Genomic DNA, 53,449 nt, shown 5'->3' on the forward strand with positions numbered 1-53,449 from the left:
GGCCTTTTTCCCTTCCAAAATTTCAATAAAATAGAAAAAATCTAATTTCCTATAAAGAAAAAAGCTTTACTGGAAATTAGATGCGAAATCTCTGAATCATTGAGAATTTTCTTGACATAAGATTTCATATAGATTATTATTTACTCAAAGGGATAATTTATATATACAGAAATGTATAACATTAATTTTTATAAATTAAAATAAGAACATTGTTTGATAATGCAGAACAATATAATCTTAGATAGGTGGATATGATGGAAAACAGAGCTAAGACTAAATCAAATCTTATTCAATCTGTGGATAGGGCATTGCAGATACTTGAATGCTTTTCAAGGGAGAATAGGGAGCTTGGAGTTACTGAGATTTCAAAATATTTAGGACTGCATAAAAGCACTACCTTCGGCCTCCTATCTACACTGGAGAGCCGTGGGTATGTTGAACAAAACCTTGATAATGGCAAATACAGGCTTGGACTTAAGTTGTTTGAACTTGGTAATTTGGTACATGAGGGGCTTGATCTCAGGAAACAGGCCTATCCTTTTCTTAAGGAGTTAGTAGACAAGTACCAGGAGACCGTGCATCTCGTAGTTAATGATCGTGGAGAGGCTGTTTATATAGATAAGGTAGAAGGGCCTGGAGCTATACGAATGTATTCTCAGGTTGGCAAGAGGCCTCCAATGTACTGTACAGGTGTTGGCAAGGCAATATTAGCCTATATGCCTGACAAAGAGGTGGATAGAATATTGTTCGAAAAAGGTTTAAGGCCCTTTACACCTAATACAATAACAGATGTAGATAAACTAAAAGCACATCTAGCCGAAATAAGAGAGCAAGGCTACAGTTTTGATAATGAAGAAATTGAAATTGGACTTAGATGTGTAGCAGCTCCAATAAAAAATCATAAGGGAGAAGTTATAGCTGCCATAAGCGTTGCAGGTCCTTCAACCCGTATGACCTGGGAAAAGATGAATATTCTTGCAATATCAGTAAAAGAGGCCGCAGTTAATATATCCAGGAGAATGGGATATAAGGGAATATAGAATAGTATAACTATTCTATATTCATTAATTAGAACGATGTGCGACAATGTAGAACAAAATGCAACACTTGTTAATTTAAAATAATATTCTTAGCAATAATTAATTCAAAGTCTATCATAAGGGGGTGTAGGGTATTGAAGAAAATTATCAAAGAAGGTTTAACAACATGCAGGAGGAGTTAGGAAAAACAATATTGACATGATGCAGTTTACTGACAGGGAAAATCTTATCTACTATCTTGGAATGACTGAAATTGAATACATGGGCATTACACTGCAGAGAAACATGGTAATTGACTTGATATTTCTAACTATATACAAAAAAGGGAGTTGATGGACCAAGAGTGACAGATACCCTTTATGTTGGACAGAATTCAGCTGAAATATTAGCAAAATTTTCATATGAGATAATGTAAAAATAATTTAAATAATTTTAGCCATTCTTTGTGAAAGCATAATGCTTTATTTACATAATTTTATGTATAGGGGGGTTTATGTTAATGAGATTAGTAACATTGCTGGCAGAAGTCGATACTGAAAAATGTACAGGCTGTAGGACCTGCCAAAAAGTATGTCCAACACTTGCTATCAAGGTTGAAAACAGAAAAGCTGTTGTGGATTCAGAAAAATGCCGAGGATGTAATAACTGCGAACAGCGCTGTCCTGTATATGCAATAAAAATGGTTAAAAGGGTAAATCCGGTTAGGGTTTATGTTGATCCGTCAACAGTGGATAGAAGTGAAGTTGAAGCTTTGTGTAAGAAGGCAAGATTTAATCCTGAACAAATAATTTGTTACTGTACTGAAACAAGAGCTGAAGAAGTTGCAGCAGCAATACTTAAGGGGGCAGATACCCCTGAAAAGCTTTCATTAGAAACGGGAATAAGAACAGGATGTAAGGTTGAATGTATTCAGCCTATATTAAGGCTTCTTGAAGCAGCTGGTATAACACCTGAGAGACCAGATGGATATCAGTGGTATGGACGTACTCCAACTGTTTGGGACATTCCAGAAGAAATAAAGGAAAAATATTCACACAGAGGATTCTATTTTGATCAGGACATCAAAGTGCTTAACAAAGTAGCTGAAGGAAAAAAATCTCTTGAGGAGGCGAGATAATATGAGAAAACCTATAACGCCTATGAAACCAAGGGTTTCACAATATGGAGTTGATCCTAAGTATGTAACAAAAAGAATGGCAGATTATGAAAATATAACTTCCCTTATGCTAAAAGACCTTTTTCCGGATACACCGGATGTTATATTCCCGAGTGACAAGGGTGTGGAGGCTATAAGGGAAGCTGCTGAAAAGGCACTTGAAAATGTTGATATGAGTATGATTAAACCAGAGCATTCTGTAAATATCTGTGCATCACACCATGGTTTTACGCTTCTTGGTGGTGAGCCCTATGCGGAACTGTTAAAAACCGTTAGAGATGTAATAGCAAGAAGAACGGGAACAGAAAACATAAGACTGAGAGCTGGAGTAGGATTAAGATTTAGAGAAACAGAGGAATACATTAAGTCCTTTGGACTTGATAAATATTTCAATGGAAAGGCCAAGGGAGTTGCTCCTGTTGATGAAGGAATAGCAATAGAAACAGAGATTGGTACACTATATGGAATAAAAGCGATTTACGATGCTGATTGGATAGTTCATGTTCATAATAGCGACGTTAGAGAAGTACATTTCCATAGGCAAGTAGATAGAGCTGTAAAACCCTTTGGAATGTCATATGCAAGAATAGAAACACGATCAACATATCACCAAAATCTTGGACCAAGAGGAGCTAACTTTACAGCAAGAGCAATATTTAATTCAGATTTTGTACAGAAAAAATTTGCGTTTACAGTGTTCCTAAATATGTCCCCAGCAGGAGTTGTAAGTGTAGATGCAGACAATAATTTATATGCACTTAATGACAGATTAACAGTTGATGGATGTAAGTATTATGGAAAGATAATGACCCTTTTAGGAGAAATTGATGAATGCATAGTAGGGCTTGACTTCCCTTGCCCTGTACCATATGTATTTGCTGCGGGGGTTATATATGCTAACTTTACTGGAGCGAATGTAGACCTGTTTGATCTTGATGGGCCACTGCCGCCATATACATGGTATACAGAAGCCTTCTATGGCAAAGATGGAAAGCCACTTATAGATAATGTACCACCTGTTAATCCTGCAATTAAAATGGTTGTACATAATTATGCATGGGGTGGATACCCAAGTGCCTTCTTCAGCAATCACTGTCCAACAATAGTAGTTGGAAGGGAACAGGCTGATTTATTGAATAGGGACCCACAAAACCTACAATATATGGAACATGCGGTAATTGCTGATAACCTTGATGCAGCTATGGAGTTTGCATACAGGGTAGCAAAAACTGATAAGGTAATCATTTTTGACGGTGCAGTTGGCGGCATAAATGTAAGTACGAGCCTTGCCAAGCTTCTACTAGAAAAAGCCCCAATAGTAAGTAAGAGAGTTGATGAAGAGCTTCTTCCAAAATGGCTGAAACAGAGGGGAATTAATCCGGATATACTTAAATAACCTTTAAAATATATGAGAAAAGCAAGCCTCTTAATCTTATAAAAAGTATTTAATTTATAAGGGGGATAATAATGAGCACTCAGCCAACGATAAAAGTTACCTCTATGAAAGACATGGTATTTGAAAAGGGAGTTGGATTTTTAGCAAGTCTTAAGGATTTGCCTAAGCATATAAACACAAAGACTATAACTGCCGGCGTAGTAGCTGCGATTTTTGGATGTACGGGGCCTGCGCTGCTGGTTATTAAAGCGGCTAATGATAGTGGCTTAACTCATGCACAAGCAATTTCATGGCTTTTTTCAATTTACTTCTTTAGTGGGCTAATTAGTATCTTTCTTGCACTTAGATATAAGTTACCAATAAATGGTGCGTATAATATCCCGGCAGCAGTTATGCTTATAGATGCTTTAAAGGGACTGAGTATAAACGAAGCTGCAGGAGGATATTTTATTGCAGGCGTTATAGTGCTCATTTTAGGACTATCAGGCCTTATAGGAAAAATAATGAAAAGAATACCTCTCCCGATTGTTATGGCAATGATTGCAGGTGCGATGATACGTTTTGGTACAGATATTATAAAATCAACCCAGGCAGCACCAATAATAGGTATGGCAGCATTATTTGGATATCTTGTGCTTCCAAGAATAGTTAAAAAGATTCCTCCTGTGCTGGGAGCTCTTATGCTTGGTATAATCGCTACTGCCTTAACAGTTGGTTTTAAAACAAGTGGTATTGATTTTAAATTTGCAGGTCCACAGCTTATAATGCCGCAATTTAGTTTAAATTCAATTTTTGCAATTGGAATACCTCTAGCTGTTTTGGTTATAGGGTCTGAAAATGCACAGGCTATTGGTGTTTTAATGGCACAGGGTTATAAGCCTCCAATTAACTTTATGACCATTATAAGCGGTATTGGTTCAATGATTACTTCATTCTTTGGTGGACATAATGCAAATATTGCAGGTCCTATGACTGCTATATGCGCCTCAGAGGAAGCAGGGGAAAATAAGGAAGGGCGTTATGCTGCAACTGTTGTAAATGGCATACTATTTTCATTATTCGGTATATTTGCGAGTATAGCTCTTGCTTTTGTTTCAATATTACCTAAAGATCTTATAAATGTACTTGCTGGATTAGCTATGATAAATGTTTTAATCAGTACTTTCCATGATGCATTCTCATCAAAGCAATTTAAAATAGGTGCTTTCTTTTCTCTGATTATAGCTATGAGTGGAGTTGTTATATTAAAGATTAGCGCTCCATTATGGGCTTTGCTTGGAGGAGTAATTGTATCCTACATAGCTGAACCAGGTGACTTTAAAAAGGCAGCTTCAAACTAATTTATAATAAAGTAACTTTATATAGCAGAGTAAGAGGCCTCTGCTTTTCTCTTTATTTAAATATGATATACAAATATTTGCCAATATAAATTTATTCATGACCGGAAAACTTACCGGGCATGAGATAAAATTTAATTTCAGGGGGAAAGATAGATGCATCAAGGTATTGTAAAGGATGTAAGAGATATTGTTTTCTCTTCCATTATGTATAAAAGAATTACAGCTCAAATTACAGTTCAGGGAGACGGGATAATCTCTGGTGTTAAAAGTGCAGGAGAAAAGCTTAGGGAGCTTGGGGTTGAAGCAGAATTTTATGTAACTGATGGAGATAGAGTGAAAGCTGGAGATATAGTTTCAAAGATCATAGGAACACCGAAGCAAATAACCTCAGCAGAGGATATGGCAATAGGAAAGATGGCAAAGGCATCAGGTATAGCAACTGCCACCAGCAGAGCTGTTGAATTAAGTGAAGGGAAAATAAGAATAGTATCAGGTGCATGGAAGAAGATGCCTGGTGAGATTAAGGAAATGGTAAGAGAAGCAGTAAAAAATGGAGGCGCATCATTTAGAATTGTTGATACTCCATTTATGTATCTTGATAAAAATTATGTTCGTATATTTGGTGGAATTGTTGATACACTTAAAGCTACAAAGGAACTGGGCAATATTTGCAGAGTAATCCAACTAAGGGGAGAAACAAAATCTATAAGGGAAGAAGCAGTTGAGGCTATTTCTGAAGGAGCAGATGTCCTTATGATAGATACGGGTAATGTACAAGATGCAGTTGAAGTTATAAACCTTTTAAATGAAATGGGAATCAGACAAGAAAAGAAAGTAGCCTTTGCAGGGGAGATTAGAATTTCTGACATACCACTTTATTCAAGTATGAATATTGATATCCTTGACATAGGTAAACAAATTGTAGATGCTCCACTCCTTGACATGAAACTGGATGTTGTATAGATGAAGAGGGATATGCTGAATCATATATTTAAGGGGGTTATCCTATGGAACTAAATTTACTTCATAAAACTGAACTGTGGATTAATAATATCAAGCTTGAAGGCGCTAATTTAACTAGAGTAGCTGAAGTAGTAGCAGAAGTTATGAATATTCCAAGGGAAAAGGTGCTTGTAGTTGATGTCAGGGAAAATCATATTACTCTTGATATTCTGCAGCAGGAACTTCAGGCAGAATATGTTTTTGGAAAGAAGAAAGAAATATTAAATAAATTAAGGGATATACCGGGAGTTAATATTTTTGATAATACAGACATACATTCCGATGGAATCTTAGGCATGATAGGGCTTGACGAAGATGAAGCCAAAGAGGTTTTAATGAGAACAAAGACAATGAGTAGTAACATAAAAAACAGAATTGCCAGGAGAGTTATTGTATTTCCAACTGGATTTGAAGTTAAAAGAGGCATGATTGAGGATACCAATACCCCCCTTATAGCTAACATTTTAAAGGATAAGGGTTATCAGGTAAACCAGGGAGAGATATTAGACGATGATGAAATTCTTATAGCAGGGAAAATCAGACAGGCTGTAGATAACGGCTATGGACTTGTTATAACTACAGGGGGAGTGGGAGCTGAAGACAAGGATAAAACTGTTGAAGGTATTTTAAGGGTGGATCCTTCTGCAGCTGTGCCTTATATCGTTAAGTTTAAAAAGGGAACGGGAAGGCATGAAAAGGAGGGAGTAAGGATTGGGGTTGGACAGGTTGGGCAGACATTGATAGTTGCTCTTCCAGGTCCCAATGATGAGGTGAAAATAGGAATCGAAGTGATAATGGATGCTCTTGACAAAGGGCTTAGTAAGGAAGCAATTGCCTATAATTTAGCTGAGGCGTTGCGTGATAAGCTTAGGAGCAAGATGCATCACCACCATCACTAGATTCTTTATATAAATGATGAAGTATAGGGAGGGAAAATATGAAACCTGAGGATATTAAACTTGCAGCAGATACTTTGTTTGATGCTGAAAGGAAGGTTCAGGCTGTTGAAGCCTTAACAAAAGAATTTGTAGATATTAAAGTTGAAGACGCCTATAAAATTCAGCTTGAAAATATAAATAGGAGGCTTCAGATGGGAGCCAAGATTATAGGTAAAAAAATTGGGCTTACAAGCAGGGCAATGCAGGAAATGCTCGGAGTTCCAGAACCGGATTATGGACATTTGTTAAACGACATGATAGTTAATGAAGAGGTACCAGTAAAGATTTCATGCCTTCTTCAGCCTAAGGTTGAGGCTGAAATCGCCTTTATACTAAAGGATGAACTAAAAGGTCCTGGAGTCACTACATCGAAGGTCCTTCAGGCTACGGAAGGAGTAATGCCTGCCTTTGAGATAATCGATAGTAGAATAAAGGACTGGAAAATAAAGATACAGGATACAGTTGCAGACAATGCCTCAAGTGCTATGCTCGTTTTAGGAGGCAAGATAACTCCAGTTAGTGACCTGGATTTGAGATATATAGGGCTTGTACTCGAGAAAAATGGTTATGTAATTGATACAGCGGCAGGGGCTGCTGTTTTAGGACATCCTGCTGCAGCAGTAGCATGGCTTGCTAATAAACTGGCAGAATATGATATAGCCCTTGAGCCAGGGGAGATAATTCTGTCAGGATCTTTAACTAAAGCATATCCAGTTAAAGGAGGAGATGTATTTAGAGCAACCTTTGATAGGTTGGGAAGTGTAAAGGTAATATTTGAAGACTAATGTTAAGGAGTGGTTATTGTGTCTGATAAGATAAAAGCAGCAATTATAGGTCCTGGTAATATAGGTATGGATTTAATGTATAAAATTAAAAAAAGCAAGTACATTGAACTGGATACGGTTGTAGGAATAGATCCAAACTCAGAAGGACTTGCACTTGCAAGGAAGGAAGGATACAAAACATCCCATGAGGGTATCAAATCAATAATAGGGAAAAAGGACATAAAAATCGTCTTTGACGCTACTGGAGCAAAGCCCCATTCCGTACATGCGCCTTTATTGAAGGAGGATGGTAAAATAGCAATTGATCTAACTCCTGCTGCAGTTGGGCCCTATGTAGTTCCTGTAGTAAATCTCCATGAGAATTTTGAAAGTGAAAATATAAATATGGTTACATGTGGGGGACAAGCTACAATTCCAATAGTTTCTGCGATAAATAGCGTAGCCAATGTAACCTATGCGGAAATTGTAGCAACTATTTCAAGTAAAAGTGCTGGACCGGGTACAAGACAGAACATTGATGAGTTTACAGAAACCACTGCAAAGGCACTTGTTAAAGTTGGTGGAGCCGATAGGGCTAAGGCAATTATCATTTTAAATCCTGCTGAACCACCTATTATGATGAGAAATACCATCAATACAAGGGTTGAAAATGTGGATAAAGATGCGATTACAAGAGCAGTTGAGGAAATGGTAAAAAGGGTTAAAGAGTATGTACCGGGATATAAATTAAAAGTACCTCCAATTTTTGATGGGGATAGGGTTACAGTTATAGTAGAGGTAGAAGGCGCTGGAGATTATCTGCCAAAGTATGCAGGAAACCTTGATATAATCACATCAGCGGCAGTTGCTGCAGCAGATAAAATTGCATACAGGCTTTTGAAGAAATAGGAGGGATTATGATGAATAGGAAAATTCGAGTTATAGATACAACTTTAAGGGATGGAATGCATGCGGTAAGCCATCAGTTTACTCCGGAGGATATGGCAGAGATTGCACAAAAGTTAGATGAGGCCGGCGTTGATACCATTGAGGTAGGTCATGGGGATGGACTGGGGGGTTCTTCATTCCAGTACGGTTTTGCAGCAGCATCTGATAGGGAGTATATAAAGGCAGTTTCAAGTGTACTTAAAGGAGCAAAGCTTGATGTTCTATTGATTCCGGGGATTGGGACAATAGAAGATCTTGAAGTAGCTGCAAAATATGGGGCGAAGGTTGTTAGGGTTGCTACCCACGTTACTGAGGCCGATGTTGGGGAGCAGCATATAAAATATGCAAAGAAAATAGGCATGGAAGCAATAGGCTTTTTAATGATGTCCCATATGGCTGATGTTAATAAAATTGTTGAACAGGCAAAACTCTTCGAAAGCTATGGTGCAGATGCTATTTATGTGACAGACTCTGCAGGGGCATTAACCCCGGCGGGAGTTGCAGAAAGAATAAGGGCTGTAAAGCAGGCAGTTAAAGTTCCCGTTGGGCACCATGCACACAATAACCTTGGACTTGCCATAGGAAATACCCTGGCAGCAATAGAGGCGGGGGCAGATATAGTAGATGGAACCTGCAAGGGGCTTGGAGCAGGGGCTGGAAATGCCCAGATTGAGGTTTTAATTGCTGTTTTAGATAAACTTGGATATGAAACAGGTGTAGACCTTTATAAAATAATGGATGTTGCGGATGATATCGTTGCGCCAAAGATGAAAAGACCGCAGGTTATAGATAAGGATTCCCTGAGCATTGGTTATGCCGGAGCATATGGAAGCTTCCTCCTCCATGCCAGAAGGGCAGCTCAGAAGTTCGGAATAGACGCAAGGGATATATTAATAGAAATGGGTAGAAGAAAAACAGTTGGAGGTCAGGAGGATATGATTATAGACGTCGCATATGAACTCAGCAGAAGAAAATAGTATAGCATAAGTAAGAGCACAGGGAAAGGCGGTCGGTAATTACTCCTTTTACTGTGGAGGAGAAAATAAAGCTAATTATATTTAGGAAAACAACAACGATTGGGAATAAGGAAGATAAATTTTGAAGAAACCATCTTAAAATCAGCCATGAAAACCTTGAAACGAAATTTGGAAATATCTCCATTAAAGTTTCAAGGTATAGGGGTGAGGTTGTAAACGTAAAACTAAAATACGAGGATATAAAAAAGCTTCTAAGAAGTTTAACATAATAATGAAAAGAATATATGCACAGATATATGAAAGGATATTTAAAATATATGATAGATAAAAATGTTTATTCATCAATAAAATAAGTGAAGATGCCGCTGAGTTTTTAGGTAAAGCTTATATTCTTTAGTAAGATGTTAAAAAAGGGAGGTAGTTTTTATCTCCCTTTTTGTGCGCCCAGTGTGTCTGTTGAGCCGATAGGCTGAAAGAAGCCTTGTCGCCTTATGAGCGGGAAGACAACTCGTAAGCAAGGGCATAATCGGCGACGGTTATGTCTGATAAATCCATAGTGTTGTATAAAAATTAAAATTATAGGATAATCAAATTATAAAATCATAAAAAATGTTTGCTGCCCGCTGGGCATTTGAATAAATGTAAAATATTATGTTAACAAATGATATAGGTGGTGTTCATATGAAAATAACCTTTTGCGGCGGTGCAGGAGAAGTTGGAGCAAGCTGCATACTTTTGAATTTAGATGGTAAAAATATACTTTTAGATTGCGGAGTTAGGCCGAAGGGAGGAAAGGATAGTCTGCCTGACCTCGGAATTATTCAAAGGTCAGGGGGGGTTGATGCGATAATAGTAAGCCATGCACATCTAGACCATACCGGGGCCCTGCCTGTTATAAGCAGAGAGTATCCCGATGCCAGAATATATATGACCCATATGACAAAGGGACTCGTTAGGGTTCTTTTATACGACAGCCTTAAAATAATGAACAGGGGTGAGGAGGAAATACCAATATATGCTGAAAAGCATGTTTTAGATATGCTTGGAAGGGCTGTGTGCTTCTCTCCCCAGTTTACCTTCAGGCCATTTAATGATAGCGATATAAAGATTACCTTTTACCCTGCCGGGCATGTAGCAGGGGCAGTTATGGCGTATATCGAAGGGCGTGAAGGAACAGTTCTTTATACAGGCGATATATCGGGAACCGACCAGAGAACTGTACCAGGGGCATCCCTTCCAAGACTCAGGCCCGATGTCCTCATAATGGAGTCGACCTATGGGGATAAGCTTCACTCAAATAGACAGGTTGAGGAGGAGAGGCTTGTACAAACAGTTAAGGAGGTTATATCAAGGGGAGGGAGGATATTAATCCCCGCCTTTGCCCTTGGAAGGGCCCAGGAGGTTATACTTATTCTTAAAAAGGCTATGAACAAGGGGGAACTTCCTTCCTTTAAAATATATGTTGATGGAATGGTTAAGGATATTAACAGGGTATATAGGATGTACCCTAATTATCTAAAAAACGATCTGGCTAAGAAGGTTCTTAGGGGTATAGATATTTTCTATGATGACAATATAGCCCCTGTTGAAAACAATGAAATGAGGGATGAAATATTAAACTCTAAAGAACCTCTATGCATAATATCAAGTTCGGGAATGCTGACTGGGGGCCCAAGCCCTTCCTATGCCGAAAAGTTTGCAGGTGATGAGAGAAATTTCATCGCAATAACAGGATATCAGGATGAGGAAGCCCCCGGTAGGGAGATACTTGAGATGCTAAACGATATCGACAGGGAAAGGGAGCTAAATATAAATGGTAAAACAATACCACTAAAGTGCGGCATAGGACAGTACGGGCTTTCAGCCCACTCTGACAAGGGGGAACTTCTTGGAATTATAAACAGAACCACCCCTAAAAGAGTTTTCCTGGTCCACGGAGATAGGGAAATAATACAGAGCTTTGGGAAGTGGTTAAACGGCGAGATAAGGTCAAGCATTTATGCACCAGTTAGCGGGGAAAGTTTTGATTTTTCGATTGTAAATCCTAGAAAGCAGCTCCATCTAAGGGATAAAATAAAGCCTCTAAATATTGAAGAAAGTTTTTCAGAAGACAATGCACTGAAACTATGGGAGTATTTATTTTCATTACATGGCACATTAAGGTCATATTCCGTTGAAGAGCTCATGGAGATATGGGGAGGAGAGAGGGACTACTTAGAGGATGAGGTTTACAGCTTCAGGGATGTTTTAAACAGGTCAAAATATTTCACAACTGATTTAAGAAGGATGTTTCTATACAGGCCTGTTGATAAGGAAGAGATAAAGGACGATGATGGTCCTATGGAAGTTAATGAAATGCTGAGGTTTGTAGAGAGCGTATTCCCCGAGGAGGCAAGGCTCTATAAAAAAGGCGCAAGGCAGGATGAGAAAAAGGTACTTTTATATTTCAGCTTTCCTCAGGCAGCAAAGGAAAAATACAGCCATTTAATTGAAAGGGTGGAGAAGGAAACTGGATGGGAGGCCATAGTAAACAGGGAATGCAACCTCATAGAAGCAGAAAGCCTTGTAAAGTCGCTCCTGCCTGAAGGAGCCGTACTTAAGAAGTTTTCTTACTTTAGAGATGAAGGATATTTTATGGTTGAAATTGATGGGGAAGTTCATAATTTTGAAGCTGTAAGGAATGATTTTAAGGAAACTACAGGCCTTGATCTTAAATTAAAATCGGAGAAAAGGGCAGAGGAAAATGAGGTTTTAAACATAGGCAAGTTCGAAAATATGATGGAGCAGAACATGGCCTTTGAATATATTGAAAATGCATTTAAAAATGAAAGGCACAGGATATATAAAAAGAGCAAAAAAGTGCATGATGGAATTCCATACATTGAGCTTTCATTCATTACTCCTGAAGTTGGAGAAAAATATAGGAAAAAAATTGATGCTCTGCAAAAGGAAACAGGCTGGAGCATAGTAATAGGTAAAAATCCGAATCAGAACGAGATAATAAAAGTCGCAAAGGAGATATGCAGCAGTATAGGTATAACATTAATTAAAAATCCAAGCATTTATACATCAGAAAAAGCTGTTAAGATAAAGGTGGCTGTTGAGGTTGAAGAGAATAAAAGGAGGATATTGGAGGATAGATTTAAGGAAGAGACAGGGTATGAGGTTATAATAGTGTGATAGGTTTATTTAGTCATGAGCGAAAACCTGAAATCCAGGATAGAATAAGACGTATATAAATCGCCCACAACTTGTTTATAAGTCGTGGGCGATTTATTATCTTATGTATTAAATATAATGCAGTCACTATTATTTCATGACTTTTACATCAGTGTCTGATACAAATATACCCCGAGTATTCCTCCAAGAACAACAATCACAACGTTTACTCTGAAAAAAGCTAAAACTACAGATATTAAAGTCCCCATAACAGCCGATTTTTCATCTCCGGTTGATGATATTATCCCGGGGAAAATGAGGGCACCAAGTGCCGCAAATGGGATAAACTCGAAAAAGGATTTAAAAAATGGAGGAAGCTTTAAATCCTTCAGTACAACCATTGGAAGCATTCGAGGCAAATACGTTAGCACTGACATGCCAATTAAAACTATAAAAAATTTACTCATTTGTATACACCCCTTTAGGATACAATAATGCACCGGCTGTTGAGGCGATTATTGTAGTGATTATGATGCTCCACCCAGATGATAATCCTGAAAAAATAGGAAGATAGTGAAGCAGGGTATGTATAAGCATTGAGAGCACTGCAACTATGCATACGGACATTGACTTTCTTAAGGAAGGGACTAAAAGCCCTATAAACATTGAGTATAAAGCAATTCCCATGCTGGATTTTATGGATTCAGGAAGGCCGGAAGCAACAAATATACCTGCGATTGTTCCTAAATTCCAGGCTGCAAAGGCGATAGAATTCAGCCCAAAGAGGAACATGGGATTTAATTCTCTATCCTCCCTGAGTGAGGCAACTGTAAAGGTTTCATCAGTTATTCCAAAGGATAAAATGGACATCCACTTTTTTGACAGCCCCTTCATAATCCTTTGGGATATGGATGCGCTCATAAGAAAGTGACGAAGGTTTAGTATGAATACTGCAAGAACTATTTCAAAGGAGGGTGTACCTATGCTTATTAAATTAACCGCCATGAACTGGCTTGCTCCTGCAAACACCGTAAGCGACATCAATATACTCACATAATTTGGAATAGCAAGGGATTTTGCCAAAAGGCCAAAGGCCATGCCAATAGGTATGTATCCTATGGCGATTGGAATTCCGGATTTAACTCCCTGCAGCAGATATGATTTCTTATCTATTATTGGTAAACCTCTTTCTTTAATGGCTGCATTATTATCCATTAACCCACCACCTTTCGAATTCTATTTTGTATAATTTGTAGTATATCATAATTATACAATCTAAACTGTTATCATATCTATAGTATCTCAATTTAATATTTATACAGTGATTTAGAAAAAATATAAAATAGATTTATTACTTGACATAACATAGTTACTTTTAGTATTATACTTACATAAAGTAAGTTATATATCTTATTTTATTTAAGTATAATACGATTACCAGATACAAGGGATAATATAAAATAAATCTGTTCATATTATTGGAGGTATTTTTTATGATAAAACTATTTAAAGGACAGAAGGTAGTTGATGGAGCAGGGGTAAAGCTCAACAGGGTTATAGGTACCAGGTTTCTAGACAATGCAGATCCATTTTTTCTATTAGATGAGTTTAGGAGCGATAATAAAAATGACTATATATCCGGTTTTCCTATGCACCCACATAGAGGGATAGAAACGGTAACATATATGATTGAAGGTAACTTTATTCACAGGGATTCAAAGGGAAATGAAGGTAATTTAAAAGCTGGAGAGGTTCAGTGGATGACTGCCGGCAGGGGAATACTGCATGAGGAAATGCCCTTAATGGAAGAGGGGCAGCTCTGGGGCTATCAGCTCTGGATCAACCTTCCTTCAAGGCTAAAGATGACAGAACCGAAGTACAGGCATATAAAGAAAGAGGATATTCCCGTGATAAAGAGGGATGGGCTTGAGGTTAAAATCATCTCGGGAGCATTTGATGGAATAGAAGGCCCGGTAAAGCCCAATTCTCCAATTGATTATATGGATGTAAGATTAAATAATGGAATATTCAGAAGAGACGACATCAAAGGTGTAAATCTTATATATGTACACACTGGAAAAGTAACGGTATTGGCAGGAAATGAACAAATTGAATCGGAGGCAGGAAACCTTATTCTGGTTGAAGAAGTTTCGGAGATTGAGGTAAGGGGAGATAATGGAGGCTTTTTATATATCAGCGGTGAGCCCCTTAAGGAACCCGTTTCAAGATACGGACCCTTTGTAATGAACACAATGGATGAAATTCTAAAGGCAATAGATGATTACAAAAATGGGGTTTTAGATAAATAATTCTACAATCTAATGATGATTAGATATATTTGTATTAAATGAAAAACAGAAAGCACCATCAAACCCTTTGAAGTTGATGGTGCTCCTGTTTTTATAGAACAATGTCCCTTCCTAGTTCAGCAAAGCTTTTTAGAACTAGATATGCCTTTACATCAAACTTGACATCTTCATTTAAAAGCTTCTTTGCCTCTTCCTGTGATACCAGTATAACTTCTAAATCCTCGTCATCCTCAAGGTATTTTGTTGATGCTTCACCATCACATAAACAGTAAACCAGGGCTATGGATTCATCCGTCATGCCGGGAGATACATATATGGGTAAAGGCCTTTTAGCATTATCGATAGATATAAGATTTAGTCCTGTCTCCTCCATAAGTTCCCTTTCAACTGCTGTAAATACTTCTTCTCCATCGTCTATGAGCCCGGCAGGAAGCTCATATATGTAATCGTTTATGGGAACCCTGTACTGCTTTACAAGTACAAGCTTATTTAATGTCCTGTGAACTGCTGCAATAACTACAGCATCTATCTTTTCTTTTTTTCCTTCGAAAATTTGGGCCCTTAGTGTTTCTTTATCCTTTCTTGAAGCCATTGCCCAGTGCTTGGTATTGCCCTTTTTATTTGTATATTCTGCATCATAGAGGCTTAAAAACTTCGTTTCTGCAAGTGGCTTTACGCTTTTAATTCTCGTCTTCATAATTCTATTCCCCATTTCTTAATTGAAGTTTAAAATTCCTATTGTATATATTATAACTCCAAAAAGAGGAATTTTTATAGTTTCTTCTGGAAAACGTAAAAGTTTATATTGTGTTTACCCTGCCATTGTATGTTTCCGGTTTCATTATAAAGTGGAAGTTTGCCAGGGCTGGAAGCAAATAATTTAAAGGGACTGCACCGCAGTCCCTTTGATATGTATTACTTCTTTTTTGCAGGAACTATTTCTATCCAGTAGTCATCAGGGTCGTTTATAAAGTATATACCCATGTCTTTGTTTTCATAGCATATGCATCCCATCTTCTTGTGATGTTCATATGCTGCTTCAAAATCGTCAACCACTAATGCGATATGGAATTCATTATCACCGAGGTCATAGGGTTCCTTTCTATCCCTGAGCCATGTAAGTTCCAGTTTATGATTAGTTGTTCCATCGCCAAGGTATACAAGTATGAAGCTCTTATCCTCCGGCTCATACCTTCTAACCTCCACAAGCCCAAGGGCTTCCTTGTAGAAGGCTAGGCTCTTTTCAAGGTCAAGAACGTTTATGTTGTTGTGGTCAAATGTGAACTTCATTTTTCGTTTACCTCCTTATACTTTTAGTTATTTTATTATAGAATAAAAGTAAATAAATTTAAACCTCTAAACCACAAGCAACTATAAAAATAAACAATATTTATAAAATTTTCATTATTTGAGGTGATGTGTGTGAAAAAATTTGGTGTAAAAATAAATTATTTATATAATAGTGGATTTACAGTTGAAACTGAAAAACATTTTTTAATATTTGATTATTTTAAAGACTCAGTGGAAAGCGGTGAAAAAAACATTTCAAACGGGGCTATTGCCTTAAGGGATTTAAATGTAGGAAAAGATATTTTAGTATTCTCATCCCACAGCCATGAAGACCATTTCAATCCGGTAATTTTAAGTTGGTTAGATGAGGTGGATGATATAAATTATATATTGAGCAGCGACATAGATATAAAAGAAAAGGATGAAAGGATCCATATGATTTCGGCCTATGAGGACATGAACGTTAAAGATGCATATGTAAAGGCCTGCGGTTCCACAGATATAGGAATTTCCTTCCTGGTTAAGGTCGATGGAAAAACTATTTTCCATGCCGGAGATTTAAACTGGTGGTACTGGTGGGATGATACTGAGGAGGAGATTGAAAGGGCAGAGAAATGGTTTAAAGAGGAGATAGAAAGAATAAAGGGAGAAGAAATAGATATAGCCTTCTTCCCTGTTGATCCAAGGCTTGAACATAATTATCATCTTGGAGGAGAATATTTTGCGAGAGAAATAAGGCCAAGGGTTTTAATTCCTATGCACTTTGGAGAGAATTACTGGGTTACAGGAAAGTTCTCAGAAAAAGTCAAGGATATTCCCGTAAGGGTTGTTGAGATATCCCACAGAGGACAGGAGATTGTTCTTTAAAATAAACCTAAAGGGCGTATATGGGCTGTAATAAGAACAGATATAGTTAAAAACCTTCTTAGGCAGCAAATAAAATGTTGAAATGTTGGATGGCAGGGTTATTATATATATTAGGTATATGGTTAAAATACAGAGGAGGAAAAAATGGAAGGATTTAAGCCGATAGAAATAGAAGACAGGGATATTTTTCTAAAATATCTTGGAGACTATAATTTTAACACATATGAATATTCCTTTTTGACATTGTATCTGTGGAGAAAGCTGTGCAGGGTGGAATATTCAATAATAGATGGTGCCTTAATAGTTAAAAAAACAGAAAAAAGTAAAGGAACTTATTTTATGCAGCCCATAGGATGCCCCGACAACAGGTTAAAGGATCTTGTCGTGAAGTTAAACAGCATAAAGGAAAAAAGTCCTGATATGAAATGCCTTTTCAGAGATGTAGAGAAGCCTTTCCTTGAGAAGCTTATAAATATATTTGGAGAAAGAATAAGAAGCTTTGAAGATATAGACAATTTCGATTATATATATGAAAGCAAAAAGCTTATATCATTATCCGGAAGAAAACTTCATGGAAAGAAAAACCATTACAATCAATTTATAAACAGTTACGATGCTGAATGCAAGGATTTAAAGGATAAGGAAGTCAGAAAGGACTGTATGGATTTTCTTATGAGGTGGTATGAAAAAAAAGAAAATAAAGATGAACAGCTTAAGTTTGAACTGGATGGTACAAGGGACATATTAATTGATTTTGACAAACTAAATGCCTTAGGCATGGCTGTATATATAAACGGCAACATAGAGGCCTTTACAATTGGGGAAAAGGTTAATAAGGATATGGGAATTATTCATATCGAAAAGGGTAATCATGAGTTTCGTGGAATATATGCATATATTAATAAGACCTTTGCTGAAAAATATTTGAGCGACGTAAAATTTATAAATCGGGAGGAGGATTTAGGTATTGAAGGACTTCGAAGGGCTAAATCCTCCTATCATCCTGTTAAGCTTGAGAAAAAATATATAGTTGAGCTGGTATAGAGGTGTAATATGAGAAAGCTTTTAATAGGAGATAAAATAAAATTAACTTCCATAAGGGATGATGATTTGGAGATAATTGAAGAGTGGTTTAACGATGTGGAATTTATGAGATATTACGATATGCTCCCTGCTATTCCTAAAACCTCAAAGGATGTAAAGGAAATGATTGACGGATTTTCAAACACAGATGAAAGATACGTATTTGCAATAAGGGATAAAGAATCAAGTAAAATTATTGGAATAACAGGCTTTGATGAAATAATATGGAGCAGTGGAGTTGCTACAATATTTATTGGGATATGGGATGAAAATTACAGAGGCATTGGAATTGGAAAAGAGGCTATGAGCCTAATTTTAGATTTTGGTTTTAACGAACTTAATTTTCATAGAATCCAGCTTAACGTAATATCATATAACGAAAGAGCCATAAGGCTATATGAAGGCCAGGGGTTCGTAAAAGAGGGCACCTGTAGAGAGTTTATATATAGGGATGGAAAAAGATATGACCTTCATTTCTATGGACTGTTAAGAAGTGAGTGGAGTTGTAGAAGGTTCGGAAATTAATTATTTCCGAACCTTCCAATTTTATCTTTTACGACTTATTAAAAAATTTCAGAAAATATTGACTAACTTATACGTACAAGTTATAATAAATTATGAAGAAACTTGTACGTATAAGTTGAGTTATAGATAATAATTTTATATCCCGGGAAAGTCTAGATGCATAAATGGTTATACTATATATGAAAAAATATAAGGGGGTAGTAAAATGGGCAAATTTTCAAATGACGCCAGACAACTTTTAGAATACGTTGGCGGAAAGGAAAACATTGCCGCGGTATCACATTGTGCAACAAGGATGCGTTTTGTATTGAGGGATACTAAAAAAGCAGATGTAAAGAAGATAGAGGAGATGAAGGTTGTAAAGGGAACCTTTACACAGGCAGGACAGTTTCAGGTGATAATCGGAAATGAAGTATCAACCTTTTATAACGACTTTATGGAAGTGAGTGGAATTGACGGAGTTAGCAAGGAGGAAGTAAAGGCTGCTGCTAAGAACAATATGAATTTTCTTCAGAGGCTTCTGGCTAACCTTGCTGAGATATTTGCACCCCTCATCCCGGCGCTTGTAGTTGGAGGTTTGATATTAGGCTTCCGCAACGTGATAGGTGACATCAAGCTTCTCGAGGGAGGCACCAAAACATTAACACAGGTTTCACAGTTCTGGTCAGGTGTGCATTCATTCCTGTGGCTTATTGGTGAAGCTATATTCTTCTTTCTACCTGTAGGAATTACATGGTCCATCTCAAAGAAGATGGGAACAACTCAGATACTTGGAATTGTACTTGGTATTACATTAGTTTCACCGCAGCTTTTAAACGCTTATGCTGTAGCAGGAGCAAAGGAGATTCCGGTATGGAACTTTGGATTTGCCAAGGTTCAGATGATAGGGTATCAGGCACAGGTTATCCCAGCCATGCTTGCAGGATTTTTACTTGCAATACTTGAAAAAAATGTTCGTAGAATCGTTCCGGAATATATTTCAATGATTTTAGTGCCATTCCTGGCCCTTGTTCCAACGGTGCTTATAGCCCATACAGTTTTAGGGCCAATAGGCTGGAAGATAGGCGCTGCTATATCAAGTGTAGTATACGCAAGCTTAACATCATCAGTTAAATGGTTGTTTGCAGCAGTATTTGGATTCACATATGCACCACTTGTTATAACGGGTCTTCACCACATGACAAATGCTATTGACCTTCAGCTTATGGGACAGTTTGGTGGCACTAACCTCTGGCCAATGATTGCATTATCCAATATTGCACAGGGTTCAGCAGTTTTAGCTATTATTTACTTGCACAGAAAGGACGAAGAGGAAAAGCAGATATCCATTCCAGCAACAATTTCTTGCTATCTTGGTGTAACTGAACCTGCTATGTTCGGTATCAACTTAAAATATGCATATCCGTTCCTTGCAGCTATGATAGGTTCAAGTATTGCTGCAGTGATATCAGTGGGTTCTGGCGTTATGGCAAACTCAATCGGGGTTGGAGGAATTCCCGGTATACTTTCAATTAAACCCCAGAACATGCCAATGTTTGCAGTGGCAATGTTAGTAGCAATTGTTGTTCCATTCATATTAACGATAATCTTTAACAAGAGAAAAGTAGCATTAAACAGCACAGAATGTTAAATTAAATAAAAGGGGAGGGGTTAAACTTCTCCCTTTTTATGTTTAGTTAAGTCATATTATTGAATATATGGAATATCGATACTGCTGATCTACTTAATTTTCGTTATAATTTGTAAAGCTTAAAGGAGTAGATGACATGAAAGATTTTAAAAAGAGCGTAGTTTATCAGATATATCCTAAATCCTTTAACGATTCTAACGGAGACGGTTTTGGAGACTTAAAGGGGGTTACAAATAAGCTTGATTACTTAAAAAAGCTGGGAGTGGATTACATATGGCTAACGCCATTTTACATATCTCCCCAGAGGGATAATGGATATGATGTGGCTGATTACTGCAGCATTGACCCACGATTTGGAACTATGGAAGACTTTGAAGAGATGGTTTCAGAGGCTAATAAACGCGGCATAGATATAATGCTTGATATGGTGTTTAATCACACATCCACAGAACATGAATGGTTTAAAAATGCCCTCAAGGGGGATAAAAAATATAAAGATTATTATATATTCATGGGGCCTAAAGACGGCAGGGAACCAACGAACTGGATATCCAAGTTTGGTGGTTCTGCGTGGGAATATGTAGAGGAGTTTGATGAATATTATCTTCACCTGTTCGATGTCACCCAGGCAGACCTTAACTGGAAGAATCCGGAGGTTAGAAGGAAAGTTTTTGATGTTATAAATTTCTGGATTAAAAAAGGTGTAAAGGGCTTCAGGTTTGACGTTATAAACCTCATTTCAAAACCAGAAAAGTTTGAGGATGATTATGAGGGAGATGGGCGCCGATTCTATACCGATGGGCCCCATATACATGAGTATTTGAAGGAACTCAACAGGGAAACCTTTGGAAGATTTAAAGATATCATTACAGTTGGGGAAATGTCATCAACAACAATAGACAATTGTATAAAGTATTCAAACCCTGATGAAAAGGAGCTTTCTATGGTGTTTAACTTCCACCACTTAAAGGTTGACTATAAAGGTGGAGATAAATGGACCCTTATGGAATTTGACTTCAGGAGGTTGAAGGAAATATTTAATTCCTGGCAGGTTGGAATGCAGAAGGGGGGAGGATGGAGCGCACTGTTCTGGAACAACCATGACCAACCAAGAAGCATATCGCGTTTTGGAGATGATATAAAATACCACAGGGAATCCGGGAAAATGCTTGCAACTACAATACATATGATGAGGGGGACTCCATATATATATCAGGGCGAAGAGATTGGAATGACAAATCCATATTTTGATAAAATTGAGCTTCACAGGGATGTAGAATCCATTAATTACTACAATATACTTAAAGAACAGGGCAAGGATGAAGACGAGATAATCAGGATTTTACAGGCTAAATCAAGGGATAATTCACGCACACCTATGCAATGGGATTCAAGTGAAAATGGAGGTTTTACAACAGGCACTCCGTGGATATCACTGGCCGAAAACTATAAGAAAATCAATGTTGAAGCAGACCTTAAGGATAGGGACTCCATATTTTATCACTATCAAAGGCTTATTAAGCTAAGAAAGGAATACGATATAATTGCTTATGGGGACTATGAGCCGCTGCTTGAAGAGCACGAGGATATATTTGCATATATGAGGAGCTACAATAACGAAAAGCTTCTTGTGGTAAACAATTTCTACGGAAGGGAAACCCTATTTGAACTTCCCTCAAATTTAAACCTTGATGGATACCAATGCAAAATACTTATATCAAATTATAATGATTCACCTGAGGAATTTAAAAAGATTAGGCTAAGGCCATATGAATCCATTGTTTACTACCTTGTAGAAAAAGGGGTATAATGGTAAAATATCTTAGGTGATAAAATATGGCAAGTAAATACATGAAAATCTATAACGAAATAGTGTCAGAAATACAAAATGGAAATATTGAGCCCCGTTCAATGCTTAAATCGGAAAGTGAACTGATGCAGGAGTATAGTGTATCCAGGGATACCGTAAGGAAGGCTTTGAACTTGCTTGAGAGGGATGGATACATTCAAAGGCTTCAGGGCAAGGGCTCAATCGTCCTTGATATAAACAAATTTGACTTTCCTGTTTCAGGGCTTACAAGCTTTAAGGAACTATCTGAAAGGATGGGTGGAAGGACAAGAACATATGTAAAGGAGCTTGCTCTTGTTAAGCCCAATGATTTTCTAATGAAACACCTTAATGTATCTAAGGACGATGAAGTTTGGAAGGTTGTTAGGGTAAGGGAAATAGGTGGTAAGAAAATCATACTGGATAAAGATTATTTTAACAGGAAGTTTGTACCTGCGCTTACCCGGGAAATATGTGAAGACTCAATATATGAATACATTGAAAATAAACTGGGGCTTAAAATTGGATATGCAAAAAAAGTAATAACTGTACAGAAAGCTTCGGAAGAGGATATTAAATATCTTGACTTTGATAAGTTCGACATGATCGTAGTTGTAAAAAACTATGTTTATCTTGAGGATACAACTTTATTCCAGTATACCGAATCAAGGCACAGGCCGGACAAATTCAGGTTTGTGGATTTTGCAAGAAGAAGCAGGTAAAAGTACCAGCACTTGGAGATAGGGAAGATAAGTAGTTTAATCCCATGTGCTAGTACTTTTTTCGTTTCCAAATAACATGGACAATTATATTCCCATTAATTATTTGGAGCCTTAGAACTTCTTTGCTAAGCGTACTGATGAATGAAATATATTTTTTACCGCAGCATCGATCTGTAGGTATTTTCTGATTTTATTCCAATGGGCTTTTCAGAGTAGTACAACGGATTAAATTAATCATTGCATATTTATTATATAAATGTTATACTTGGTTAGTGCCTGTGAGAAAAGTTCTGTTAACCCCATGAGAATAATTCTTATGGGGTTTTTATCTATAGATTTTTCATTTACTAGCCTGGTGATGAAAATATATAAATCTAGAAATACTATTAAAGAGATTAGTTTTTGGAGGAAAGAAGTAGTATGGAAAACAAAAAATTCAGTGAATTAGGCCTTAATGAGAATATACTTAAGGCAATAGATGATATGGGCTTTGAGGAGCCTTCAAAAATTCAGGCAGAGGTCATACCTGTTCTTTTGGAAGGTTATGATGTTATAGGGCAAGCACAAACAGGAACCGGTAAGACGCTCGCCTTTGGAGCCCCTATTTTGAGTAAATTTGAAAGGTCTGAGGGAAAAATATTTGCTATAATACTGACTCCCACAAGGGAGCTGGCTGTTCAGGTAAACGATGAAATTAACCGTATAGCAAAATATACAAGGGTTAAGCTGCTTCCAGTGTATGGAGGACATCCTATTGAAAGGCAAATAAATGCCCTTAGAAAAGGAGTAGACATAATTGTAGGAACACCGGGAAGAGTTTTAGACCTTATAGGAAGAGGTATAATTGACCTGAGCAGCATAAAATTCCTTGTTCTTGATGAAGCAGATGAAATGCTTAATATGGGCTTTATAGATGATATAGAGGAGATAATCAATAACTGCAACAGTGACAGGCAGACCCTTCTATTTTCTGCAACGATGCCGGAGGAAATTAAAAAACTTGCTAAAAGATATATGAAGTCCGATACAAAGCATATATCCATAGTGAAGAACTCCATAACAGTGTCAACCGTAAAGCAGTATTATTATGAAGTTAAACAACAGGATAGATTCGAATCCCTTTGTAGAATACTGGATGTTGATGAGCCGTCTTTAGCTATTATTTTCTGCAAAACCAAAAAGGGAGTAGATGAACTTGTTGAAGCAATGCAGGCAAGAGGATATAACGTTGAAGGAATGCATGGTGATATGAGTCAAAACCAGAGGCTGAATACCCTAAGAAAATTCAGGGAAGGGAACCTTGAATTCTTAGTGGCCACCGATGTTGCAGCAAGGGGTATTGATGTTGAAAACGTGACACATGTAATAAACTATGACCTTCCACAGGATACTGAATCCTATGTTCACAGAATTGGAAGGACAGGAAGGGCAAATAGAGAAGGAGTAGCCTATACCCTTGTTACGCCAAGGGAATACAGGGCTTTAAAACAGATTGAAAGGGAGACAAAGGGAAGGATAAAAAGAAAGGAAATACCAACCATTGACGATATATTCCTTGCAAAGTACAGAAGCATGGTTGGAAGGATAAGAGAAACTCTGGAAGGCGAAAAATATAAGAGATTCGTGCCCCTGGCTGCAGAGCTTGATGAAGAATTCAACCTTGTGGATGTGGCAGCAGCCTTAATGAATATGGTGTATACTAAAGAGATTAGCTACGAGTATACTGAAAATATATTAGGTGGAACTTTGGAATATACAAGATTATTCTTAAACGTAGGACGAGTGGATAAGCTCAATCCAAAGCTGCTAATTCAATTTTTAAACGATAAAGCTCAAGTAGATAAGGATGATATAGGTGATATAGACATTCTTCAAAAGTTTACGTTTATGGATGTAACGGAGAAAGCAGCAAAATCTATATTGAAACACTGCAGGGGAAAAAAACTTATGGGAAGAAAGGTTAATATTGAAATATCAAAGAAAAAGTGACTTAATGAATAAACCCGGATTAGCAATCCGGGTTTTAAATTTAGGAAATTTAAAAAATGGGGGACAGTTCACAAAAGCTTTCTCAACCTGTATATTTTCCAAAAGCTCTGGCAATAATAGAAAAAATCAAGTAGTGTCTTATGTCAAGGGCTGCACGCATTAAAAGCACCGATTTAATTTATTACATCATTGTAAGGAGCAACGGAGGGGAGGGCCTATATTTCAAAGATATTTGGGAAAATTAAACTTGAAGAAATAATGAAAGGAGAAGGTATATGAACGAAGATATGGCTATGAATTTTCCAAAGTCATTTCCTGCCCAGAAGCAGGATAAACAGCCTGGAATTGAGGAAAATATGAACCCCAGGCCTGTATTTGACGACCCAAATTATGTAGCGTCTGATAAACTTTTAGGAAAGGTTGCATTAATTACCGGAGGAGATAGCGGTATAGGAAGAGCTGTGGCAGTTGCCTATGCCAAGGAGGGTGCAGATATAGCAATAGTTTATCTCGATGAGCATAAAGACGCTGAAGAAACAAAAAAGATTGTAGAAAGTGCCGGAAGAAAATGCCTCCTAATTCCTGGAGATATAGGGGATGAAAATTTCTGCAAAGATGCCATACAAAAGGTAATAAATGCATTTGGCAGGATTGATATACTTGTAAACAACGCTGCAGAGCAGCATCCTCAAAACAGCATAGAGGATATTACAGCTCAGCAACTTGAGAGGACATTTAAAACCAATTTTTTTGGTCCATTCTATCTTACAAAGGCAGCTATTCCACATTTAAAGCCAGGAAGCAGTATCATAAATACAACATCGATAACAGCATATAGGGGAGAAAAGCAGCTTATAGACTACTCATGCACAAAAGGAGCTTTAGCTACATTTACACGCTCAATGGCAAAGTCCCTAATAAATATGAATATAAGGGTAAATGCCGTGGCGCCAGGGCCCATATGGACTCCTCTCATACCTTCATCTTTTAGAGAGCAGGATGTTGCAAAGTTTGGAAGTACAAATCCCATGGGAAGGCCAGGTCAGCCCGTAGAGCTTGCAGGAGCATATGTGTTTTTAGCATCGGCTGATTCATCCTACGTAACTGGGCAGACAATTCATGTAAACGGCGGAGCCGAAGTGAACGTGTAAAGAAATTATGAACCGTTCCTTGGTTTGATAAATCTTTTTTCTGATATATAATAAACATATACATATTTAAGGAAGGTGGGCAGCACACATGAATAAAAAGGAACTTGGGGCTTTAAGAAAAGAATTTAAACAGGATACATATAAGCTTCAAATTAAGGAATTATATAGCGTGTATATCAAAAAAGACAGCGGCTCAGTTATACATACTGAATTTCATTATTTTGATCAACTTGATGAGGAAATGAAGGAATTGCATTTGAAAAACTTTAAAAAAGTTTTATCGGGCACCATAGATACAAAGCTTTTTGAGCTGGACTTTGAAAATACAGGTTATGAAAATCATACTCAGAGCATTTTATATAATGCCGTACAAAGTAATGATACGGAGGTCTTTATCCAGGAGACAAATAAAATAATTGAAAAGCTCATTGAGTGTTATAACTACGATACCGATATTGTAGCTACAATGATTAGAGCTGAATATATGATAAATGTAAATAAGAAAGCAGCAGAGTATGATGAAGGAAGAGACGATATCATGAAGGCCTTTGACTTTATGCTTTGTAGCTTAAACAAAATCGATGTTCCAAAGAAGGCCTTAAGATTTGACTTTAGGCATAGGGAATTTAGTGTTAGTTCCGTAAACGATGCCATCATCAATTTAAACTCCCCTGTATTGGGGTTTATGTTCCCTCTATTATCTGGTGGACAGGCTGATGTTAATAAAGTTTTATTCTATAACTCGAAGGTTAAGGAATTAAACAAAACATTTATTGAAGGTGTGTTAAACTGCTCGATAAAGATGGACGCTGAGGCGGAAAGGAATACCTTTACAACAATCCTTCAAACGGCAATTGGTGACACTATAAAGCCTGAGATTATTCAGGAAATCTATGAGAGAATAAACGAAGTGGCAGCATGCTGTGATGAAGAAGAAGGGGAAGTGCCGACGGTGGGGCTTAGGGAAATAAAGTTAATTCTTGAAAATATAGGTGTTGGAAATAGCAATGAGCTTGAAAGGGCATTTGAAACCTATGCGGAGAAAGAATATAATTTTAAAGTACAAAACGTAGTGCCTGATTTTAACTCAAAATCGATTAAAATAGAGAGTGAAAGCGCAAATATTACAGTTACGCCAAAGGATTTAAACACCATAAGACAGATAAAGGATAAGAGAGGAAGGAAATGCCTGCTTATTGAGCTTACAGAGGATATTGTAATAGACGGCTTCAGACTGGAAACAGTGGAAGAAGAGATATAATTTAATAGAAACAAAAGCACCATCTAAACCCATTAATTTGATGGTGCTTTTTGTTTTTTTGTTGTTCTCTTCTTAGTTATATTTTTAACTAATTATATAATAAGAATATTTAATATATAAAAATAATAAATAATAGAAGAAATATTTTTAAAATATTAAAGGGAGGTGTAACTGGCGTTCAAGGTTTGAATGGCCGGGATAGCGTGGGTAAAACATTAATCATTTCACCTGAAAAGTGTACAGGCTGTAGAACCTGCGAAGTGGCTTGTTCATTTAGGAAAACCGACTCCTTTAACCCACAAAATTCAGCAGTTACAGTTTACCAGTATGATGAAGCTGCAATATCCATACCTGTTATGTGTATGCAGTGTGAAGACCCTAAGTGTATGAAGGTTTGTACAACGGGAGCCATCTATAAGGATGAAAATGACACGGTTCTCATCGACAGGAAAAAGTGCATAGGATGCAAGCTGTGTATAATTGCATGTCACTTTGGGAATATAAGCTACAATTATGAGCAGAAAACTTTAGTTAAATGTGATCTCTGCGGAGGAGACCCACAATGTGCAAAACTCTGCCCATCGGGTACAATACAGTTTAAGGAGGCTACTTCAGCACAGCTTAGTAAGAAGAAGGCACTTGCTGAAAAGTTCAAGTCCCTGCTTGAGGAGGTGGAAAAATGATGTTTGGATGGACAGGTAAACTCATTCGAGTTAACTTAACTGATGGAACAGTTAAGACTGAAGATTTGAATCAGGAGGATGCAAAACTCTACCTTGGCGCAAGGGGGCTTGGGACAAAGATATGGATGAACGAAGTAGATCCTAAAGTTGATCCTTTTAGTCCGGAAAATAAGCTCATTTTCATGACGGGACCACTAACAGGGACCATAGGTCCATCTGCAGGAAGATATGAGGTTGTAACAAAGGCACCTCTTACGGGAACGATAGGAGCTTCAAATTCAGGTGGACATTTTGGACCTGAGCTTAAGTTTGCAGGATATGATGGAATTATTTTTGAAGGTAAGTCTGAGACTCCTGTTTATTTGTATATAAATGACGACAAAATTGAACTTAGAAGCGCAGAGCATCTCTGGGGTAAAAAGGTTCCCGAAACAACGGATGAACTTCTATCCGAAACGGATCCGGGGGCAAGAGTTGCGTGCATTGGGCCTGCTGGAGAGAAACTTGTTCTATATGCAACGGTAATGAATGATAAACACAGAGCAGCGGGAAGGTCGGGACTTGGCGCTGTAATGGGTTCAAAAAAATTAAAGGCTGTCGTTGTTAAGGGATCACGTTCCGTTAAAGTAGCAGAACCTAAAAAATTTATTGACGTCTGCATTGATGCAAGAATGAAGATTAAAAATCACCCTGTAACAGGCACAGGACTCCCAACCTATGGAACTCAGGTACTTATAAATGTAATAAATCAATCTGGTGCACTTCCAACCAGAAACTGGAGGGATGGAGGTGTCTTTGAAAATGCCGAAGATATCAGCGGTGAGGCACTGGCTGAGAAATATCTGGTTAAAAATAAAGGATGCTTTGCCTGCTCTATTGGATGTGGTAGAGTTACAAAAATTAAAGATGGAAAATTCAAGGGATTTGGAGAGGGACCTGAGTATGAGGCAGGCTGGGCACTTGGAGCAGACTGTGGGATTAAGGATCTTGCAGCAGTTTCTAAAGCTAACTTCATATCCAACGAATACGGGTTTGACCCGATAACGCTTGGCTCAACTATCGCATGTGCCATGGAGCTTTTTGAAAAAGGTATAATCACTAAGGAAGAAGTAGGAAGGAGTTTGTACTTTGGAGATGCTGAGGCAATAGTGGAACTTGCGGAAAAGGTGGGTACAAGGGAAGGTTTTGGTGATATTCTTGCAGAGGGTTCCTATAGAATGGCAGAGAGGTATGGGCATCCTGAACTTTCAATGTCAGTTAAGAAACAGGAGATGCCTGCATATGATGGCCGCGGAGTTCAAGGAATGGCCCTCGAGTATGCAACATCAAACCGAGGTGGATGCCATGTTAGAGGTTATATGACATCTCCTGAAATACTTGGTGTTCCTGAAAAACTTGATCCATTGGTAACTGAGGATAAGCCTCAATGGCTAAAGATATTCCAGGACCTAACGGCAGTTGTGGACTCTTCAGGAATATGCCTGTTTACTACCTTTGCCCTTGGACTTCCCGAAATTTCATCTATGATTAGAACTGCATTAGGCTGGGATTGTCCGGACGAAGAGATTTTAAGAATCGGCGAAAGGATATGGAATCTGGAGAGGGTATTCAACCTTAAGGCAGGGTTTACAAAGGAAGATGATACGCTTCCTCCAAGGCTTTTAAAGGAAGCACTTCCAGAAGGCCCTGCTAAGGGAAAGGTAGCTGAGCTTGATAAAATGCTTGGCGAATACTACAGGGTAAGAGGATGGGACGAAAATGGAGTTCCGACAGAAGAGAAACTAAAGGAACTGTCAATTAGTTTTTAATGTGGAAACAAATGGCCTTGTTGGGGCTGGCCTCTGTGCCAGCCCGAAGATACTTATGTTTTAAACTCTTCAGGATATCAACAAATGGCGTTATCCAATAATATTAATATTTAGAGGTATTGTTTATGAAAGTAAAATTCTTTGCGTATTTGAGGGATTATACTAAGGCTAAAGAAATTGAATTAGAATACTGCAGTACAGTAGATGAACTTTTACATAGACTCTGCGACAGATATGGCGATGAAATCAGAAGGAAGTTATTTAATGGCAGTGAGCTTAGCAATGAAATAATTATACTGATTAATGGAAGACATATCGCTCACTTGGAGGGAAGAAATACAATTCTTAAGGAAGATGATGTAATATCGATTTTTCCCGTGGTGGCAGGAGGTTAACAATCAATTCTTAATAGAAGGTGATAATAGATTATGTATGCACCTGAAATAAAAGACAATCTTTTTATTGCCAAGAAAATAATTGAAAAATATCCCAGGGAGCAGAGATATAGCCTCGCCGTTCTTCAGGACATTCAAAGGGAGTATAGTTATATACCAAGGGAGTGCCTGAAAATGATTTCAGAACATTTGAGGGTTCCAGTAAGTAAACTTTACAGCATGGCAACGTTTTATAAAGCCTTAAGTTTAGTGCCAAAGGGTGAAAATGTAATAACGGTATGTGATGGAACTGCATGTCATGTCAGATCATCAATGGTTTTAATTGATGAAATTGAAAAATGTTTAAATATAAGGCCGGGGCAGACAACAGAGGATGGAAAGTTTTCACTTCAAACTGTAAACTGCCTTGGATCCTGTGCAATTGCGCCCGTTATGATGGTTAATGATAAATATTATGGTAAAGTTACGCCAAATACGTTAAGGGAGATTCTTAAGAATTATGGGGGCGTCGAAAATGAGTGATGGCTTTAATAGGAAGAGAAGAATTTTAGTGTGCTGCGGAACAGGATGCCTTGCCAATAACAGCATGAATGTATTAAGCGAAATAAAGAAGGAGATTGATAAGGCAGGCGCTGATGTTTCAGTTGAAACGGTTGTAAAGTCTACGGGCTGCAACGGTCTCTGTGAGAAGGGGCCTGTTGTTAAGATTGAGCCTGATGACATATCCTATTTTAGGGTTAAGGTAGAGGATGCAGGGGAAATAGTCGAAAAGACAATATTAAAGGGAGAAGTTATTGACAGGCTTTTATATTTTGATTTTTCACTAAAAAAAAGAGTAAAAACCCATAAGGAGAGTGAATTTTACAGAAGACAGATGAAGCTTGCCCTTAGAAATATAGGCGAAATCGATCCCGTCAGCATAGAAGATTACATAGAAAGAGGAGGATACAGAGCCCTTAAAAAAGCACTCTTTGAAATGAAAAGAAGTGATATAATTCCAGAGGTTATAAAATCCGGCCTTAGAGGCAGGGGAGGGGCAGGTTTTCCAACAGGGATAAAGTGGAAGCAGTGCGATAGTGTTAAAGCCTTTCCAAAGTATGTCATTTGTAATGGAGATGAGGGTGATCCTGGTGCTTTTATGGACAGAAGTATAATGGAGGGTGATCCTCACAGCATAATAGAGGGGATGATCATTGCAGCCTATGCAGTTGGTGCTGAAGAGGGTTTTGCATATATCAGGGACGAGTATTCCCTTGCCATAAAAAACATGTCAAAGGCCATGGAAGAAGCAAGAAAATGCGGATATCTTGGAGAAAATATTTTGGGAAGTGGATTTAGTTTTGATATCCAAATAGTAAGGGGCGGGGGAGCATTTGTATGTGGAGAATCCACAGCCCTTATGGCGTCAATCGAAGGTAAGATTGGTGAGCCAAGGGCAAAATATATTCATTCAACTGAAAAAGGTTTATGGGGACAGCCTACCATATTGAACAACGTAGAAACATGGGTGAATATTCCTCTGATAATAGATAAAGGTGGAGAATGGTACAGCACTGTCGGTACCGAAAGGAGCAAGGGTACAAAGGTATTTTCTTTAGTAGGAAAGGTTAAAAATACAGGGCTTGTGGAGGTGCCTATGGGTACTACCCTCAGGGAGCTTATATTTGACATAGGCGGAGGGATAATAGGAAATAAAAAATTCAAGGCCGTTCAAATTGGAGGTCCTTCAGGGGGATGCATTCCTGAGGAGCTTTTAGACCTTGAAGTTGATTTTGAATCCCTTAAAAAAGCCGACTCCATGATGGGATCCGGAGGAGTAATCGTTATGGATGAAAGGACGTGCATGGTGGATGTGGCAAGGTATTATTTAGGCTTCCTTTCAGAGGAATCCTGCGGTAAATGCGTGCCCTGCAGGGAAGGGATAAAGAGGATGCTTGAAATATTGAACGATATATGTGAGGGAAGGGGAGAAAGGGAGGACATAGACAGGCTTATTGAAATATCGGAAATGGTAAGTGAGGCTTCTCTGTGTGGCCTTGGAAAATCCTCACCTAATCCTGTTATTACAACTATTAAATATTTTAAGGATGAGTATCTTGAGCATATAGTTAATAAAAGATGCTCTGCCGGAGTATGTAAAAATCTTACTGAATTTATTATTGATGAAAATAGATGTACAGGCTGTGATGTATGCAGAAGGAATTGCCCAGGGGGTGCAATATCAGGGGAACTTAAAAAGAGTCATTCCATAAACCAACTAAGGTGCATTAAATGTGGAAACTGCATGGATGTTTGCAGATTCAATGCGATTAAGGTCGGACAGGGGGTGGCATTGTGAAGGTTTTTATAGATGGAAAGCCATGTGAGGCAGAGTATGGAGAATATATTCTTGATGTTGCAAAGAGGAACGGGATACATATACCAACACTGTGCCACAGCGATGCTCTTTCGGGTATAGGAAGCTGCAGACTCTGCATCGTCGAAGTGGTTGAGGGAAGCAGAAGAATGGTTGTTACTTCATGTTTATATCCTATTACAAGGGAAATAGAAGTTTTTACATCTACTGAGAAAATCAAAAAAATGAGAAAAACCATTATTATGCTTCTTTCATCAAGAGTACCACAAAATGATTATATAAAGAGGTTGAGGGAAGAATATGGAGTTAAGCCGACTTCAAGGTTTAAAGGAGATAATAATGAGCAGTGTATTCTCTGCGGTCTGTGCGTTAAGGCCTGTGAGGCCATCGGAACAAACGCCATAGCTGCTGTAAACAGGGGAATAACTAAAAAAATATCTACTCCATATGATGAAGTATCTGAGGACTGCATAGGGTGCGGTGCCTGTGCGCAGGTTTGTCCAACAGGAGCAATAGGGATGTATCAAGAGGAAGGAAAAAGAACTATATGGGGAAGGACATTTGAACTATTAAAATGTGAGCAATGTGGAAAATATTACGCCACCAGGGAACAGCTTAAACATTCAATCGATAAACTTGATGGTAAAAAAGAAATGCTCTGTGATAGATGTAAAAAGAAGGCTGTAGCGGCAAGTTTTAAAACTATATATGAGGATATGAATTTATAATTTTTTATTAACTCAACAATAAAAAAGGCAAACAAACTTAGCGTGTAGATTAAATAGTTATTGGTGTTTGTGGATATTTTTTTCGAAGAGAAACAGTATTGCTGGAAATATATCATAAAGTTAGATATTTAAAAGTGGCTGAATATAAATTCAGCCACTTTTCTTTGAAGATAAATGGAATAGCCATGAATTTAAAATGTTAAAAAACATGATTAATTGTTGAGCAGTTAGCTGAATTGTTTATTTATAAAAAACAAGAAAAATGCAATAAAATAAAATATAATTGCAAAAATGTTATCTTTTAAAAATAAAGCTATTTTAAATTTGTCGAATCTCAAAGAATAAATGTAAAGGTTTAATTGCATAAAAAGTGAGTTATACGTTGAAAAATGTAGAAAAAACGCAATAATTATATATAAAAAATTTAAAAATAATGCTTGCAAGTTATAAAAGAAAGTATTACAATTGATTCTAAATTAAATAATTAAATTACATAACTTGCAAATTGAAGAATTTTATTGCCTTATATTGCATAAGTATAAAATTATATTAATATTAGAATTTATACGGGAGGGGTGGTAAATTGGTTAAGTACATCTTTAAAAGGTTAATTCAATTGATCCCGGTGTTAATAGGCGTTTCCATTGCAGTTTTTTTAATGATCTATTTAATACCAGGAAATGCGGCAGAAATTATAGCCGGGCCTACGGCGACGAAGGAGGAGATTCAAAACATTACAGTCAAGCTTGGTCTTGATAAGCCTGCATACATTCAGTATTTAAAATATATGAGTGGAGTTTTAAAGGGAGATTTAGGGTATTCCTTCCAAACAGGGCAGGCTGTATCGAAGGCCATTGCTGTAAGGTATGTAAATACATTAAGTCTTGCAATATTTAGTGCGCTCATATCTATAATACTGGGTGTTACAACAGGAATTATTGCAGCTGCAAAACGAAATTCATGGTTTGACAGGTTGTGTATGGGTATATCTACCTTTGGGATATCGGCTCCAAGCTTCTGGATTGGACTTTTACTTATAGTGGTGTTTGGCGTAAAGTTAAAGCTATTGCCCATATCAGGCTTTAATGGAAAGATATGGACAGCAGATGGATTTATTCATTTATTAATGCCTGCTATAACTCTTGGGTTTGGTTCGTCAGCAATGATATCAAGAATGACACGTTCATCACTGCTTGAAATAATTCATCAGGATTATATACAAACAGCCAGAGCAAAGGGTGTAAAGGAAAAGATTGTTATATTGAAACATGCACTAAAGAATGCGCTAATACCAATAATCACAATAGTTGGTATAAACTTTGGAGGTCTTTTAGGCGGTGCGGTTGTAGTTGAATCCGTATTCGCAATAAACGGCATTGGAAGGCTTATGGTTCAAGCTATAAGTGCCAGAGATTTCCCGATGATACAGGGGTCGGTACTTATGGTAGCCTTTACATTTGTGATAATAAACCTGATTGTGGATATTTTATATGCAGCTATAGATCCAAGAATTCAATATAACTAAGGAGGGAGCAAGATGGCTGAAAGTATCAGTGCACTAAAAAATGGTGAAGTGGAAATTGAATATAAAAAAAGCAGCCAGATAAAAGAAATCTGGAGAAGGCTAAAAAGAAACAGAACAGCTGTGGTGGGCTTGTTTATAATTTCTTTCATAGCAATAATAGCTTTACTTGCTCCTGTGATATCACCCTATAATCCATATGAACAAAATCTCAATCAAAGGCTCTTAGGTATTGGAGCCAGGGGGCATATACTTGGAACTGACGAATACGGAAGAGATTTACTCAGCAGGCTTATATACGGTGCAAGGCTTTCACTCATAGTTGGATTCTGTTCAGTAGCCTTCGGACTGGTCTTTGGAGTTCTTCTTGGACTGCTTTCGGGATATTATAAAAGGCTTGACGGTATAATAATGCGAATCATAGATATACTACTTGCTTTTCCAGGTGTACTACTGGCTCTTGCAATAGTTTCAATACTTGGAACTGGTATTGTAAATGTTATTATTGCAGTTGGAATATGGTCAATCCCAACCATTGCAAGGGTTGTAAGAGGAACAGTGCTTTATATAAAGGAAATGGATTATGTTACTGCTGCAAAGGCCCTTGGCGAGTCGGACTTTATGATACTTTTTAGGGAAATACTACCAAACTGTATATCCTCAATCGTTGTTTACTCTACAATGAGGCTTGCAACAGCAATTCTTTCTGCAGCTACCCTGAGCTTTTTAGGACTTGGGGCACAGCCTCCTGTAGCTGAATGGGGGGCTATGGCATCAACAGGAAGAAATTTTATATTTCAGGCACCTCATTTAACCCTTCTTCCGGGATTTGCCATAATACTGATAGTTTATGGATTTAACTCCCTGGGAGATGGATTAAGGGATGCACTTGATCCAAACTTGAAAAACGTTTAAATCAATCAAATAAAGGGGGATGTAATAAATGAAAAAGAATTTTCTAAGTAAAACTATATCTATATTTTTAGTTGCAGTAATTACTGCAGCATTGTTTGCAGGCTGTGGTTCCGAAACGAGTAAAAACTCAAGTTCAGCGCCGCAGAAGATAACTTATGTTTCTATGACTGACGCAGTTGGATTATCGCCAATTCTTACAAATGATTCAGCTTCAAGTGCTGTGATAAGAACTGTTTATGAGACCCTCTTTATGAGAGATCCAAAGACAGGAGAAATAAAGCCACTTCTTGCAGAAGGATATGAAAATCCTGATCCAAATACCTGGATTATAAAGCTTAAGAAGAATATTAAATTCCAGGATGGAACGCCTTTTAATTCAGAAGCTGTTAAATATACCTTTGAAAAAATTTTAGATCCTAAAACAGCATCACCAAGAGCCAGTCTGTTAAAATCAGTGGATAAAATAGAGACGCCTGATGAATATACCGTTGTACTTCATACTAAAACACCCTATGGAATAATGCTTACAGCCCTGGCTCATGACAATCTTTCGATTGTAAGTCCTAAGGCTGATAAAGCTGGAGATATAAATAAGAATGCTAAAGGAGCGGGAACAGGTCCATATATATTCGAGGAATGGGTTCCAGGAGATCATATAACCGTTGTTAAAAATAAGGATTACTGGGGTGGAGCTCCAAAGATTGATAGTATAACCTTTAAGGTGGTCCCAGAAATGGCTACAGCAGTTTCAATGGTGGAAACAGGGGAAGCTGATATGCTTGTTGGCATACCACCTGAACATCTAGAGAGGCTTAAGAACAATGCTGATGTTGAAGTAACTCAATTACAGGGAAATTCAGTAACATATCTGGGTTTTAACTTTGAAAAGAAGCCCTTTGATAACTTAAAGGTTAGACAGGCGATTGAGCATGCAATAAACAGAGATGAATATATATCAACATTAAACGGGCTTGGAATAAGGTCTAATGGTATAATAGGGCCAAAACTGATAGGTTACAATAGTGAAATAGAAAGTCATGGATATAAATATGATGTGGAAAAGGCTAAGGCTCTTTTAGCAGAGGCAGGTTATCCCTCTGGATTTAAGGCAACATTAACCTACGGAAATACAGATACCTATAATAAGATTGCTCCATTCATACAGGCACAGCTTAAGAAGATAAACATAGATGTAACCTTGAATCCTATGGATTGGGCAGCGTACCTTTCCTATGCAAAGAGCGGCAAAGCAGAGATGTACCTTGGCGGATGGTCAAACGTTACTGGAGATGGTGAAGAACTCCTATATCCACAATTCTTCTCAGGCAATATAGGAGCATCAAACTATGCGAGATACAATAACCCTGAAGCCGATGCGCTTATATTAAAGACCAGAGAAACTATAGACCAGAATCAGAGAGTTGAATACCTGAGACAGGCAAACATAAAGTTTACAGATGATGTGCTCTGGGTACCATTGTATCATGGAGTTGTAACTATGGCTGTTAGAAAGAATTTAAAGGGAATAGAGCTTGAATCCAACGGAGAATTTAGATTCAACAAGGCATATAAAGAATAGGTGATGTTATGAATAGAGAAATATTATTGGAAGTTAATGATTTAAAAACTTACTTTTATACAGTGGATGGAGTGGTTCCGGCGGTAGACGGAGTGAGCTTTACAATATCTAAAGGAGAAACGTTGGGAATTGTAGGTGAGTCAGGCAGTGGCAAAAGTGTCACTGCCCGTTCAATAATGAGGCTCATACCAAATCCTCCAGGGAAAATCGTATCGGGTTCTATAAAATTTAAAGATGAAGAGCTTCTTACGAAGAAAGATAGTGAGATGAGAATGATAAGGGGCAGCAAGATAGGGATGATATTTCAGGATCCCATGACGTCATTAAATCCTCTCTTTACTGTAGGTGATCAAATAATTGAAGCCCTCTGCATCCATCAAAATATAGATAAAAAAGAAGCAAAGGAAAAGGCGATAGAGGCGTTGAGAATGGTAGGGATTCCATCGCCTGAAAAAAGGATAAATAACTATCCCCACCAGATGAGCGGTGGAATGAGGCAAAGGGTTATGATTGCTATGGCCTTAGTGTGCAGTCCGGATCTTCTTATAGCAGATGAACCAACTACTGCGCTGGACGTTACTATACAGGCACAAATTCTTGATCTTATTAAAGATATGAAAAATATGTTGAACATGTCGGTTATGATAATAACCCATGATCTGGGTGTTGTTGCAGATATTGCAGATAGCGTAATAGTCATGTATGCAGGAAAGATGATGGAATATGGAAGAGCTTTTGATATGTTTTCAAATCCACTACATCCATATACTAAGGGGCTATTAGATTCTATACCAACTCTTTCTATGGAAGGGGACAGGCTAAAGTCCATAGAAGGAAGCCTTCCAAATGTAACTCTGGATTATAAGGGCTGCAGATTTGCAGATAGATGCAGCGAAAGATGCGAAAAGTGTTTTGTGGAAGAACCTCCACTTATAAAAGTAAATGACAGTTACGTGAGATGTCACAAATATTTGAATAGGAGGTGACCAAATGAGCACTTCAAATGAAGTTTTGCTTGAAGTAAAGGATTTAAAAAAGTATTTTCCTGTTAAAAAGGGATTTATATCAAAAAAAGTAAATTATGTTAAAGCAGTTGATGGAGTTTCATTCACATTAAGAAAGGGCGAAACCCTGGGGCTTGTTGGTGAATCAGGATGTGGGAAGTCCACAACAGGAAGAACAATACTAAGGCTAATCGAACCTACAGATGGAATTATAAACTTTGATGGGGAAAATATTGTTTCTTTAAATAAGAAGGAATTGAGAAAAAAAAGAAAGGATATGCAGATAATATTTCAGGATCCATATTCTTCTTTAAATCCAAGGCTTACGGCCGGTGAAATAATTGGAAGAGCCATTGATGTTAACAACCTGGCAAAGGGGAAAGAAAGAGAAAGGAGAATTAATGAACTCCTCGATATTGTAGGACTTGGGGCAAGGTTTTATAATAGATATCCGAATGAATTTAGCGGTGGGCAAAGGCAGAGAATAGGAATTGCAAGGGCCCTTGCCTGTAACCCAAAGCTTATCGTGTGCGATGAGCCAATTTCAGCCCTTGATGTTTCAATTCAGGCTCAAATTATAAATCTTCTCCAGGATATTCAGGATGAGTTTCAACTGACATATCTATTTATCGCACACAATTTAGCAGTTGTAAAGCATATTAGCGATAATATAGCCGTCATGTATCTTGGAAAGATAGTCGAGATGGCAGACAAAAATGAATTGTTTGAAAATCCCCATCACCCATACACTAAGGCACTTTTATCCGCCATACTTTCACCTAACCCAAAAGATAAAAAGGAACGGATAAAGTTAGAGGGTGATGTGCCAAGTCCAATGAACATACCTAAAGGATGTAGATTTTATAATAGATGTCCAAATAAAAGTAAAATATGCAGCGAGGTTGAACCAGAATTAAAGGATATGGGAGGCGGCCATTTAACAGCCTGCCACAACATTTGATGGGAGCTGATTTTATGAATACAGAAGAAATAATGAAGTTAGCACTTGATATGGCTGGGTTTAATCATGTACCTGCTGATTCAGAAATTTATGTTAAAGGAGAGGGAATTAAAAAAATATTGTTTGGAGTAGATATTGACAGCTCAGACCTTTATTATGCAAAGGCAAATGGGTATGATGCGGTAATAGCACATCATCCACAGGCAAACATTATTGATTCATATAAGGTTTTTGAAGATCAGGTTGCTATTATGAAAAAGTTTGGCGTACCCGAAGAGGCAGCAAAAAAAGCCATAGAGGAAAAGATAGAGATGCTAAGAATAACTGCTGTTTCCAGAAACTATGATGATACAATATCTGTAGCAAGAATGCTTAATATGCCTTTTTTAAATATTCATCAGCCATTGGACGAAATAGGAAGAAGGTTGATGCAGGAGAAAGTCGATGAGGTATGTAAAAATGAAAATGCATTAGTGAAGGATGTTGTGAATGCTCTTAGCAGCTTTGAGGAAATGAAGGCAGCAAGAACTAGGGTTGAGGTACTTGTTGGAGATGAAAATGTCAGGGCGGGAAAAACCATTGTTGCCCATGGTGCTTACACAAATGGTGGATATGATGTTGCAAATACATGTTTTGAGTATGGAATAGATACAGTCGTTTATATTCACATTGGTTATCCTGATTATGTAAGGCTGAAGAAGGAGAATAAAGGGAATCTTATTATATCTGGGCACATAGCTGGCGATTCAGTAGGAATTAATCCCTTCATTGATAAGTTAAGGGAAAGGGGTGTTGAGGTAACCACCATCAAGGGAATTATAGGATGATAATAATGGCAATAGGGTCTAGATAATTCAGAGCTGAACTTTATTAGAAATATAGAAAAAATTAAGGTGTTAAACAAAAAATGGACGGTAAATTTTAACTTCCGTCCATTTTTTGTTTGATAAAATAAAATTTGCAGGATTTTTTGTTGAATTTTGCAAATCTATAGGGATTAAAATCTGGATAAAACATGCAAATATGTGAAGGATAATTAACTTAGATGTAGAATTATGGATAATGAGTTTACTATGAATTGACTTAAGGGGGATACTTTTAACTATGGATCAAAAGTTAAGCTTAAATTATGACTGCAGTTTCATTGAATATCTTTCCGATGGAATAATAATATTAAAGGGAGATAAGATCATCGGGATTAATAAAATTGCCCTTGAAAAGCTCGGGGGAGATAGGGAAAGCTATTTAAACCACGGAATACAGAAGTATATCAATGTTCCGGAGGAATTGATAGATAAAATCAAGACAGGAAGTATAGTGCCAAGTACGTCTTATAGTGGAAATCTACTTACATCTATGGGACTCCCTGTAAGCATTGAATATAATATTTCACGGCTTAATAATGATATGTATATACTTATAATGAACGATATTAATAATCATGGGATGCGACAGTTAGATTATGTGAACAATACAAAAAAGTATGAAAACAGTGAAAAGATATACAAATGGCTGCTTGGAGCTATTCCCGATGGGGTGTTAATTTGTGATAAAAATCTTAATATAACCTATGCAAACAATTCTGCAGCTGTAATTGTCGGGCAAAGGGATTACAAAGAGCTTATCGGGAGGAATTTGAAAGATATAATCAACATACATCCCGAATATAAGAATATTGTGGTACAAAGTATGAAGAGCCTTTTAAATGGTGAAAGCACAATGCCTTTCCTCGAGCAGAAACTTATAAAAAATAATGGAGAGGTGATAATTGTCGAAGTTGCTGGAATATCCTTTTGTGAATCTGGAAACACGAACGTAATGCTCATAGTGAGAAACATAACTGAAAGAAAACAAGCTGAACAGGAGCTTGTAGAGAGCAATGACAGATATGCAAAGTTGGTTGACATGTGCCCTGATGGGGTTTTCGTATTTGATGAGGAAAGAATAATATTTGCTAACCAGGCAGGTGCAAATATGTTAAATGCACCGTGCCCTGAAGCGGTTATAGGAAAAAAATTTATGGATTTCACACATCCTGATTTTAAGAGCATAGTGCAGAAAAGGGTGGATGAAATATATATTAATAACATTCATAAAAAAGCTCTGATACAAGACAAAATGATAGCCCTTGATGGAACAGTTAAGGACATTGAGATAACCAACATAGATTTCTATGATAAGGGTAAGAAACTTATATTGAATATGGTAAGGGATTTAACGGAACGCAGAAAGGCCGAGGAAAACAAAAGACAGCTTGAAGAAGCACTTGAATACGATAAGATAAGAACGGAATTTTTTTCAAATATATCCCATGAGTTTAAAACGCCACTTAATATAATACTTGGAGCCCTTCAGCTTATAGATTCCATGCATGGCAATAACACTGACTGTATCAGGTATCAAAGTTTTAGAAGATATTCCAGGATTATAAAACAGAACTGCTACAGGCTGTTAAGGCTTATTAATAATCTTATTGATATCACAAGGCTTGACGCAGGATTTTTACAGATAAAGCTTTCAAATCATGATATTGTAAGTGCTGTTGAGGATATTGTACTTTCTGTTGCGGAATATACAAAAAGTAAAGATATTACTCTTACATTTGATACAGATGTTGAAGAAAAGATTATGGCCTTTGACCCGGATAAAATAGAAAGGGTTATACTTAACCTTTTATCAAATGCTATAAAGTTCAATAAACCTGGGGGAAGTATAGATATTAATATGTACGATAAAGGGAACAAAGTGATTATTTCTATTAAGGATACTGGAATTGGCATCCCTGAAGATATGAAGGAAAAGATATTTGAAAGATTCAGGCGGGTTGATAATCTTTTTACCCGTTCAACTGAGGGGAGTGGGATAGGGCTTTCACTTGTAAAATCTTTGATAGAAGCCCATGGAGGCAATATAACTGTTCAAAGTGAACAGGAAATTGGAAGCGAATTTATAATCGAACTTCCAGTGAAGTTAGTATCAAGCGACGAAGCTGTTATAAATGATGAACAATTAAAGAGGCAGGTCAATGTTGAAAGGATAAATATAGAGTTCTCCGATATATACAGCTGATTTTTATGAAAAATTGACCTGAAAGAACATGAAGGGGCGGGGAAACATTCAGTGCCTGAGACTTTGGCACTGATTTTTCTTTCTCTTGCTCTTTTTTGTTCTCTATGTTATATAGTAAGTAAAAACGTTAGAAAACATAATTCAATTAAGGGGGATTATTGTGAGAAAATTGTTTGCAACGGACCTTGATGGGACACTGATAAAGCGTAAGTTAATGCCATATAATAATTATAGATACTTAAAGAAGTTAAGTAAGATGAAACACTGTCTGGCAGTGGCTACAGGGAGGGCCTATAACGAAGTTGGTTTTCTAAAGAGGATTTATAATATAAATGTGGATTATTATGTATTATTAAATGGCGCTTTAATTATGGACAATAAAAACAACGTATTAAAACATGAAAGTATACCTTTTGAAACAGTAGAAAGAATAATCAAAGAAAATTGTAATAGGAATTGGAAAGTGGTTTTTGAAACAGGTTTTACAACCATTGAATTAAGCAACAATGGACAAAGGAGCAGGCGGCGTGGAAGAAAAATTGTTGGCGATATAAAGGATGTAAAAAACGATAAAATATCTTTAATATCCCTATACTATGAAGAGGACAACATAAAATTTGTCGACGAAGTTTGTGAGAATATAAACAGGAAATATGGAGATAAGGTGGCTGCTTATAGAAATGTTAGATACATAGATGTCGTACCTGCAGGCTGCTCAAAGGGAAGCGGAATAAAATATGTAAAGAAAAAGGAGTCAATATTACATGAGAATACTTTTGCCATCGGTGATTCCTGGAATGATGTATCGATGTTTAAAGCAGTGTATCATTCCTTTACGCTAAAAAATGCAGAGAAGGAGCTGCATAAAAAGGCAAAATATGTAGTAGGTTCTGTAGGAGAATGTATTAAGGAGTATGTACTGAGCAGTGATTTATCTTAAGGGAAAGTATCCGAGAAAGAAATTTAGAATGGAATGTTTTGTTAAAATATTAGTATAAAAAGACTTTCGCTTAAATTTTAATCTGCAAAAGTTGAGAAATTGATGCTTTATACTGGGATTTTACATGATAAGAATAAAGAGTATAAAACTGTTTAAAGCTCTGCTTTGGATGGATAATATATAAATCTATTCTTTAAATTCATTTAGCGTATTAAAATATTTCCTTGCATATCGCTTAAAAAAATGTTATTATAATTAAGTAAATGAAACTTACATAGTTTCTTAGAAAGATTTAATATGATTACCAACTTTCCTCCTTACAGGAAGTAGTGTAAATCAGCTTTAAATCTTAAATTCTTGAAAAGGAGGAATGTTGAAATGGCAGATAAGACAATTGTTTGCAAGGATTGCGGTAAAGAATTCATCTTCACTGAAGGTGAACAGGCATTCTACAGGGAAAAGGGATTCGAGAATGAACCACAGAGATGTCCAGAATGCAGAAGAGCCAGAAAAGCTCAAAGAAGACAAAACGACGGCTTTAGAAGGTAATAGCTTTGTCAATTGAACCCTATAAGAATATATTCTTATAGGGTTTTTGTATGTTATTGTGAATTTCCATTTTTATCATGTTTATGAGGGTTTAAACTACCATTCCATTTTTCTATATCTTTTTTTATCTTTGATATAATTCTTTCACCTTCTTCCTTTGTGAGTTTCCCTTCAGAAACCATTTTGTTTATAGCCTCGGTCTTTGATTTTATGATAATTGATTTTACCTGTTCAGGTGAGAACCCCTTTTTCTCCTTTGCAAGATCAAACAGTGTTTTGCCGGACTTTTTTGCATCAGCAATATCCTTCTCAGTCAATCCTAATTCCTTTATCGATGCAACCCATCCATGGCCTTTATCACGACGACTTAAGGAACCATCCCACTTTTTAATTCTTTCCTTCATTTTCTCTATCGCAATTTTTCCCTGTTCCTGGGTAAGCTTTCCTTGGGACACATGTTTATTAATCAAATCAGTTTCGTTTTTAATCATCATCTCCCTAACCTGATCCGGTGTGTAACCCTTGGTTTTAGCAAGATCGAATAGGGTTTTATTGCTGGCACGGGCATTTTCTATATCATGTTTTGTTAAACCTAATTGATTAATGAGATTATCAAATGCTGCTCTTTGAGCTTCCTTTCTCTCCTTTTTTTCTTCAATTTTCTTTTTTGAGTTGTCTGTATTATCAGGAACCGGCTGCAGAACGGCAAAGGCCGTTGAACCAATTCCTATTATAAGAGTAAGGCTTAATACCAGTATCTTTTTTGAAATTTTCTTAAGCATATTAACGACCTCCCATATGATTTATATTTTTACTTACAATGTTAGGTTGCTCTTAAATGTGACAATATAGTGGCAAGATTGTGAATAAATTATGAATTGTATTAAATATAAAAAAGGAAAATAACAAAAATTTGTAATGTTGGAAAACTAATAAAATACTTGATATCCGTAAACTGGATTAACTCGTCTTGCTAGCTCTCTTGTAAATAAGCGAAGATAAAATAGTATATGAATTCACATTTTTTCAAATCCCAAGCCTTAGAACTTCTTTGCTAAGCGTGCTGGTGAATGAAATATATTTTTTATCGCAGCGGCGGTCTGTAGATATTTTCTATTTTTATTCAAATATACTTTTCAGCGCAGCACAATATGTTAAATTATATTCTTGATTTGTTGAAAATAATTTACTATATTTATAAGCAAGTACTTAAAGGAGGGGTAAAAATGAGCAATGAAAATAAAAAATATGAAACAGCAATATTTGCAGGAGGATGCTTCTGGTGCATGGTTTCTCCCTTTGATGTTTTAGATGGGATAGTAGAAGTTAAATCAGGATATACGGGTGGCCACAAGGAAAACCCAACATATAAAGAGGTTAAGTCACAAACCACAGGACATTATGAAGCGATAAGAATTATATATGATCCATCAATAATAAGCTATGAAAAGCTCCTCGATGTTTACTGGAGGCAAATAGATCCTATGGATGACGGAGGTCAGTTCCATGACAGAGGAGACTCCTACAGAACAGCTATCTTCTACACAACTGAAGAGCAGAGAATAAAGGCTGAAGAATCGAAAAAAGCACTTGAGGAATCAGGGAGATTTCCAGAGCCAATAGTTACAAAGATACTTCCGGCTTCAACATTTTATCTTGCAGAGGAATATCATCAGGATTTTTACAAGAAGAGCCCCGTTGAGTATAAAGCCGATAGAAAGATTTCAGGCAGGGATGAATTTATACAGAAATATTGGGGAGACGAGTATTACAGTATATATGAGAAGTAGAAGGCTTTTACACGTATAAAAAATAATCTTAATAAAATCCAGTATGCTATTGCAAATAGGTATAAATGCTTATTTGAAGCTATTGCATACTGGAATTTCTATTTATAAGTGTTTCAGGAGAATAACAAAAAATGTATTGACGCAGACTAACACTAACATCATATATGGTGCAGGACTCTGCCCACAATATTTCGGGATTTTATATGTACAACCTCATTACAATATATGCTTTGATAAGTTCAATGGAATTTGCTAAGCAGGGATATAAATGTTTTCATAATATTATGTTAATTCTGTGTTAGTATATTTATTAAAAGAGTCGAATGTGATAAAATTTTGTATAAATAGCCTTGGAAGGAGTGGGTTGAATGAGGGGGAATAAAGAGCATATATTAGAATTGATTGCCGAAACCTCCAGGGAGGGAAAAAAGGGTTTATCAGCAGGAGAAATTGCCCAAAGACTTAATATGCAGCGAAGCAATGTCAGTTCCATACTTAATGAATTGTACAGGCAGGGTTTAGTTCTTAAAATTAAAGGTAAACCGGTAATTTACACAACATACCCTTCTAAAAAAATTAGAGATCAATCTGTGAAGGAAAATGCCAACTTCGATATGCTTATAGGCAGTGATAAAAGTTTAAAAAAGTGCATACAACAAGCAAAGGCAGCAATTCTTTATCCCCCAAATGGGCTCCACACGCTTATTCTTGGGCCAAGCGGCGTTGGAAAAACTATGTTTGCAGAACTTATGTACAAGTTTGCAGTGGAAAATGGTATCTTCGAAATGGATGCACCCTTTATAGCCTTTAACTGTGCTGACTATGCAAATAATCCACAGCTTCTTATGTCTCATCTATTTGGAAGCAAGAAAGGAGCCTTTACCGGTGCTGATAAGGACAGGGAAGGGATAGTGGCAAAGGCGGATGGGGGAGTTCTTTTCCTCGATGAAGTCCATAGACTTCCACCGGAAGGCCAGGAAATGTTGTTTTATTTAATGGATAAAGGCATGTATACTCCTCTAGGAGATGAAAATAAAAAGAAGAGCAAAGTGCTTATAATATGTGCAACCACAGAGGATATTGACAACGTTCTTCTCACAACCTTTACAAGAAGAATACCTATGAGTATAAAGATACCCTCCCTTAATGAAAGGACATTATCTGAAAGGTTTGAACTTATATGTGAATTCTTTAAAATAGAGGCTGCCAGAATAGGAAAGGAAATATCGGTTTCAGCTAATACCATAAGGCAACTGCTTCTATACAATTGTCCTGGAAATGTTGGACAGCTAAAAAGCGATATTCAGCTGGGATGCGCCAATGCCTTCTTGAATTCAATATCAAAGAGAACTAAAAATATAGAGGTTCACTGTACTGATTTTGCACATCACGTAAACCAGGGCCTTTTGCTTTATAAAAACTATGCCCAGGAGGTAGACAAGTTTATCAATCAGGATGTAAAGCTGTGCTTTACTCCAAAAGGACAGCGAAACAGCATCAGGGAAGGTGACTACTCCTTACCTGATAATTTCTATGAAGAGATCGAAAAGAGAATGCAGGAACTCTACAGCAGAGGCATCGGTGAAAATGAAGTTAAGATGCTCATGGAATTTGACATTGAAAATCATTTTAAAAGATTTATTAGAAATTTTGAACAGGGCATAAGGAAGGAAGAACTGTCAAAGGTTGTAGACGAAGATATTATAGATATAGTGGAGAACTTTCTGAAGGTAGCGGGAAAAAAGCTTCAAAAGATATTTCCTACCAAAGTATTTTATGGATTGTCGCTGCATGTAAGTTCCAGCATTAAGAGGCTCAAAGAAAGTAAGAATATTGTAAACTATAATTTAAGCAATATAATGGAAAAAAATAAAAAAGAGTTTGAAGTAGCCAGGGAATTGGCTCTGGCACTTGAAAAAAGATACAAAATATCCATTCCAGATGATGATATTGGTTTTATGGCTATGTTTTTAGCAGTGGATGATACAGAAATGCAGCGTATGGAGAACAGGCCTATAATCGTTATAGCAATGCATGGAAGGTCAACGGCCTCATCCATGGCGGAGGTAGTGAATAAGTTAGTTGGAGCAAATAACGTATATGCCTATGATATGAGCCTTGACAAGAGCTCGCAGGTGGCGTATGAGGAGTTGAAGGAGCTTATAGTCAAGAAACATCAGGGGGCAGGAGTAATGCTGCTGGTGGATATGGGATCTTTAGGGGTATTCGGAGAGTTGATCAGCAAGGAAACAGAAATAGATATTAAGGTAGTTAATATGGTATCGACTCCTGTGGCGATTGAATGTTCCAGAAAGGCCGTTATAGATACGGATATTAACAAAATATATGATGATATCAGTTCTGCCATAAGTCAGTATACTCCTTATAATTCAGAGAAAATACTCCAATCATATAGAACAAATAGTGATAATGTTATAATTACTCTATGTACTACTGGAGAAGGAAGCGCAGTAAAGCTTAAAAATTATATAGAAAGCAGGCTCAATATAAATAGATATGGCATGCAGGTGCTTCCAATGTCCCTTAACAACAATGAGTTTACTTACAATATAATCAACAATCTTTCCAAGAAGAAAAATATTGTGGCTATCGTTGGAACGATAGATCCTAAAATTCCTGGCATACCATATATATCAACCAGTGAAGTATTTTCAGGGAATAATTGTGGAAAACTCGGATTTATAATAGATAAATTGTATAAAACTGAATATGAAGATGAAAAACACGATGATTATAATATATTTCTTGAAACTTTAAAAAGTGAGATTTCAAATATTGACCTTTCTAATTTTGAGAAGCTTTACAGAGAATTTTTAGTAAGACTCGAACAGAAGATTAATAAAAATATAGAATACGGTATATCCATAGGGCTTATGATGCATATGGGGTGTGCAATAAGCAGTATGGTGGAAGGAAAACAAACAGCAGCCTGTTATTCAAAGAACTTACTCAAGGAAAAGTATAACTTTGAGTTTAAGTGTATAAAAGAAAGCCTTGCTGATATTGAGAATTTTTATAATATAGATTTTAGTGATGATGAAGTATGTTTTATTATACAAAATATAATGGGTATATAAAAGTGGACAATGTGTATAAATTTTATAGGCTAGTACATTAAATGAGTTTAAAAGCATAGTTGTTTATGCTTAGGAGTGATAAGGCTGAATATATATATCAGCTTTATCACTCCTTTATTTTTTCAGAATAGAAAACTAATGTTGGAATATATTGATTGCTGTATATCGTGATATTATAAAATTTAATAAACTTCAAGAACTATATTTATACTCATTGGGCTTGCAGATTTAAAATAAAGTTTATGTGTATAACGATGTGTTTATGTTTATGGATAAATTCTTTATATGTATATAATGTGTATAAGTTTATTCGCTACTACACAGAAAATATCTGAAAATATGGCCTTTTTTGACTTATTAAAAATTTGGCATGATATTTGCACTATATATCAATGAAACAGAAATTAAATTTAATCTAGATGGAGGAATGGATATGTCAGAATCTATAAAGGAAACTATAAGTGAGGAGATAATCTTTCAGCTTATTTCCTATTCTGGAGATGCAAGAAGTCTTATATATGAAGCCTTTAATCTTGTTGCACAGGGGAAATGTGAAGAAGCTGAAGAAGTATTAAACAGGGCTGATGAATCAATAATAAAGGCTCACAACTTGCAAACAAAGCTAATTCAGGATGAAGCTTCAGGTAAGGTGCATGAAATAAATCTTTTAGCTTTACACTCACAGGATCATCTGATGACAACTCTTTTAGCAAAAGAGATTATGGGATATATGATATCCATGCAAAAACAAATAAACGGATTAAAGGAAAATTAAAATAAAAATATGAAAGTTAAAATAGAATTGAAATAAAGGATGTTCAAGGCAGCATAATATCTAATTTGGGTACAAGTTAGGTTTGTAGTGGATGGTTAGAGAAAATATATGTCATAACCTATGTAAGGAGGTGGTGGATTAAGCAGTTCCCTGAGAAAAACAGAAAGCTTTGCTATTAAATCAGCTAAAAGCAGCCTATTGGAAATGTAGATACAGAGGAAAAATTATACTGTATGAAACTAAATTTTACAGGGAGGGTTTGTAATGATAACTATTAGATTGTTCTGCTCCGCAGGAATGTCAACCAGCATGCTCATTAACAAAATCGAGGCAGCAGCTAAGAAGAAGGGACTTGAAGTTTCAGTAGATGCATTTCCCGAGGCTGAAATGCCAAAGAAATTGGATGGTGTAGATGTAGTTTTACTTGGACCTCAAGTTAAGTTTGCGCTGCCAAAGGCTAAAAAGCTTTGTGATGAAAGAAATATACCGGTAGATGTTATTAGCCCGGTGGACTATGGAATGATGAATGGCGAAAAAGTTCTTGATCAGGCATTAAGATTAATCAAAAAATAAAAAGCAAAAGGAGGAAGGATTATTATGAGTAAATTAATGGACAGCATGGAAAGCAAATTAATGCCTTTAGCCAGCAAAATAGCTTCCAACAGGTATTTGGGTGCTATACGTGATGGCTTTATGCTTGCAATGCCGCTGCTTATAATTGGCGCAATTTTCCTGCTTATAGCCAACTTCCCAATTCCAGGTTATTCAGACTTCATGGCAGGAATCTTTGGCAGCAATTGGAGTTCATTCTTTATGAAGCCATTTGATGCCACGATGAATATTATGACTATATTCGTCGTTTTTGGTATAGCCTATAACCTTGCACGTCATTATGAACTTGAAGGAGCAAGTACTGGAGCTATTGCACTTGTTGCATTTCTTGTGCTTACACCTTTCACACTTAAGTTTACACCCGAAGGAAGCAAAGAAGTATTCTTAGTTGGAGGCAACATTCCAATGGAATGGATCGGCTCCAAGGGGTTATTCGTTGGTATCCTTACAGCTATATTCTCAACGGAAATTGTTAGGTTTGTTGTTAAGAGAGGCTGGGTTATAAAGATGCCAGATGGCGTTCCACCAGCAGTTTCAAAGTCATTCTCAGCTTTAATACCAGCAGCTGTAACTATTATCATATTTAACTTTGTAAGGTTATTATTTTCATGGACTTCATACGAAACTATACATGGATTTATCTATACAATACTTCAGAAACCATTAACTGCACTGGGGGATTCACTAGGTGCAACACTTATAGCAAACTTATTCATAGGCCTCTTTTGGGTATTTGGTATCCACGGTGCAAACGTTGTTGGGTCAGTTATGAGCCCAATATGGCTTGCTCTTTCAGCTGAAAACCTTGCGGCTTACCAGGCAGGTAAGGAATTGCCGCACATAATTACTTCACAGTTCCAAGAGCTGTACCTCCAACTTGGTGGTTCAGGTTCAACGCTTTCACTCTGTATCGCCATGATAGTTCTTGGTAAGTCACAGCAAATTAAGAAGCTTGGTAAACTTGCTATATTTCCAGGGTTATTTAACATAAACGAACCAATTACATTTGGCCTTCCAGTGGTTCTTAACCCTGTGATGATGGTTCCATTTATCCTTACACCTATGATTCTAGCAGTTATATGCTATGTGGCAATTGCTATAGGGCTTGTTCCACCTCCATCAGGAGTATTAGTTCCATGGACAACACCTCCAATAATAGGTGGATTCCTTATAGCAGGTATAAGAGGAGCCTTATTGCAGATAGTTGAACTGGTTGTAGCATTTTTAATCTATTATCCATTCCTGAGAGTTGTAGATAATCAGTATTATGCTCAGGAAAAGCAGGAAGAAGCAGCAGGTGTTTCGATTTAATTAGATTAAAGACTTGTTTTCATGCGGCTGCCAGATGAGCATTCGCATGAATCTTTATAAAATATAGTGTGACTGATAATAAATCCGCCGTGTTTAACACGGCGGATTTAAATTTTTCCTGGGTTTAAAATCCTTCGAGATCCCTTATTTTAATTTGTCTTGTGTGAAGTGTATGGCTCCACTCTCTGTTATTTTTATTAATGATTCCCTGTATGCTTATCGGTATCCAGGTTAATGTATAGAGGCCATAGAGTAGATACCATATAAATTCCTTCATTGATTTTCTGCCATTTAGTATGCCTGCTAGAATTATACAAAATAACAAATAGCTAATTTGTATTATTATGAAAAGCTTTCTATCTATCTGCATCCTGGAGATTATGTCCAGTACAAAAACATTTGCGGAATATAGGCCGAATACTAAAAGGAGGCGTTTCTTGAGCTTCTTTTCCAGCACCATAACAAAGGGAGTAAACAGAAACTGAAATATTCCATAGGACTTCCACAGTGCAGGAGTAAATAGGCTGGACATAACAAAAATGTTTGCACTTAATTTTCCATCGCCTTTCAGGTATGATAGCAAAATGGAAAGGCCAAGGGCAGCGAATACAAAGGGCTGTAGTATATATAAAGCACAGTCAAATGCAGCAAAATTTCTTTCCTTAAGTGACTTGGCTATTAGTTTAAAGAAATATCTTGTGGCAACATCTGAATACCCCTGCATCCACCTTTTTCTCTGATTCCAGGACTGCTTTAATGTTAAAGGCTTCTCATCGTAAACAACAGCATTATGGGCCCAACCGACCTTCTCGCCGTTTAATACAATTTTGCAGGTAAATTCCAAATCCTCTGTAAGGCAGGTAGCTCCCCAGCCAATGCTTTTTAAAAGTTCGGCATCGACGCAAAAACCTGTACCTCCAAGCTGATTGCTGAGTCCCAGGTTTTGCCTTGAAATCTGAAATAGTCTGTTTGAACTCCAGAAAGCAATTGAGTAGCACTGGGTAATCCAGGAGTCGGAAGGATTTTTGCTGTCAAGATAACCCTGGACAACTTTATATCCCTGCTGAAACTTGTAGTTCATTTCATTTAGAAAGTTCTTTGATACCAGATTATCGGCATCAAACACGGCTATGACATTGTATTTTTTATCCATCTTAAATAATTTATTAAACATCCATTCAAGTGCATAACCCTTTCCGCTTTTCCTTCTGTTAAACCTTTCAAACACTATTGCTCCACTTTCTCTTGCTATAGCAGCTGTATTGTCTGTGCAGTTATCAGCGACAACATATATATCATAAAGTTCCTTAGGATAATCCAGTGATTTAAGGCTCTCTACTATTTGACCAACAACTAACTCCTCATTATGGGCGGCAACAACAAGCGCGAAAGATTTTTCAGGTTTATATTCAATCTTTTCATTTCTTTTATATAGGCCAAAAAAAGATATTATAAGGTAATATAGGGTAAGCATAAAAACTAATATTTGAAATATGGCAGTAACTATATAAATAAAACTCCCCATGTTCCCCTCCGTATAATAAAACCCATACAGGATTTATAACTTCATATGAAATTATACCAGAAAATGTTTTGATAGCCAAACAATAATATTAATGAATGGTTAAGAATTGCCTTGTTTTGGTAAAAAATTAACGGATTATAGAGAAGTTCTGGTTTATTTCAAAGAATATAAACAAATCTTGAGAACATTGAATTTATTTATAAATTTTAAAGTTCCAAATATCATTATAATATTCTGTGGAAAAGTTCCAAGGATTTTTAAAGGAGATATCTAAATCTTATTATTTATATAAATATGCACATAAAGGCCAATGGTAGTATAATAGAGAATGACAAATGCTCAGAATAGAACAATATTATAACAGAAGTTTCGCAGCTAAAAAAATAAATAGGGCGTAGCCCCTTGATATGTAATGGTTTAGATGAATAATAATTGAAATATGTAAATTCCGATT

Annotated in this window: 47 protein-coding genes; 41 read left to right on the top strand and 6 right to left on the bottom strand. The window is 36.9% G+C overall.

The features are described 5' to 3' along the window. Positions 1–254: 254 nt before the first annotated feature. The 11 genes from EDD71_RS11325 (at position 255) to EDD71_RS11370 (ending at position 12,741) form a co-directional block, all read left to right on the top strand. Complete coding sequence (locus EDD71_RS11325) at positions 255–1,040, top strand: IclR family transcriptional regulator (protein ID WP_133628853.1); 786 nt, start codon at positions 255–257, stop codon at positions 1,038–1,040. A gap of 198 nt (positions 1,041–1,238) precedes the next feature. Next, on the top strand, positions 1,239–1,373 hold the full coding sequence (locus tag EDD71_RS15950; protein WP_279233027.1) for a hypothetical protein: 135 nt from the start codon (positions 1,239–1,241) through the stop codon (positions 1,371–1,373). Between the two features lie 166 nt (positions 1,374–1,539). Continuing rightward, positions 1,540–2,157 carry a (2Fe-2S)-binding protein gene (locus EDD71_RS11330; RefSeq protein WP_133628854.1) on the top strand — a complete coding sequence of 206 codons (618 nt, stop codon included), beginning with the start codon at positions 1,540–1,542 and terminating at the stop codon, positions 2,155–2,157. A gap of 1 nt (position 2,158) precedes the next feature. Next, complete coding sequence (locus EDD71_RS11335) at positions 2,159–3,592, top strand: hypothetical protein (RefSeq protein ID WP_133628855.1); 1,434 nt, start codon at positions 2,159–2,161, stop codon at positions 3,590–3,592. A gap of 71 nt (positions 3,593–3,663) precedes the next feature. Further along, a complete protein-coding gene (locus EDD71_RS11340) occupies positions 3,664–4,932 on the top strand; it encodes a benzoate/H(+) symporter BenE family transporter (RefSeq protein WP_243116455.1) in 1,269 nt (422 codons plus the stop codon). Between the two features lie 153 nt (positions 4,933–5,085). Continuing rightward, entirely contained in the window at positions 5,086–5,895 is an 810-nt protein-coding gene (locus EDD71_RS11345; protein WP_133628856.1) for a beta/alpha barrel domain-containing protein, read from the top strand. Positions 5,896–5,939: 44 nt separating this feature from the next. Then, a complete protein-coding gene (locus EDD71_RS11350; RefSeq protein WP_133628857.1) occupies positions 5,940–6,833 on the top strand; it encodes a molybdopterin-binding protein in 894 nt (297 codons plus the stop codon). Between the two features lie 38 nt (positions 6,834–6,871). Continuing rightward, the gene (locus tag EDD71_RS11355) at positions 6,872–7,657 is read left to right on the top strand and encodes a 2-keto-4-pentenoate hydratase (protein ID WP_133628858.1); all 786 of its coding nucleotides are present in this window, start codon (positions 6,872–6,874) and stop codon (positions 7,655–7,657) included. A 15-nt stretch (positions 7,658–7,672) separates the two neighbouring features. Continuing rightward, complete coding sequence (locus tag EDD71_RS11360; RefSeq protein ID WP_207669341.1) at positions 7,673–8,545, top strand: acetaldehyde dehydrogenase (acetylating); 873 nt, start codon at positions 7,673–7,675, stop codon at positions 8,543–8,545. A gap of 8 nt (positions 8,546–8,553) precedes the next feature. Beyond that, on the top strand, positions 8,554–9,561 hold the full coding sequence (dmpG, locus tag EDD71_RS11365; protein WP_166636464.1) for a 4-hydroxy-2-oxovalerate aldolase: 1,008 nt from the start codon (positions 8,554–8,556) through the stop codon (positions 9,559–9,561). Positions 9,562–10,242: 681 nt separating this feature from the next. Further along, positions 10,243–12,741: an MBL fold metallo-hydrolase gene (locus EDD71_RS11370; RefSeq protein ID WP_133628861.1), complete on the top strand. Its 2,499-nt coding sequence runs from the start codon at positions 10,243–10,245 to the stop codon at positions 12,739–12,741. A 143-nt stretch (positions 12,742–12,884) separates the two neighbouring features. Here the strand turns inward: EDD71_RS11370 and EDD71_RS11375 are convergent, their stop codons facing one another. Both EDD71_RS11375 and EDD71_RS11380 read right to left on the bottom strand, forming a co-directional pair. Next, positions 12,885–13,187: an AzlD domain-containing protein gene (locus EDD71_RS11375; protein ID WP_133628862.1), complete on the bottom strand. Its 303-nt coding sequence runs from the start codon at positions 13,185–13,187 to the stop codon at positions 12,885–12,887. After that, positions 13,180–13,935 carry an AzlC family ABC transporter permease gene (locus EDD71_RS11380; protein ID WP_133628863.1) on the bottom strand — a complete coding sequence of 252 codons (756 nt, stop codon included), beginning with the start codon at positions 13,933–13,935 and terminating at the stop codon, positions 13,180–13,182. The genes EDD71_RS11375 and EDD71_RS11380 overlap by 8 nt, the downstream gene beginning before the upstream one ends. A 278-nt stretch (positions 13,936–14,213) precedes the next feature. Between EDD71_RS11380 and EDD71_RS11385 the strand changes: the two genes are divergently transcribed. Further along, the gene (locus EDD71_RS11385; RefSeq protein ID WP_133628864.1) at positions 14,214–15,029 is read left to right on the top strand and encodes a pirin family protein; all 816 of its coding nucleotides are present in this window, start codon (positions 14,214–14,216) and stop codon (positions 15,027–15,029) included. A 91-nt stretch (positions 15,030–15,120) separates the two neighbouring features. Here the strand turns inward: EDD71_RS11385 and EDD71_RS11390 are convergent, their stop codons facing one another. Next, positions 15,121–15,729 (bottom strand): NUDIX hydrolase, encoded by a 609-nt coding sequence (locus tag EDD71_RS11390; protein WP_133628898.1) that lies wholly within the window; start codon positions 15,727–15,729, stop codon positions 15,121–15,123. Between the two features lie 215 nt (positions 15,730–15,944). Next, positions 15,945–16,319 carry a VOC family protein gene (locus EDD71_RS11395; protein ID WP_133628865.1) on the bottom strand — a complete coding sequence of 125 codons (375 nt, stop codon included), beginning with the start codon at positions 16,317–16,319 and terminating at the stop codon, positions 15,945–15,947. Between the two features lie 126 nt (positions 16,320–16,445). Here EDD71_RS11395 and EDD71_RS11400 point away from each other — a divergent pair, with 126 nt between their 5' ends. From EDD71_RS11400 to EDD71_RS11515, 24 genes are all read left to right on the top strand, one after another. Next, a complete protein-coding gene (locus EDD71_RS11400; RefSeq protein ID WP_207669340.1) occupies positions 16,446–17,186 on the top strand; it encodes an MBL fold metallo-hydrolase in 741 nt (246 codons plus the stop codon). 144 nt (positions 17,187–17,330) lie between these two features. Next, positions 17,331–18,230, top strand: coding sequence for a DUF2156 domain-containing protein (locus tag EDD71_RS11405; RefSeq protein WP_133628867.1), 900 nt, complete (start codon positions 17,331–17,333; stop codon positions 18,228–18,230). 9 nt (positions 18,231–18,239) lie between these two features. Next, the gene (locus tag EDD71_RS11410; protein ID WP_133628868.1) at positions 18,240–18,794 is read left to right on the top strand and encodes a GNAT family N-acetyltransferase; all 555 of its coding nucleotides are present in this window, start codon (positions 18,240–18,242) and stop codon (positions 18,792–18,794) included. 205 nt (positions 18,795–18,999) lie between these two features. Beyond that, entirely contained in the window at positions 19,000–20,424 is a 1,425-nt protein-coding gene (gene treP / locus EDD71_RS11415) for a PTS system trehalose-specific EIIBC component (protein ID WP_133628869.1), read from the top strand. Between the two features lie 136 nt (positions 20,425–20,560). Further along, positions 20,561–22,234: an alpha,alpha-phosphotrehalase gene (gene treC, locus EDD71_RS11420; RefSeq protein ID WP_133628870.1), complete on the top strand. Its 1,674-nt coding sequence runs from the start codon at positions 20,561–20,563 to the stop codon at positions 22,232–22,234. Positions 22,235–22,260: 26 nt separating this feature from the next. Next, on the top strand, positions 22,261–22,974 hold the full coding sequence (gene treR / locus EDD71_RS11425) for a trehalose operon repressor (protein ID WP_133628871.1): 714 nt from the start codon (positions 22,261–22,263) through the stop codon (positions 22,972–22,974). A 420-nt stretch (positions 22,975–23,394) separates the two neighbouring features. Beyond that, positions 23,395–24,963, top strand: coding sequence for a DEAD/DEAH box helicase (locus EDD71_RS11430; protein ID WP_133628872.1), 1,569 nt, complete (start codon positions 23,395–23,397; stop codon positions 24,961–24,963). Between the two features lie 275 nt (positions 24,964–25,238). Further along, positions 25,239–26,114, top strand: a complete 876-nt coding sequence (locus EDD71_RS11435) for an SDR family oxidoreductase (protein WP_133628873.1) — start codon at positions 25,239–25,241, stop codon at positions 26,112–26,114. Between the two features lie 88 nt (positions 26,115–26,202). Continuing rightward, the gene (locus tag EDD71_RS11440; RefSeq protein WP_133628874.1) at positions 26,203–27,375 is read left to right on the top strand and encodes a DUF4317 family protein; all 1,173 of its coding nucleotides are present in this window, start codon (positions 26,203–26,205) and stop codon (positions 27,373–27,375) included. Between the two features lie 203 nt (positions 27,376–27,578). Beyond that, positions 27,579–28,058 (top strand): 4Fe-4S dicluster domain-containing protein, encoded by a 480-nt coding sequence (locus tag EDD71_RS11445; protein WP_133628875.1) that lies wholly within the window; start codon positions 27,579–27,581, stop codon positions 28,056–28,058. Then, a complete protein-coding gene (locus tag EDD71_RS11450; protein ID WP_207669342.1) occupies positions 28,058–29,866 on the top strand; it encodes an aldehyde ferredoxin oxidoreductase family protein in 1,809 nt (602 codons plus the stop codon). The genes EDD71_RS11445 and EDD71_RS11450 overlap by 1 nt, the downstream gene beginning before the upstream one ends. 125 nt (positions 29,867–29,991) lie before the next feature. Then, positions 29,992–30,261 carry a ubiquitin-like small modifier protein 1 gene (locus tag EDD71_RS11455; RefSeq protein ID WP_133628877.1) on the top strand — a complete coding sequence of 90 codons (270 nt, stop codon included), beginning with the start codon at positions 29,992–29,994 and terminating at the stop codon, positions 30,259–30,261. A gap of 33 nt (positions 30,262–30,294) precedes the next feature. Further along, positions 30,295–30,783, top strand: a complete 489-nt coding sequence (nuoE, locus tag EDD71_RS11460; protein WP_133628878.1) for an NADH-quinone oxidoreductase subunit NuoE — start codon at positions 30,295–30,297, stop codon at positions 30,781–30,783. Next, positions 30,776–32,599, top strand: coding sequence for an NADH-quinone oxidoreductase subunit NuoF (locus EDD71_RS11465; RefSeq protein ID WP_133628879.1), 1,824 nt, complete (start codon positions 30,776–30,778; stop codon positions 32,597–32,599). The genes nuoE and EDD71_RS11465 overlap by 8 nt, the downstream gene beginning before the upstream one ends. Beyond that, a complete protein-coding gene (locus tag EDD71_RS11470; RefSeq protein WP_133628880.1) occupies positions 32,596–33,345 on the top strand; it encodes a 4Fe-4S dicluster domain-containing protein in 750 nt (249 codons plus the stop codon). The genes EDD71_RS11465 and EDD71_RS11470 overlap by 4 nt, the downstream gene beginning before the upstream one ends. Before the next feature lie 583 nt (positions 33,346–33,928). Further along, complete coding sequence (locus tag EDD71_RS11475) at positions 33,929–34,870, top strand: ABC transporter permease (protein WP_133628881.1); 942 nt, start codon at positions 33,929–33,931, stop codon at positions 34,868–34,870. A gap of 12 nt (positions 34,871–34,882) precedes the next feature. Then, complete coding sequence (locus tag EDD71_RS11480; protein ID WP_133628882.1) at positions 34,883–35,782, top strand: ABC transporter permease; 900 nt, start codon at positions 34,883–34,885, stop codon at positions 35,780–35,782. 28 nt (positions 35,783–35,810) lie between these two features. Next, positions 35,811–37,361, top strand: a complete 1,551-nt coding sequence (locus EDD71_RS11485) for a glutathione ABC transporter substrate-binding protein (RefSeq protein ID WP_133628883.1) — start codon at positions 35,811–35,813, stop codon at positions 37,359–37,361. 8 nt (positions 37,362–37,369) lie between these two features. Then, on the top strand, positions 37,370–38,347 hold the full coding sequence (locus EDD71_RS11490; protein ID WP_133628884.1) for an ABC transporter ATP-binding protein: 978 nt from the start codon (positions 37,370–37,372) through the stop codon (positions 38,345–38,347). A 4-nt stretch (positions 38,348–38,351) separates the two neighbouring features. Further along, positions 38,352–39,326 (top strand): ABC transporter ATP-binding protein, encoded by a 975-nt coding sequence (locus EDD71_RS11495; protein ID WP_133628885.1) that lies wholly within the window; start codon positions 38,352–38,354, stop codon positions 39,324–39,326. A gap of 14 nt (positions 39,327–39,340) precedes the next feature. Further along, positions 39,341–40,153, top strand: coding sequence for a Nif3-like dinuclear metal center hexameric protein (locus EDD71_RS11500; protein WP_166636465.1), 813 nt, complete (start codon positions 39,341–39,343; stop codon positions 40,151–40,153). Positions 40,154–40,430: 277 nt separating this feature from the next. Continuing rightward, the gene (locus EDD71_RS11505; protein WP_133628887.1) at positions 40,431–42,395 is read left to right on the top strand and encodes a sensor histidine kinase; all 1,965 of its coding nucleotides are present in this window, start codon (positions 40,431–40,433) and stop codon (positions 42,393–42,395) included. Positions 42,396–42,555: 160 nt separating this feature from the next. Then, a complete protein-coding gene (locus EDD71_RS11510; RefSeq protein ID WP_133628888.1) occupies positions 42,556–43,335 on the top strand; it encodes an HAD family hydrolase in 780 nt (259 codons plus the stop codon). Positions 43,336–43,713: 378 nt separating this feature from the next. Next, complete coding sequence (locus EDD71_RS11515) at positions 43,714–43,884, top strand: zinc-ribbon domain-containing protein (protein WP_133628889.1); 171 nt, start codon at positions 43,714–43,716, stop codon at positions 43,882–43,884. Positions 43,885–43,937: 53 nt separating this feature from the next. On the opposite strand, the gene EDD71_RS11520 is transcribed toward EDD71_RS11515, so the two are convergent. Continuing rightward, on the bottom strand, positions 43,938–44,666 hold the full coding sequence (locus EDD71_RS11520) for a hypothetical protein (protein WP_133628890.1): 729 nt from the start codon (positions 44,664–44,666) through the stop codon (positions 43,938–43,940). A 444-nt stretch (positions 44,667–45,110) separates the two neighbouring features. Between EDD71_RS11520 and msrA the strand changes: the two genes are divergently transcribed. The 5 genes from msrA to celB all read left to right on the top strand — a co-directional run bounded on the left by msrA (position 45,111) and on the right by celB (position 51,470). Next, positions 45,111–45,674 (top strand): peptide-methionine (S)-S-oxide reductase MsrA, encoded by a 564-nt coding sequence (msrA, locus tag EDD71_RS11525; RefSeq protein ID WP_133628891.1) that lies wholly within the window; start codon positions 45,111–45,113, stop codon positions 45,672–45,674. Between the two features lie 368 nt (positions 45,675–46,042). After that, entirely contained in the window at positions 46,043–48,772 is a 2,730-nt protein-coding gene (locus EDD71_RS11530; protein WP_133628892.1) for a sigma-54-dependent transcriptional regulator, read from the top strand. Positions 48,773–49,205: 433 nt separating this feature from the next. Further along, a complete protein-coding gene (locus tag EDD71_RS11535) occupies positions 49,206–49,547 on the top strand; it encodes a PTS lactose/cellobiose transporter subunit IIA (RefSeq protein ID WP_166636466.1) in 342 nt (113 codons plus the stop codon). Between the two features lie 264 nt (positions 49,548–49,811). After that, positions 49,812–50,120 carry a PTS sugar transporter subunit IIB gene (locus tag EDD71_RS11540; protein WP_133628894.1) on the top strand — a complete coding sequence of 103 codons (309 nt, stop codon included), beginning with the start codon at positions 49,812–49,814 and terminating at the stop codon, positions 50,118–50,120. Positions 50,121–50,144: 24 nt separating this feature from the next. Beyond that, on the top strand, positions 50,145–51,470 hold the full coding sequence (gene celB, locus EDD71_RS11545) for a PTS cellobiose transporter subunit IIC (protein WP_133628895.1): 1,326 nt from the start codon (positions 50,145–50,147) through the stop codon (positions 51,468–51,470). 124 nt (positions 51,471–51,594) lie between these two features. Here celB and EDD71_RS11550 read toward each other — a convergent pair whose 3' ends face one another. After that, complete coding sequence (locus tag EDD71_RS11550; protein ID WP_133628896.1) at positions 51,595–52,995, bottom strand: glycosyltransferase family 2 protein; 1,401 nt, start codon at positions 52,993–52,995, stop codon at positions 51,595–51,597. Positions 52,996–53,449: the final 454 nt, after the last annotated feature.

The organism is Fonticella tunisiensis, assembly GCF_004364155.1.
GTDB lineage: Bacteria > Bacillota > Clostridia > Clostridiales > Caloramatoraceae > Fonticella > Fonticella tunisiensis.

Coding starts and splice junctions, on each gene's coding strand:
- treC (WP_133628870.1), top strand. CDS start 20,561: ATGAAAGATTTTAAAAAGAGCGTAGTTTATCAGATATATCCTAAATCC.
- EDD71_RS11450 (WP_207669342.1), top strand. CDS start 28,058: ATGTTTGGATGGACAGGTAAACTCATTCGAGTTAACTTAACTGATGGA.
- EDD71_RS11515 (WP_133628889.1), top strand. CDS start 43,714: ATGGCAGATAAGACAATTGTTTGCAAGGATTGCGGTAAAGAATTCATC.
- EDD71_RS11455 (WP_133628877.1), top strand. CDS start 29,992: ATGAAAGTAAAATTCTTTGCGTATTTGAGGGATTATACTAAGGCTAAA.
- EDD71_RS15950 (WP_279233027.1), top strand. CDS start 1,239: ATGATGCAGTTTACTGACAGGGAAAATCTTATCTACTATCTTGGAATG.
- EDD71_RS11480 (WP_133628882.1), top strand. CDS start 34,883: ATGGCTGAAAGTATCAGTGCACTAAAAAATGGTGAAGTGGAAATTGAA.
- EDD71_RS11430 (WP_133628872.1), top strand. CDS start 23,395: ATGGAAAACAAAAAATTCAGTGAATTAGGCCTTAATGAGAATATACTT.
- EDD71_RS11350 (WP_133628857.1), top strand. CDS start 5,940: ATGGAACTAAATTTACTTCATAAAACTGAACTGTGGATTAATAATATC.
- EDD71_RS11485 (WP_133628883.1), top strand. CDS start 35,811: ATGAAAAAGAATTTTCTAAGTAAAACTATATCTATATTTTTAGTTGCA.
- EDD71_RS11530 (WP_133628892.1), top strand. CDS start 46,043: ATGAGGGGGAATAAAGAGCATATATTAGAATTGATTGCCGAAACCTCC.
- EDD71_RS11440 (WP_133628874.1), top strand. CDS start 26,203: ATGAATAAAAAGGAACTTGGGGCTTTAAGAAAAGAATTTAAACAGGAT.
- EDD71_RS11395 (WP_133628865.1), bottom strand. CDS start 16,319: ATGAAGTTCACATTTGACCACAACAACATAAACGTTCTTGACCTTGAA.
- EDD71_RS11405 (WP_133628867.1), top strand. CDS start 17,331: ATGGAAGGATTTAAGCCGATAGAAATAGAAGACAGGGATATTTTTCTA.
- EDD71_RS11500 (WP_166636465.1), top strand. CDS start 39,341: ATGAATACAGAAGAAATAATGAAGTTAGCACTTGATATGGCTGGGTTT.
- EDD71_RS11490 (WP_133628884.1), top strand. CDS start 37,370: ATGAATAGAGAAATATTATTGGAAGTTAATGATTTAAAAACTTACTTT.
- EDD71_RS11535 (WP_166636466.1), top strand. CDS start 49,206: ATGTCAGAATCTATAAAGGAAACTATAAGTGAGGAGATAATCTTTCAG.
- msrA (WP_133628891.1), top strand. CDS start 45,111: ATGAGCAATGAAAATAAAAAATATGAAACAGCAATATTTGCAGGAGGA.
- EDD71_RS11550 (WP_133628896.1), bottom strand. CDS start 52,995: ATGGGGAGTTTTATTTATATAGTTACTGCCATATTTCAAATATTAGTT.
- EDD71_RS11495 (WP_133628885.1), top strand. CDS start 38,352: ATGAGCACTTCAAATGAAGTTTTGCTTGAAGTAAAGGATTTAAAAAAG.
- nuoE (WP_133628878.1), top strand. CDS start 30,295: ATGTATGCACCTGAAATAAAAGACAATCTTTTTATTGCCAAGAAAATA.
- EDD71_RS11355 (WP_133628858.1), top strand. CDS start 6,872: ATGAAACCTGAGGATATTAAACTTGCAGCAGATACTTTGTTTGATGCT.
- EDD71_RS11345 (WP_133628856.1), top strand. CDS start 5,086: ATGCATCAAGGTATTGTAAAGGATGTAAGAGATATTGTTTTCTCTTCC.
- EDD71_RS11330 (WP_133628854.1), top strand. CDS start 1,540: ATGAGATTAGTAACATTGCTGGCAGAAGTCGATACTGAAAAATGTACA.
- treR (WP_133628871.1), top strand. CDS start 22,261: ATGGCAAGTAAATACATGAAAATCTATAACGAAATAGTGTCAGAAATA.
- EDD71_RS11325 (WP_133628853.1), top strand. CDS start 255: ATGGAAAACAGAGCTAAGACTAAATCAAATCTTATTCAATCTGTGGAT.
- treP (WP_133628869.1), top strand. CDS start 19,000: ATGGGCAAATTTTCAAATGACGCCAGACAACTTTTAGAATACGTTGGC.
- EDD71_RS11385 (WP_133628864.1), top strand. CDS start 14,214: ATGATAAAACTATTTAAAGGACAGAAGGTAGTTGATGGAGCAGGGGTA.
- EDD71_RS11340 (WP_243116455.1), top strand. CDS start 3,664: ATGAGCACTCAGCCAACGATAAAAGTTACCTCTATGAAAGACATGGTA.
- EDD71_RS11335 (WP_133628855.1), top strand. CDS start 2,159: ATGAGAAAACCTATAACGCCTATGAAACCAAGGGTTTCACAATATGGA.
- EDD71_RS11400 (WP_207669340.1), top strand. CDS start 16,446: ATGTGTGTGAAAAAATTTGGTGTAAAAATAAATTATTTATATAATAGT.
- EDD71_RS11505 (WP_133628887.1), top strand. CDS start 40,431: ATGGATCAAAAGTTAAGCTTAAATTATGACTGCAGTTTCATTGAATAT.
- EDD71_RS11380 (WP_133628863.1), bottom strand. CDS start 13,935: ATGGATAATAATGCAGCCATTAAAGAAAGAGGTTTACCAATAATAGAT.
- EDD71_RS11370 (WP_133628861.1), top strand. CDS start 10,243: ATGAAAATAACCTTTTGCGGCGGTGCAGGAGAAGTTGGAGCAAGCTGC.
- celB (WP_133628895.1), top strand. CDS start 50,145: ATGAGTAAATTAATGGACAGCATGGAAAGCAAATTAATGCCTTTAGCC.
- EDD71_RS11520 (WP_133628890.1), bottom strand. CDS start 44,666: ATGCTTAAGAAAATTTCAAAAAAGATACTGGTATTAAGCCTTACTCTT.
- dmpG (WP_166636464.1), top strand. CDS start 8,554: ATGATGAATAGGAAAATTCGAGTTATAGATACAACTTTAAGGGATGGA.
- EDD71_RS11465 (WP_133628879.1), top strand. CDS start 30,776: ATGAGTGATGGCTTTAATAGGAAGAGAAGAATTTTAGTGTGCTGCGGA.
- EDD71_RS11540 (WP_133628894.1), top strand. CDS start 49,812: ATGATAACTATTAGATTGTTCTGCTCCGCAGGAATGTCAACCAGCATG.
- EDD71_RS11375 (WP_133628862.1), bottom strand. CDS start 13,187: ATGAGTAAATTTTTTATAGTTTTAATTGGCATGTCAGTGCTAACGTAT.
- EDD71_RS11410 (WP_133628868.1), top strand. CDS start 18,240: ATGAGAAAGCTTTTAATAGGAGATAAAATAAAATTAACTTCCATAAGG.
- EDD71_RS11435 (WP_133628873.1), top strand. CDS start 25,239: ATGAACGAAGATATGGCTATGAATTTTCCAAAGTCATTTCCTGCCCAG.